This window comes from Nocardia sp. NPDC049935, assembly GCF_055586645.1.
On record NZ_JBVJHV010000005.1, the window covers coordinates 342733 to 400403 of the forward strand.

Below are 57671 nucleotides of genomic sequence, written 5' to 3' on the forward strand. Positions count from 1 at the left end.
TAGCCTTACCTAAACTTTGATACGAGATAAGTCACTACCGGATCGGGTTTCGGATCGTCTCAGCCCGGCGTGGCGCCCGCCAGCCGCCAGCCGCCGGCCCGCGACCGCTCGTTCCAGAAGTCCGCGTAGCGGCCGCCCAGTTCCAGCAGTTCCGTATGGGTTCCGCGCTCCACGATGCGACCGGCGTCCAGGAACAGGATCTGATCGGCATGGGCGATGGTCGACAACCGGTGCGCGACCACGACCACCGTCTTCCCGCGGGTCACCTCGTGGACACCGCGCACCACCACCGCCTCGTTATGCGGATCCAGTGCGCTGGTCGCCTCGTCGAGCAGCACGATCGGCGCGTCCTTGAGCAGCGCCCGCGCGATCGAGACCCGCTGCCGCTCACCGCCGGACAGCAGCTCGCCGCCCTCCCCCACCGGTGATTCGTACCCCTGCGGCAACCGGTCGGCGATCTCGTCCACACTGGCGGCCACGGCCGCCCGCCGCACCTCGTCCTCGGCCGCGCCGGGCCGGCCGATCCGGATGTTCTCGGCCACCGAACGGTTGAACAGGTAGACGTTCTGGAACACCAGCGAGAGCTGACCGAGCAGCGTTTCCGTGGGCTGGTCGCGGACATCGTGGCCGCTCACCGCGATCCGGCCGGAATCGGCGTCGTAGAACCGGGCCGCCAGCCGCAGCAGTGTCGTCTTCCCGGCCCCGCTCGGCCCGACCACCGCGGTCGTCGTTCCCGGCGCGACCTCGAAGCTGATATCGGAGAGCACGGTCTCGCCGTCGCGGTAGCCGAAACTCACCTCCGCGAACTCGATACCGGGAGCCCCCGGAGTCACCGGTCGATCCGCTTCCGGCAGGGTCGGTTCGGACAGCAACTCGGTTACCCGGCCCACCGACGCGGCCGCCCCACGCAGCCCGGCCGCCAGCTGGGCGGCCTGGTTCAGCGGTTCGATGAAACGCGCGGCGACCGCGATCAGCGCGATGGCGGCCGGTACCGAGATCGATCCGCCGGTCACCCGCTCGACCGCGATATAGGCGAGCACCAGGAAAACCGCCTGCACGCACAGCGCGAAGATCATGAGCCCGGGCACGGAGGTCAGCACCAGCCGGGTGGACGCGGACTTCTGCTCGGCCAGCGCCGCGTCCAGCGCGCGGTTCCCGGAACCGACCGCGCCCAGCGCGCGCAGCACCGGCTGCGCCTGCGCGAATTCCACCACGCGGGCATCGGCCTCGGTCGCGGCCGCGTGGGCGCGGCGATCGGCGGCCGCGTACGACCGCGCCGCGAGACCGTTCACCGCGTAGAGCGCCGGGGCGGCCAGCAGCATCGCCACCGAGATCCGCCAATCGACCAGCAGCATGCCCACCGCGACCCCCAGCGGCACCAGGATGCTGTTGAGCACCTTGGCCACCAGATACGCGAAGGCCTGCTGGATCTCGCGCACGTTCTCCACCGCGAGCCGCGACAGCGGTCCGGCGCCCCGGCTCTCGAACCAGCCCAGCGGAAGGGCGTTGAGGCGGTCACCGATCCGGGTCTGCAGATCGCGCTGCATCCCCACCGCGATCCGCAACGCGAGCACATACTGCAGATATCCGAACACCGACATCGCGGCGACCGCCACCACCATGAGCAGCGTCCAGAACCAGGCGCGCGACATCTCGTCGCCGAACAACGCCTCCAGTACCGGAACCAGCAGCACATAGGCCGCGGCCTGGCACAGCGCCTGCGCGACGATCGCGGCGAACAGCCGCGGCGTGAGCGCGCGGGATTCGCCCGGAACCAGGGTGAGCAGTTTCCGGATCATCGCGCGTCCCCGCTCTCCACCGCGTCGACCGCACCGATCGCGGCCTCGTTGATCTCCCATAACCGCTGATAGGTCCCGCCCGCGGTGCGTAGTTCCTCGTGCCGGCCCTGTTCCACCAGGGTTCCGTTCTCCAGGACCAGGATCCGGTCCACACCGGTGACGGTGTGCAGCCGGTGCGCGATCACCAGGACGGTCCGCCCGGCCACCAGTTCGGCCAGCGCGTCCTGTACGGCCGCCTCGGATTCGGGGTCGGCGAAGGCGGTCGCCTCGTCCAGGACGAGAACCGGGGTATCGGCCAGCAGTGTGCGGGCGATCGAAAGCCGCTGCGCCTCACCACCGGACAGGGTGGCGTCCACGCCGATCTCGGAGTCGTAGCCGCGCGGCAGCGCGAGGATCCGTTCGTGGATCCGGGCGGCGCGGGCGGCCGTCTCCAGCGCCGCGTCGTCGGCCTCCGGCCGGGCCAGCAGCAGGTTCTCCCGGATCGAACCCCGGATCAGCCGGACATCCTGGAAGACGAAACCCACCGTGCGATACAGCTCGTCGCTGGTGAAGTCACGGATATCGCGGCCCCCGATGGTGATCCGGCCGGTATTCACGTCGTAGAAGCGGGGCAGCAGCTTCGCCAGGGTGGATTTACCCGATCCACTGGGGCCGACCAGCGCGGTGAGGGTTCCGGGACGCAGTTCGAGGTCGATATCGCGCAGCACCCGATGATCCTCGCGATAGCCGAAACCCACCCCGGCGAAGCGGACCAGGCCGGATTCGGCGGCGGTATCGGAGACCGGCGCCGAATCCGGCGCACCCGTGGACAGTTCCGGAGTCTGCTGGAGTTCGTACAGCCGCACCGCGGCCTCTCCGGCCGCCCGCAACGCTTGGCCGCCGTAGCCCAGGCCCAGCAGCGAACTGCCCAGCCCGAGCCCGACCAGCAGGAACGGCAGCAGGTCGATCGGCTCGAGCCAGTTCAGCTCGACGAAGGCGAGGCCGGAGACCACGATCACCGCCATCACGAAAACCGGCGCCACGGCGATATCGGAGACGGCCTGCAACCGCACCAGGGGCAGCTTCCAGCGGGTGAACGCCCCGGTCTGCCCGTCGACCGCCTCCTGGAACTCCGCATGCGCCTTACCGGCTCGGCCGAACGCCCGGACCACCTGGATACCGTCGACGAATTCGATGGTCGCGGCCTGCACCCGGCGTTCCCAGCGGGTGTACACCACCATCCGGTCCCGGCTGGTCGTCTCCATCATCCGCATGAGCGCGATCCCGTAGACGAGCAGCGGAAGCAGCAGGATCAGCCCGAGCCCCGCGTCCACCCAGAACAGGTAGACGAGCGTGACCAACGGGGTCACCACGCCGCCGACGAAATCGAGCCGGGCGTGCGCGACCAGGTAGTGCAGGGCCTCGACATCGTCCTGCAGGTACTTCTTGACCTCGCCGGAGCCGCGTTCGGAGAACCAGCCCAGCGGGACGCGGGTGAGCTTATCGGCGAGCGCGCGCCGCACGGCGAGCTGGAAACCGCCGTCCACGTAATGCGACCAGCTCAGCGCCGCCGCCTGCAGGACACCGCGCGCCACGAGCACGATCACCGCGGCCCAGAGCAGCGACCGGACCCGGCCGGTATCGGCCGGCACGGTCAGCAACTCCCGGCAGGCCTCGACGATGAGCACGAACGGCACCACACCGCAGACCGCGGCCACCGCGAAGATCACGCTCGCGGCCCGGAGCGCACCGTTCACCGGCGCGAGGACGTCTTTGCGCGCCTGCGCGGTTCGTTGCTTCCGCGCCTTCTGCTGTGCGCGCGAGGGCCGGTTCCCCGTTTCCGCCACCGGCAGTGGCGCGGCCTCCACGGTCATATCCCAGTCCTTCCCCCGGTCGTGCCGAACGGGCATCATCTTCACATAGCGGTCGGTAAAAAGATAGGTAAGGCTAAGTCCGCGCTCCCCCCGCGTAGCAGCGCATATTCATGTCACCGCAAAGTCTGAGGGATTCGCCGAGTTAGGTTAAGCTAACCTCATGGGTAGAGGTACCAATGGCGTTCTGATGAAGGTGTGGCGGGCCGAGGACTACCGGCTGACGGTCACTTCCACCGAACGGATCACCGATAAGTACGTCCGTATCGGCTTCACCGCGGACGGTCTACTGGCCGACCACCCGGTACACCCCACGCAGTTCATCCGGCTGTGGATCCCGGACGCGGAGACCGACAAACTGCACCACCGCGGGTACACCCTCATCGACCAGGACCCCGCCAACGACCACTTCTTCATCGAATTCGCCATCCACAGCGGCCCGGCCTGCCAGTGGGCCGAACGCGCCCAGGTCGGCGATGTCATCGAGACCTCGGTGCTGGGCTCGAACTTCCAGCTGCCCGACACGGCACCCGGCGAGTACGTGATCTTCGGCGACGCCGCGTCGCTGCCCGCGATCAACACCCTGCTCGACGCCATCGGCGACGCTCCGGCGCGGGTCTGGCTGGAATGGCAGTTCGACTCCGACACCACCCTGCCGGTGCGCAAAAAACCGCACCATCAGGTCACCTGGGTTCAGCGGGTCGACGACGGCCGCCTGATGCGCGAGGCCGCCGAGGAACTCACCGTCGCCCAGGACGCCTTCGCCTGGGCGGCCTGCGACGCGGCCACCACCCGAGCCCTGGTGAAAACCTTCCGCGGCACCCACACCCTGCCGAAATCCCAGATCAAGGCCCAGGGTTACTGGAAGTAGCGGCCCGGCCCGCGGGATTCGCCGGTCGCGGCCCGGCTAGGCTGCGACCGGTGAGAAGGAGGCAGCAGCCCCCGCTGCCCAAGCGGTACGGGCTGGACCCGGCCCGGCTACGGCTCCCCGACGACGCCGTCTGGCCGACCCTGCGCGACCATCTGGTGCACCGGCTCCCCCGGGTCGACCCGGCCCGCATCGACGAAATGCTGCGCGCCGGTGAAATCGTCGACCTGAACGGCCCGCTGGCCCCGGACGCGCCCTATGTCCCCGGCGGGGCGGTCTGGTTCCATCGCGATCTGCCCGCCGAGCGACCGGTGCCGTTCGAGATTCCCATCGTCTACCGCGACGAGACGGTCCTGGTGGCCGACAAACCGCATTTCCTGGCGACCATCCCGCGCGGCAGCCATATCCTGCAGACCGCGCTGGTGCGGCTGCGCCGGGAACTGGACCTGCCCGAACTCGTCCCCGCACACCGCCTCGACCGCGCCACCGCGGGCCTGGTCCTGTTCGTAATCGACCCCGCGCGGCGCGGGGCCTACCAGACGATGTTCCAGGGCCGCCGGGTGCACAAGGAGTACGAGGCCGTGGCCGGATACCGGTCCGACCTCACCTTCCCGGTGGAGCTGGAGAGCCGGATCATCAAGGAGAAGCATGTCCTGGCGGCGCAGGAGGTGCCGGGCCCGCCGAACGCGCACACCCGGATCGAGCTGATCGAACGGCGCGATGATCTCGCCCGCTACCGGCTGTATCCGGCCACCGGCCGCACCCACCAGCTCCGGCTGCATATGAACTCACTGGGCGTACCGATCCTCGGTGACGATTTCTACCCCGTGCTCACCGATAAGGACGTCGACGATTTCTCCAGACCGCTGCAACTGCTCGCCGCGGCCCTCGAGTTCACCGACCCACTGACCGGTGAACTCCGGCGGTTCGAATCGTCGCGCACGCTGGAGGCCTGGGCCGATCCGGCCGGCTGGGCCGCCGGGACGACCGGCTGACCCGTCCGGCACCCGCCCGGCGCGTCGCGCGCCGGTCCGTACACTGGGCCCAATGCTCCACCCGGTTCCCGAGAAAACGGCCGCTCCGCGCCACAGAATCCACGCCTACGCGGATGTGGCCGTGGTGGTGGTCGTGCTCACCTGCACCAACCTGATCGCCCATTTCACCACCGCCTGGGCCAATATCGTGAGTGTGCCGATCGCGGCGGTGGTGCTGCTGGCGCTGATGCGCCGGCGCGGGCTGCGCTGGTCGGAGCTGGGACTCTCACCCCGCCACTGGCGGTCCGGGACGAAATACGCGCTCGCCGCGGTCGGGGTGGTTCTCGCCGCGGTTGCCATCGGCGCGGCCCTCCCGCTGACCAGGCCGTTCTTTCTCGCCGACCGCTACGCCACCATCTCCGGGGCGCTGATCGCCTCGATGATCGTGATCCCGCTGCAGACGGTGATCCCGGAGGAACTCGCCTTCCGCGGAGTACTGCACGGCACCCTGGACCGCGCCTGGGGCGCCCGCGGCGTCTTCGCGGCCGGCTCACTCCTGTTCGGCCTCTGGCATATCGCCTCGTCCTTCGGCCTGACCAGCGGCAACAAGGGTCTGTCGGCGGTGATCGGCGGCGGACTGCTCGGTCAGATCACCGGGATCCTGCTCGCGGTGGCGGCGACGGCCGGGGCCGCGGTGGTGTTCACCTGGCTGCGGCACCGCAGCGGTAGCCTGCTGGCGCCCATCGCCCTGCACTGGGCGGTCAACGGCGCGGGCGCCCTCGCCGCGGCGCTGGTCTGGCATACGACACTGGCCTGACCCCGGCCCCGCCGGGAATCAGCAGTGTTCGCAGATCCCGGTGGCGGGCAGCTGGATGAAACAGCTGGCGCACACCACGGTGCGCGATCCGGTATCCGCTTTCGCCGCGGTGGCGGTCCGGGTGGTGGTGGCCGGTGTGCCGCGTTTGACCGAACCACCACGGCTGATCAGCGGCGGGGCGCCGCCGTCGGCCGGCACCTCGGCGCCGCCCGCGGCGTAGCAGGCCCAGCGGGCGTACGCGGCATGGGTTTCGATATCGGCCGGCACCGGCAGCGCGGCCAGTTCGAGCACGTATCTGTAGCTGTCGCTCACCTTGAGATTGCGTTTGACGCACAGTGCAGTGAGCGGCGGTTCCCCGGCGTTGTGGCAGCGCCGGGCCACCTTACGCAGGATCGCGTCCATCCAGGTACGGGTCGGGGCGTCGGTGCGCACCCCCGACATCTCCTGCACCCGCTCGGCGAGTTCCTGCACCGTGACGAAGTATCCGTAGACCGTCGCGGTCTCGGTCAGTACCTCATGGGCGGCCATGGCCCAGGCGACCGCGGCATCACGGAAGGCTACCGCCGTTCCGTCGTCGACCCGCCAAGCCCCCGAAATCGTTGTCGCAGCGTCCCTCATAGCCCGTACACCCTAGCGCCGACCCTCCCCGTCGCGTCAACCGCCCTCCCCTATATCACATTTCGGCTGCACGAGGTGAGTTCCGGAGCTTTGCGCCCGCCTCCGGCAAGCCTCTCCACCGGTGCGCTTTTCCGGCTCCGGCCGCCCGCAACATAGTATAGCCTTGCCTAAGTAATGGAGTGGGGGTCCCGAATCGGGGATCCAGCCGATCGGAGGGCCGAGTGCCATGTCGTTGATCGCCGATTCGCGGGCCGGGTCATCCGGCCGTGAGCAACTACCGGGGCCGCTTCCGGGCGCGACGGGTCCGGCCCGGCCGCCGTTCACCGCACCGCGCGAGGTGGTCGCGATATGACCTCGGCACCGGAATCGGGAACACCGGCGATCGTGGTCGGCGACCTGGTCAAGACCTACGGCGACGTGCGGGCCCTGAGCGGTATCTCGTTCGAGGTGGCGCGGGGCGAGGTCCTCGGCCTGCTCGGCCCCAACGGCAGCGGTAAGACCACCACGGTGACACTGCTGTCCACCCTGCAGCGACCCACCTCGGGGACAGCCCGTGTCTGCGGGCACGAGGTGGTGGCCGAGGCCGCCCGGGTGCGCGAACTGGTCTCGCTCACCGGGCAGTACGCCTCCCTGGACGAGGGACTTACCACGGTCGAGAACCTGTCCGTGTTCGGACGGCTCACCGGCCTGCGCGGGCGCGGCCTGGCCACCCGGATCGACGAACTGGTCGAGCAATTCGACCTCGGCGCCGTACGCGATCGGCGGGTCGGCGCGCTGTCGGGGGGTATGCAGCGGCGCGTCGATATCGCCAGTGCGCTGGTCACCCGGCCCGAGATCCTGTTCCTCGACGAACCCACCACGGGTCTGGATCCACGCAGCCGCGCGTCGGTGTGGGATACCGTCGCCGGACTGCGCGAAGAGGGCATCACCGTCCTGCTCACCACGCAGTATCTGGAGGAAGCCGACCGGCTCGCCGATCACATCGTGATGCTGAACCGGGGTTCGGTGGTGGCCGCGGGCACTCCCGGACAGCTGAAACAGCAGGTGGGCGCGGCGGTCTGCGAAGTGACGCTGACCGAACGCGACGACACCGCCCGGGTGATCGGGCTGCTCGAGGGGTTGGAGCTGGTCGAGGCGCCCGCCGACGGAACCGCGGCCGCGGCCACGGTCCATCCGCGGCTGGTGGTGCGGGCGCCGCGCGGGATGGCGACCGTCTCCGAGGTGATCACCCGGCTGCAGGGCGCGCAGATCGATGTGGTGGATATCGGCCTGCGGCAGCCGTCGCTGGACGAGGTCTTCCTGCAGCTGACGGAGACACACTGATGGCGGCCACCCTCACCGCCGGGACAACGCCCGGGGCCCGGCAACGATCCACCGCACGGGCGTCGGTGGGCCTCGGCCCGGCCACCGCGACCCTGTCCCGGCAGAAGATCCTGGCCGCGGTCCGGTCCGGCGACGCCTTCTTCGCCTTCTTCAGCCCGGTGGTGTTCTTCCTCTGTTTCTATGTGCCGCTGCACCGGCAGTTCGAACTCGGCGGCGCGGACTACGCCCAGTTCCTCACGCCGATCATCCTGCTGCAGGCCGGTCTGTTCACCGCCATCACCGCCACCGAGACCGCCGGGCACGATGCCCGCGCGGGGGTGCACGAACGGATGATGTCGCTGCCCATCCCCCGCGTCGCCCCGTTCCTGGGCCGGATGGCCTGGGTGCTCACCCGGATGCTGCTGGCGCTCGCGGGTGGACTCGTCATCGGCCACCTGCTGGATTTCCGCTTCCACGGGTCGGTGGTGGACACCCTGGTGTTCATGGTTCTGGTGGTGGTGTTCGGCCTGGCGCTGAGCATGCTCACCGACGCGGTCGGCACGCTGGCCCGCAACTCGGTATCCATCGCGAGCATTCTGATGATCCCGCAGCTGATCCTGGTCATGGCGTCAACAGGCCTGGTCCCGGCCGGCGCCTTCCCCGACTGGGCACAGCCCTTCGTCCGTAATCAGCCCATGTCGGTTTTCGCCGACACCCTCCGCGGACTCGCGGCCGGAACCGGCCCCGAACTGACCGCGGCCCTCATCTGGTCGGTGGCCCTGCTCGCCGCGGGATGGGCGGCCATCGTCTCCGCCGGACGAGCGCAGGTGAACCGATGACGACAACTGTTCCGCGACCGACGACCACCTGGCCGCCGCGCCGGGCCGTTCCGCTGATCCGGCAATCGGTCATCCACGCGGGCGCCCTGTTGCGTTCGTGGTCACGCGATCCGGGGATCGTCGTGCAATCGCTGGTCTTCCCGGCGTTCATGCTGCTGATGTTCCAGCTGGTCCTCGGGAAGACCGTGACCTCCATGGGCGGCGGTGACAGCGTCTACGGCAACACCGGACTGGTCGCCCTGGTGGGAGCCCTGTTCGGGACCCTCGCGACCGCGATCAGCCTCATCCACGAACGGGATACCGGCCTACTGGCCCGGATGTGGACCCTGCCGGTGCCCCGCGCCGGTTTCATCGCCGGGCGGCTGCTGGCCGAAGCGGTCCGTACCGGTATCGCCACCGTGGTGCTGTTCGCCGTCGCGGTGCCGCTGGGTTTCCGTTTCGAGCACGGCATCGCGGCCGCCGCCGGAGCGGTCCTGGTGCCCATGGTCTTCGCCATCGGGATCGCGGTGCCGGTGATCGCCATGGCGACCGTGGCATCGGGAAAACAGGCCGTACAGCAGCTCGGCGGCCTGTTCCTGCTGCTGCTGTTCTTCAACAGCGGTTTCGCCCCGGTCACCGAATATCCCGGCTGGTTGCAGCCGGTGGTCGAACATCAGCCGATGAGCCCCGCCATCGAGGCGGTCCGCGGCCTCACCGAGGGCGGCGAGGTAGCCGGACCAGTCCTGGTCACCTTCGCGTGGACCATCGGCCTGGTCGCCGTCTTCGGCCCACTCGCCGTCCGCGGCTACCGCAACGCCGCCGAACGCCGGTAGTACAAAGGTTCGGCCCGCGTCTGCTGTCAGCCCTCGAAGCGCATGTGGCGAAGCCACGAGTCTCGAGGGCTGACAGCAGACGCTCGAGAGGGCCGAACCTCGAGCGGCGGAGCCGCTCCAACGTTTCAGATGAGGCTGGCGGCGGAGGCTCGGCGGAGTTTGCCGGACGGAGTCTTGGGCAGGGCGCCCTTGCCCACGATGGTCACCACGGCGGGGGCGATACCCACATCGTCGTAGACCGCGCGCGCGACCTCTTTGCGGATCCGTTCACATTCGTCCACATCCCCGGCCGCGTCCGATTCGGCGATCACCGCGATCCCTTCACGGGCCATGGACGGCAGCCGGATCGCCAGGGCCGCGACACTGCCCGGCCGGACGCCGGGAACCGCGACCGCGGCCCGTTCCACGACCACCGGGGAGATATTGCGGCCGGCGACGATGATCACGTCCTTCTTCCGGCCGGTGACCACGGCCTCCCCGTCGCCGGTGAGGTAGCCGAGATCGCCGGTCGACAGCCAGCCGTCCGCGTCGATCGCGGAGAAGTAGCCGTCCGGGCCCAGGTATTTCGTGGTCACGGCGTCCCCGCGAACCAGGAAGGTGCCGATCCGGTCGGCGGGCAACGTATCGCCGGCATCGTCGACGACCTTCAGTTCGATACCGGGAACCGGCACCCCCAGCCGCATCAGCGTGCGCGGCCGGTCGACCTCGTCGCGCGCGATGACACCCTTCTTCTCGGCCTGGTCGGCGTCGATGACATCGACCGCGTAGCGGGCGTCGGCGGCGGTGAACGACACCGCGAGCGTGGTTTCGGCCATTCCGTAGGCCGGCATGAGCGCTTCGGGCCGGAAGCCGAAACGGCCCGCCTCGGTGAGGAACTCCTTCAGGGTGTCCTCGTCCACGGCTTCCGCGCCGTTGACTGCGACCCGCATACTCGACAGGTCGTAGGCGCCGTCGCCGGCCCGCTTCAGCCGCCGCGCCAGTACGGAGTAGGCGAAATTCGGTGCCGCGGTGAAGGTGCCACGGAACTTCGTGATGAGTTCGGCCCACGACAGCGGGTTCTTGAGGAAGGCCAGCGGTGTCGTGATCACGGTGGTGGCGCCGGCGAACATCGGCGTCATCATCAGGCCGATCATGCCCATATCGTGGTAGAGCGGCAGCCAGCTGACCACGACGTCGTCGGGCCGGAATCCGGCCGCGCCGGCCATGGCGATCTGATTCTGGTGCAGGTTGCGGTAGGAGATCGCCACCGCCTTCGGGACACCGGTGGTGCCGGAGGTGAGCTGCAGGACGGCGATATCGTCCTCGCCGGTCGCCACATGATCCTGTTCGTCCGATCCCGCCAGGATGTCCTCGATCGGCACGATCGGGACCCCCAGGTCCAGATCGCGGACCGCGGCGGTGAACGGTTCGGCGACCGCGAGCACCCGGGCGTCCAGCATCCGGACCACCGCGCGGGTGTCCTCCACCCAGGTCTCCAGATTGGTGCGCGGAGTGGGCTGGTGCAGCATGGTGAAGGCCGCGCCCCGCATCCAGGTGGCCTGCACCAGCACGACGACATCGTCGGCGGTCCCGGCCAGGATGGCCACCGAACTCCCGGGCTCCACACCGGCACGGGCGAGTCCGGCGGCGGCGCGACGGGCGGTCGAGCGGATCTGCGCCCAGGACCGGAACGACAGGTCCGCGGGATCCTCGCCGCTCCACATACCGGTGTCTTCCGGCGCGGGCTGTTCGAACAGTAATTCGGTGATTCTGCTCATGGAATGTTCACTTCACTTCCTACCGGGCCGGCCCGGCGGCTCGTTACGGCGCCGATGCCTCGGTCAGCACGCGGTCGAACTGTTCGACGAAGGTCGCGGCGTATCCCACCGGGAGCGCGGCCGGATCGGTGACGACGCCGAACGAGGTCTTGTTTCCCAGGATCAGCGAGGTCACCGAGAACGAATAGCCCACCAGCGGTGAGATCGGCGTCAGTTCGGTGATGGCTTTTCCGAGCACGGAACGGATCCGGGAGAACCCCGGATTGATACCGATATGGATATCCGGGCTCATCCGCGACATCGACGCGTTGGCGATCGCACGGTGCAGCGGCCACGGAATCTTCGGCGCGTTATCGGTGGCGGCGAGCGCGAGTTCGGGACGGCGCCGCTCGATGATCGCCAATTCGGCGCGCGCCCGGTCGATCTGGGCGGCGAGATCGGAGGTGTTTCCGGGCAGGTTCAGCAGCGAGACCAGCACCGCGTTGCCGGTGTGCCGGAACGCCGTATCGTGGGTTACCGGCAATGTCACCCGCAGCACCTCGGCCCGGGGTTTGCCGGTGGTGGGCGCGGCGGCGCTCAGGGTGGCGCCGATGGCGGCGAGAACGAATTCGTGCACGGTCGCGCCGTGCTTCTTGGCCGTCCGGCGCAGGTCACGGGTGGACACGCTGTGCAGCGCGACCTCCCGCCGCCCGCTGCGGGTCAGTTCCGGCCAGCCACGGCCCGTGCGGGCGGCCGCGAACTGATCGTCGAACGCGGCCTTGGATTCCTTCAGGACCTCGGGTTCGATCCCGGCGATCCGATAGCGCGGACTGGTCGCGAAACGCTCGAATTCGGTGAGATCGTCGGGGCTTCCGTCGGCGAGCAGCGCGGCGAACGCCGCGCCGGCGATACCGTCGGAGAGGCTGTGGTGCACCCGCAGCAGCACGTACTGACTGCCGGTTCCGGTGGGTGTGAAGAGCGTGATATGCCAGAACGGCGCCGGGCGGACCAGCGCGGTCTCGTGCAGTGCCGCGATCTGCCGGAAGAGGTCCGCCGGGTCGGAGTACCGCGCGTGCGCCACCTGCCGGTCGACGTCCACGTTCTCGGTGAGCACGATCCGGGGCTTCCGCCAGCGCCCGTTCTCGACTCCGAGCCGGAAGATATCGAACAGACCCACCCGTTCGCTGACCCGATCCCGCACGGTCTGCGGGGTCAGCACCGGACCGTCGGATGCCAGTTCCATGACCATCGCCCAGTGCATCGGGGAGGTCTTGGTGTCCAGGTGCAGGTAGGTGAAGTCCGGGGGCGCCAATTCGGTGGGAGGCGATCCGGTCACGGTGCCGCTGCCTGCCGGGCTGTTCATATCTGATCCACCTGCTTCTCGAGCATCTTCTGGTAACCCTCGTGATCGGGTTTCATGGCGGCCGCCACCAGTTCCCACAGCACCTCGTCGGTTCCGCCGCCGACGCGCGCCAGTTTCATATCCCGCCACCAGCGCCCGATCGGGGTCTCCGATTCGAGGTAGCCGATCCCGCCGAAGATGTGCAGGCATTCCGAGGCGACTTCCTCACCGAGGTTCGCGGCGGACGCCTTCAGTGCCGCGGCGGTGCGCAGATTCACTTTGCCCTCGGCGGCGACTCCGGTGAGCGCGTACCGCAGCAGGTCCACCCGGGCCTGCAGATCGGCGATCCGCAGCCGCAGCGCCTGATGGTCGTAGAGCCGCTTTCCGAACTGGCTGCGGTCCATCATCCGGGCCAGGGTGACACCGAGCATCACCTCGCAGGCCGCGGCGATCTGCCCCGCCACCGAATAGCGTTCGTGCGCCAGACCCCAGCTGATCACCGCGAGACCGGTCCCCGGCCGCGCGATCAGGGCCTCCTCCGGCACCCAGGTGTCCAGGGTGACCGGCGCGGTGTCCAGCGGACCGGCCCCGAGCTTCGCGTAGGGTTTGCCGATCTCGACCTGCGACATGGGCACCGCGACGAGCGCGACATTGCCCTGATCACCGGCGGGAGCGTCGCCGGAACTGCGTCCGACCACGAACATCTGATCCGCCACCGGCGAGAGCGAGACGAACTTCTTGTGCCCGGTGACCCGGTAGCCACCGTCCTCCGGTTCGATCCGGGTGCGGGCGTTCTGCAGATCCGACCCGCCCGATTCCTCCGAGGCGCCGATGCACAGCACCGCCTCGGCGGTGATGGCCCGCTCGGCGAGATCGCGCAGGAAATCGTTGCGGCCGAACCGGCGCAGGATGGCGATGGCCGAATCGTGCAGACTCACCCCCACACCGATACCCGCCGACTGCAGGACGCCCAGCCGGTGCGCGAGGGCGAAATGGTCACCGAGATCGGCGACCTTGCGGCCCTCCCACTTGCGGGCGAAAACCCCCATACCGCCCAGGTGTTCCAGCAGGGCGCGGGGAAACTTCTCCTCCCGCTCGGCCTGTTCGGTCCAGGCCACGACCCGGTCGTCGAAGGCGCGAGCGAGTAACTCCGGGAAGGATTCGGCCGTCACGGATTACGCTCCGACCTTCGAGCGGATGAGATCTTCCAGATCGCCGACCGAGGCCGCCTCCGACATCTCCCGTTCGCTCAGCTGCACGCCGAGCCGCTCCTCGATGGCGACGACGCCGATGGCGAAGCCGACCGAATCGAGACCGAGATCCTCGACCAGCAGCGAGGTCCGGGCGACATCGGTGATGGCGAGGTCGAGATCTTCTTCCAGGATGCTGTCGAGCACCTCACGGATATGGTCGGACATCAGGAACTCCTCGGAGACGAAGCGACAGTGATCGGGATCGGGCTGCCGGGCCGGGCAGACCGGGTCTGAGCGGGTGGCCTATTCGACGATGTCGTCATCGGTCACCCCGAAACTGGTGAACGCGGTGTGGCGCGGCAGGCGGTAGGCCTCGCGCCCCAGCACGGTGTTGAGGATCTTGGCGTTGCGCACGGCGCCGATATCCAGGTTCGGCGCGGAGACGCCGTGACTGTGCGCCTCGGCGTTGGCGACGAAGAGCCGCCCGCGCAGCGCGTCGCCGGCGGCCACCGAGTGATCGGATTCGATCACCAGGCGGCCGCGGGAATCACGGCGTAGCCGGTCCCCGAGCGGCGCCAGGAACTCGTGTTCGCGGTAGCGGTATCCGGTGGCGGCGATGACCATATCGGCGGTGTGCGAGAGCAGCGATCCGGTGTCCAGATGCCGGCCCCGCAGGCGCAGGCGCCCGTCGTCGAGGGTGTCCACGCCCTCGACCGCGACCCCGTTGCGCAGCTGCACCGGTTGTGGTTTCTCCTTCAGCTGCCGGCGGTAGAGCAGATCGTGCAGGCGGTCCAGGGTCTCCGCGGAGATGCCCTTGTGGAACTGCCAGTGCCCCGCCCGCACCTGGTCCCGGGTCGCCTCGGGCAGGCTGTGGAAATAATCCATGTACGCGGGTGTGGTCATCTCCAGCGACAGCTTGGTGAAATCCAGCGGCGCGAACCACGGGGTCCGGGTCCACCAGGTCACCGCCGGACCGCCGCGCAGATTCTCCTCCAGCAGATCGATCACGATCTCCGCGCCGGACTGCCCCGACCCGATCACCGTCACCGCGCCCGCCGCGTGAGCGGCGTCCTGGTGGAAGAGATAGTCCGAACTGTGCACCAGGGCCGGGGAACCGGTGGCCAGTTCCTTCGGGATGGCCGGCTCGGTACCGATACCCATCACCACATGGCCGGCGTGGATGGTCGACGCCGTCCCGTCCGAACCGCGCACCGACACCTCGAACCGTTCGGCGTCGTCGTTCCAGCGCACAGCCTCGACCGTGGTACCGAACCGCAGTGACGGCAGCCGTCGCACCACCCACAGCAGATAGGCCTCGTATTCGCGCCGGGTGGGGAAGAACTGCTCGCGGACCAGGAACGGGTAGAGCCGGTCCACATCGGCGAGGTACGCCAGGAACGAGAGCGGATGGGTGGGATCCACCAGCGACACCAGGTCCGAGAGGAAACTGACCTGCAGTTTCGCCTCCTCGAACATCAGCCCCGGATGCCAGCGGAATTCGGAGATCGAATCCACCACCAGGACATCGACGTCGTCGAGCGTCGAGGCCAGGGCGGCGAGCCCGAGATTGAACGGCCCGCAGCCGATCGCGAGGATTCCTACCGATTCGACGTCACTCATGAATTCTCACCATTTCGTCGCGATCGCTGCGCAGACCCTCGGACTCCACTTCCAGCCCGACCCGCAGCAGTTCGTCGAACAGCGCGTCGATATCGGTCTCGGCGGACTCGGGATTGAGCAGCGTCAGTTTCAGGCAGGTCCGGGGCTCGCCCTCGCCGTGCACCCGCACCTGGGTGCGGCCGATCAGCGCTTTGCCGTTGCTGATCAGGCGGCGGCGCAGTTCGCCGTTGACCTGGTCCAGATCCAGATCCTCACAGCGGTACCGGAAGACCACCGTCGTCAGCGTTACCGGCGCCACCAATTCCAGCTGCGGTTCGGTGGCGATCCGGCGTTCGGCGTAGCGGGCCAGTTCGTGGCAGGCGTCGAGCATGTCGCCCAGACCGCTACGGCCGTAGGCGAGGAAGGTCGCCGCGACCTTGAGGACATCGGGGCGGCGCGTGGTCTGCAGGGTCTGCCCGAGCAGGCCGCCGTAGCCGGCCTCCACATCGTCGTCCGGGTTGAGGTAGGCCACCGACCGGTTGAGCGAGGCGAATCGCTGCTGGTCGGCGAGCAGCAGCACACTGGCCGCGGCCGGCTGCCAGCCGACCTTGTGCAGGTCGAGGGTCACCGAATCGGCGCGCTCGATACCGGTCAGCAGGCCGGAGAGCTTCGCGGAGAACAGCGAACCGAACCCGTACGCGGCGTCCACATGCATCCAGACGCCGTAGCGGGCGGCGATATCGGCGATCCGCGGCAGCGGGTCGATGGAGCCGAAGTCCGTGGTGCCCGCGGTCGCCACCACCGCCATCGGCGTATGGGTGCGGCTGAGTTCGGCCAGCGCAGACTCGAGAGCTTCGGGAATCATCCGGTGCTCGGCGTCCACCGGGACCCCGATCACCGCGGCCTCGCCCAGTCCCAGGGCCGCGCAGGCCCGGTGGATGGAGAAATGCGCGATCTGGGAGCACAGCACCACCGGCCGCGGCAGCGCGCTGGTCCCGTTCTGCCGGATATCGATACCGAGCCGCGCGGCCCCCCAGTCGCGGGCGATGAGCAGCGCCAGCAGATTCGAATACGACCCGCCCGGCCCGAAGACGCCGCCGGCGGTTTCGGTGAAACCGGCCAGCCGCGCCAGCGCGTTGATCGTCCACTGCTCGATGGCCAGGGTCGCCGGACCGGAGTCGTAGGTGTCCAGCGAGGCATTGGTGGCGCTGGCCAGCGCGTCGGCCACCACGGCCACCGTCAGCGGCGGCGGCTGGAGGTGGGCGGCGGTCAGTTTGTGGGTGAGGTCCAGCCCGTACCGGGCGATCAGTCCGGCCAGGTGGGCGAGCGCGGCGGGTTCGCCGACGCCGAGGTCCGGGATCCGTTCCGGGCCGAGCGATTCCGCCACGGCGGCGAGCATCTCCTCGGGCGCGCCGGAGGGCAGCGGGGCGCGGTGGTGGCTGTCGGCCACCGCCGCGGCGACCTGCGCCAGCCCACCGCCGACCTCGGACCAGCCGTCGCCGGGAGTGGCGAACCGGGAGGATCGCTGCCAGGGGGATACGAATTCTTGTGACACGGAAAAGCCCCATTACTTCAAAAGCACGGATAACGATGTGTTGCGGGCGATTCCGTCGGACTGCGCCGCCGGCGGAATCGAGCGGATCGGACAGCGGTTACGCGGTCTCCGATCCGCGCACCTCGCGGACGAATTCACCCACGGTGCGGTCCAAGGCCTGTGGTACGCGCGCTACCAGCGCGGTCGTCACCGACGAGGCGCGGCGCGCGAACGCGTCGCCGACGATATCGGGTTGATAATCGACCTCCAGATGAACTCGATTGTCCGGGGCAATTTCGAATGCGAAGGTGATCGGGTAATTGCCGATCCCGTTGAACACCGATTCGCAGGAGACTTCCTTGGCCGCGGGCACCGGGATACCGCGTAGCGGCGCGTTGCGCACCGACGCCATGATCTCGGCCACCGGGAACCGGCCGCCCGCGGCCCGCAGCGCGGTGAGCACGGTGCCGTAATCGACGGTGGCGAAATCCATCGCCCGGTAGACCGCAGTCACCGCGGACCGCAGCGAATCCCGCACGCTCGCCCGCGGATCGAAGGAGAACCGCATCGGGACGATATTCCCGCAGTAACCGACCCGGCCGGGGTCCTCACCCGGGCGGCGGTTGTCCGACGGCACCAGCAGGACGTGATCCGCGGCGTCGGTGAGCGCGAATACGCCGAGCGCGCATACCGCGATCAGCAGGGCGTTCGAGGTCGCGCCCACCTCCCGGGAGACCTCGCCCAGCGCGTCGATACGCGCGGGGTCGACCGGCTCGGCGAATTTGATCCCGTCGCGATCGCTCAGCGGCGCGAGCCAGCTCTGCGCGGCATCGAGCTCGGGCAGTGCCCCCGACAGCGGATAGCGCACGTCCTCGGCCGCCCAGGTCGCCCGGGCGTGGCGGACCGCCGCGTCGATCGACGCCTGGTCGACGACGGCAGGCGTCCCCGCCGGGGTTCGGGCACCGGGCCCGCTTCCCGAGACCAGGGTCCCCAGCAGCAGCGCCCAGGACGTATCGTCCACCGCCAGGTGGTGCACCACCAGAATCACCGTGACGCGGGAGTCGGCGCCCGCGTAGATCCGTCCGCGCAGCGGCGGTTCCCGGGTCAGGTCGAACGGCGCCTTCGACAGCGCCGAGGCGGCGGCCAGGACATCGGCCCGGTCCGTACCGGCGGTCGCCGCGGGCACGGTCGCGGGCAGCGCGCCCCACTCCCAGACCGCGCCGGGTACGGCCCAGCGTCCGTCCCGGCTCGCGGGCGTCCGGCGTGGTACACCGTCCTCGACCGCGACCACCGATCCGAGCACCTCGGCTTCACGCACCATCAGTTCGAAGGACGCCACGACCTCGTCGAGGGTGTATCCACCGAAATCCAGGACGAGCCCGATGTTGTGGGATACCGAATCCGGATCCAGGTCGTAGATCTTCCACATACGGCGTTCGGCGATACCCAGCTGCCCGGCCGGGGCCCGCGGCGCCTCGGCGGCCGGCGCGACGCCGTCCGCGTCACCCGCACCGGAACCGGCCAGCCGCCGCCGCATCAGTTCCAGTCGCGTATCGGTCAAGAGGTTCATGCTTCTCCCAGCATCGAGCCGTTCGTGAATTCCTCGCGCGCTCGCGCGGTCCGCCGCAGCTCCGTCCACTCGCTGACGATGTCGATCAGTTCGCCGCGCGCCCACAGCGGCGCCTGGTCCTCGAAGTGCGGCGACCGCGGATCCCCCGCGACCCCCAGCGGCACGATCCAGCGACCGGCATCGCGGGCCGCGAGATCCCAGACGTAGCGGGCCGCCGATCCCACACTGCAGGCGTGCGAGAACCCGACCGCGCTGCCGTTGGCGAAAACGCATTCGGCGTCACCGCCCAGAGGCTGCGGGTGCGGCCTGACCTGCCGGGACAGTTCGGGATGTTTCGGGGTCGCGCCGACCAGATCCATCCCGTGGATCGGAGCCAGCACATGGACGCTGCCCCAGGTCGGCACGCTGGGCAGCGCCGCGACCCGCTCCGCCACCGCTTCGACGGCCGCCGCGGTGAGCCGTCCGATATCCACGCCCAGCGCGGGCGTGCGGGCCACCACGGCCTCGAGCGCCGCCGCGATACGGGTGGGCACCACGAACCACGGATCGAATATGCGAGGGAACGGATGTCCGGCGGTGAGCCCGGCCAGCGCCTCGTGCCCGGTCAGCCCGAGCACCAGCTGGGAGCGGATCTCGGCGAACAGATAGGCGTCGGTACTGTCCTCGCGCATACCGCGATCCCAGGCCAGGATGCGGTCGCGCAGTTCTTCGCCGCGGGTGCTCAGTCCGGTCAGCGGACGGAGCAGGTCCTGGAGCAGGGCCGCGGCGTCGTTCTCGGTATCGCCGTGGATGCGGGCACAGTCGGCGGCCGAGACCGCCTTGTTCTCGGCGAGCAGCGCGCCGATCCGGTCGGCGCGGTGCGGGGGCACGCATTCGGTGGTCAGCGGTTGCAGCGGTGCCGTTTCCGGGATGCGCTGGTTGGCGATCACCGAGAATCCGTCCACCTCGGCCGCGAACTCCGTATCGGCGACCGAGGCCGTCGCGTATCCCCGCCAGCCGTAACGCTCGTCCCAGCCCGGCACCGGCAGCCAGTAGTTCTCCGCGGCCCGCAGCGGCATCCGGCCGATCACATGGTGGGTCAGCCGGCCCGAGGTATCGGCGACGACGATCCGGTTGGCCGGTTCCACCCACTCCCGCAGCGCCGCCTCGACCTCACCGGCCGTTTTCGCGAACAGGGTGTCCAGCGCGGCATCGAAGGTGGCGGCGGGGTCGTCGAGCATCGGGCTGCGCAGGCTCAGCGCGAACGACGCCTCGGGCCCGCCGAGGACCACCGATCCGTTACCGGTGGTGATGATCTCGACGTCCACCGGATCGCCGTCGCGGACCGTGATCCGCTCGATCCGGGTCGCGGTCTCGCGGCGGCCGGTCGCCGTTTCCGCCCACACCCGGCCGTCGGCCCGGGCGAGCCGCTCCAGGTAGAGATCCTGATAGTCGCCCATGGCATTGGTGATGCCCCAGGCCACCGTGCCGGCGTGCGCGAAATGCGGGACTCCCGGGACCCCGGCGAAAGCGAATCCGACGATATCGAATTCCGGTGCCGCCAGCTGGAACTGCTGGTAGATACCGGGCAGTTCCAGGAACCGGTGGGGGTCGCCGGCGAGCATGGGCGCACCGGTCGCGGTGCGGTCGGCGGCCACGCCCCAGGCGTTGCTGCCGGAGATGGCGTCGCCGAAGGACGAACTCCACAGATCCTCGTCGCGGGCGGCGCCGGCGCCGAACTGTTCGAGCAGCTCGGTCACGAAGGCCTCATCCGGCAGATCGGGTACGGCCGTGCCGGGATGATCGGCGCCCTCGCAGTCGAACAGCGGCAACGCCGCCACCCCGAGTGCCCGGCAGGCGTGCAGCCGCCAGAGTTTGGTGGTGAAACGCCCGAACAGGATGTGGTGCACGATAAATACCGCGATCGGCGTCCACGGCTGCCAGGGCGCGGGCCGGTGCTCGAATTCGGTGAGCTCGGGCGCGACGGCGGTATCCAGCGATCTGTTGACCCCGGCGACGTAGGCGCGCAGCAGACCGCGGCTGCGCCCGGAGGACGCCTCGTAGATACGCCGGGCGGCACGGTCCATCTGCGAACGCCGGGCGAATTCGTCCCAGCCCACGCTGTCGGCGCCGAAAACCTCCGCGGTGCGGCCCTCGGCCCGCAGCCGCAGGAACTCGATCTGCCAGGCCCGGTCGATTCCGCACGCGTAGCCCTGGCCGAAGAGCGCGCCTTCGGCGGAATCCGCCGTGATATGCGGAATACCCCAGGCGTCCCGGATGATCTCCATATCCGCGCTCACGAGGCCGCCACCTCCATTTCCGGGCTCCGGGCCGCGGCCGGGCGGAACGCGGCGATGGGATTCACGAGTTCGTGTTCGGCATCGACGAGCGTCGAATACGAATCGCCGAGATTGACCATCCGGCGGTTGTTCGACAGTTGCAGGCGGTTCATATGGATCGCCTGGAAGGTCGGGGCGAAAAGGTCCCAGCGGGCGAAGTTCCCGGCGAGACCGGGATGGCGCTCCTGGAATTCGACCACGCTCTCCGCGACGGTGGCCCAGAACGCCGTATCGTTCACGAGCCTGCTCGTATGCAGGATCGCCGCGAGATGACGCAGGTAGTCGTCGAAGACATCCGAGAGCACACCCATATTGCGGATCTCGTCGGGCTCCTCGGTCACCGCCCGCCGGCAGGAGTCCGGAATTCCCTCCGCGTCACCGAATATGGAGACCTCTTCGCCGATGTCCTTGAGGATCGCGCGCACCGGAACGCCGCCGTCCAGAACTAGGATCAGATTCTCGCCGTGCGGGGAGAATTTGAACTCGTACCGGTAGAGCAGATAGATGATCGGATGCAGATAGGCGCGCAGATAGCGCCGCAGCCAATCGCGCGGGTCGAGGCCGGACCGGCCGATGACGGCCGCCACCAGCGGGTCACCGTGATGGTCCAGATGCAGCAGCGCGGCCATGGTCATCAGCTGTTCGCGGTCGTTCACCAGCCGGACCGGGCTCTCCCGCCACAGCGCGGACAGCAGTTTCCGGTATTCCGACCCCGGCCGGGTGATCCCGGTGAGCGCGGTGTTGCGGTACCCGATCGCCGCGACCTCGTAGAGCATCTCGAAACCGATCGATTCCAGATACTCGTCGCCGCTCACCCGGCTGCGCACCCAGTCGTTGATCAACGGGGTGGTGCGCATGTAGTCGGCCGACATTCCGCGGGTGAAACCCATATTGACAATGGAAAGTGCCATTTTCACGTAATGGCGGCGGGGCTCGGTGCTATCGAACAGGGTCCGGATCGACTGCTGCGGCTGGTACAGATCGGGCGCCGCACCGAGGTGCACGATCTGGTGTTCGGCGATATCGATCGCGTAGATCCGCGCGATCTTCTCCGACCACTGCCAGGGATGCACCGGCATGTAGTAGTAGGCGGCCGGGTCCAGCCCGAGGCCGGTGAGCACACCGTCGAACCGCGCGAGCGTGGTGCCGCCCAGCTCGTCGCGGATCAGCCCGTCGTAGTCGATACCGGATACCGCGGAGAAATCGCTGTTCGCCCGGACGACGGCCACCCAGGTCAGCGGGAAACGCTGCCCCGATTCCGGCGCGTACCGCTCGACATCGCCGGCGCTGAACCCCAGCCGGCCGGCATTGGCCACGATGCAGGGATGTCCCTCGGTCATCGTCTTCTCGATCGTCTGGAAATCGGCGGCCGCCAGCTCCGCGGACGGGATACGCCGGGAGTCGGGCCGCTCGGTGCCGATCGAGAGGGTGTTGACGAACTCCTCGAGGTACTCCGGCAGCGCCTCCTCCGAGATACCCAGGGCACTGCGCAGATCCACGATCAGCGCGACGGGGTCGATCGGCAGCTCGACGCCGCCACGGATCCGCCGGATGCGGGATTCGTCGATATTCCAGCTGTCCAGCGCCAGCAGTTCGGCGCGGAACCGGTACTCGGTACTGCCGTCGTCGGAGAACACCGTGTACTCGCCGGGCACGATCTCCACCGGTCGCACGAAGCGCTCATGGCAGAACTCGGCCAGTATCTTCTTCGCGATCCGGGTGCGGTAGACCTGCCGGTAGGACCGGGCCGACCCGGAAACGTCTGTGCTGTTCACGATCTCGCCCCTCAGCTCGCCGCGAGCTGGTCGACGGCGGCGAGCCTGCGGCCGCCCGCGGTCAGGCGGATGAAGTCCTCCCGGGTGCAGTAGCTCAGCCGGGCGGTCTTGGCCGCGACCGGATGGTCGCCCTCCACCACGAAACCCACCGCGGCGTTCAGCCGCTGGACCTCCAGATTCCGGACATCCGGCTCGACCACCACCCGCTGCGCCCCGGCCTCGAAGAAGGCGGTGCGCATGATGTGCAGCATGACGGTGCCGGTGAATCCCGGGATCCGCCGTTCACTACTGGCGACCAGCAGATGCATACCGATATCACCGGGCCGGTGCGCGTATCCGGTCTCCGGGGCGGCCAGATCGCCGACCTCCGGGTTGTACAGCTCGAAGAGGAACTGCGGCACCCCGTCCAGGTAGCCCATCCGCATGCCGTACTGCGGTTCGGGTCCGGCCGCGGCGTCGCGGATCATCTGTTCCACCTCGGCCCGGGTGCTGGTCAGCATGTCCCAGTACTTGGCCTTGGGGTGGGTGAGCCATTCGTGCACGATCGCGGCGTCGCGGGCGATATCCATCCGGTCCGAACTCAGGCGGTACCCGACCGCCGTCTCGGCCGGGGCCGCGGGACCACCGATCTCGGCCTCGACCTGTTCGTCGGTCAGCCCCATCACCTCGAGGAAGGTCGCGGCCACCCGGTCCATCCGCTCCCCCTCCAGCTCGACCAGCCGGTCGGCCAATCCGGCCAGGGTGCGGCGCTGGAAGATATCGGCGACGGTCAGTCGCGGCGCGTCCAGCCACTGCCGGACCTGCGCCACGAACGCCGTGGCCAGCACGGAATCACCGCCGAGCGCGATGAAATCGTCGGTCACCCCCAGCGGCCGGGTCGCCAGGATCTCGCCCAGGATCGTGACCAGCGCGGTTTCCAGTTCGGTGCGCGCCGCCACGGATTCCGCGCGGGCGTCGGGCGCGACCAGTCCGGCGACCTTCTTGCGGTCGTACTTCCCGTTCGAGGTGAGCGGCAGTTCGGCCAGCACCGTCACCGATCGGGGGATCATATGCGGCGGCAGCACCTCGGCCAGCGCGTCCCGGAGCCGTTCCCCGGTGGCCGCGCCGGTGACGGTGACGGCGGCGCGCAGGTCGCGGCCGTCCGACCACACCACGGCTCCGGTGACCGCCGCGAGCCCGAGCAGCCCGGCCTCCACCTCGCCCAGTTCCACCCGGTACCCGCGGACCTTCACCAGATGATCGGCCCGGCCCAGGAAGTCGAGGAAACCGCCCGGCAGATAGCGCACCATATCGCCGGTGCGGTACCAGCGGACCCCGTCGCGGACGACGAACCGGTCGGCCGAGCGTTGCGGGTCGCCGCGGTACCCGGCGGCCACCCCGGCCCCGCCGATCCACAGCTCGCCCGGAACGAGATCGGGCCGGTCGCGGCCGATCACGTCGACGACCCGGCAGCGCACGCCGCGCAGCGGTACCCCGTAGGGCACGAACGTCGCGCCGGCCGGGACGTCGGGCGCCTCGCAGACCGTGGAGTGGATCGCGGTCTCGGTGGTTCCGCCGAGCCCGGCGACCCGGCAGTCCGGCAGTTGCGCGCGAACCCGGTCCAGCAGGGAGGTATCGACCTTGTCGCCACCCATGATCACCACCCGCAGCGACGGTGGCAGCGGCGCGATATCGAGGATCATGCCCAGGATCGAGGGCACACAGTTGAGCACACTGACCGATTCCGCGCGCAGCATCCGCGCCCAGGTGTCGACGCGGGTGCTCTCGTCGTCACCCGGGACGACCACGGCACCGCCGACGGCCAGGAGGCCGAAGATATCGAAGACCGATAGATCGAATTCCAGCGAGGAGACCTGCAGGCTGCGATCGCCGGCGCCCAGCCCGTAGCGGTCCACCAGATCCGTGAGGGTGGCGACCGCCGCCCGGTGCGGCACCTCGACGCCCTTGGGCAGGCCCGTCGAGCCGGAGGTGAAAAGCACATACGCGAGTGCGTCGGTGCCCACCGGCACCGGATCGGCCGGGCCGGCGCTACGGGCGGCGGCGATATCCAGTACCGGCGCGGGCGAATCCGCCCAGGCCGAATCGCGATCGGTGAGGATCGCCGCCGGTGTGGCCACCGAGACGATGCGTTCGCGCCGGGCCCGCGGCTGGGTAGGGGCCACCGGCACGTAGGCCGCGCCGGCGGTGAGCACGCCCAGCGCCGCCGCGATCTGATCGCCGCTCTTGGGGAGGTCGATGATCACGGTGTCCCCGGACCGGACACCGGCGGCCAGCAGCGCACCGGCGATCCGGCGGGCCTCACCGGCGAGTTCCCCGTGCGTCCAGGTGCGGTCCACGCCGATCACGGCCGGTGCGTCCGCGCGCCGCGCGGCGGCGGCGAGGAAATGCCCGTGCAGGGTGCCGTCGAAGAACTCGGTGCCGGGTAACGGCAGTTCGACCGCCGCGCGCTGTTCCCGGACGTCGCCGGATACCGGATCCGGCGCCGGGCGGTCCCACTCACCGGCGATCAGCAGATCCAGCAGCCGCACGTAGTAGGCGAACATGGACCGCGCCGTCGCGAGTTCCAGATCCGAGGCCCGCACGTCCCAGTTCAGCAGCAGCCCGCCCGAAACCTCGGTGACCTGCGCGTCCAGCAGTACCTGCGGCCCCTGCGAAACGATCCACGACGGTTCGCCCAGGATCTCGGTCGCGGTGGCCGAGAAGAGTTCGCCGAGCCCGAGCGCACTGGTGAACACCACCGGCGACACCACGGGTTCGCCTCGCTCCCGGCTCAGTTCCCGCAGCACGTCCAGACCACCGAAACTGCCGTGCGCGGCCGCCTCGTGCATGGCGGTCCGCATACTCACGGCCCGTTCGGCCAGAGTCTGCGGGGCCCCGAGATCGACATCGACGATCAGCGAGGACGTGAAATCCCCGACCACCCGCTCGACATCCGGGTGCACCGGGTCGCGGTCGAACAGCGGGACGGTCAACAGGAATCGCGGACCCGCGGCATGGGTGCCGATGGCCTCGGCGAATACCGCCGCCACCGCCGCGGCCGGGGTGACACCGTTGCGGTGGGCGTGCTCCTCGAGTCGTTTGCGGTCGACCGCATCGATCGCGTGGTGCAGCCGGACGGTCGCAGGCTGCACCTCGCCGCGCGCCGCGGCGGCGTTCAAGGGCAGCTCCGGTGGCCCCGGCAGATGCGGGATGCGCTCGCGCCACCAGGCGATATCCGCCTCGCGCGGCACGCGATCGGTGCGCCGCGCCGACAGCGAGGGGAAGGTGACCCCGAGTTCCGGCAGCGTCTCACCGCGATACAGGCGCGCCAGATCGTCCACCAGCACGCGGTAACTCATGGCATCGGCGGCGATCATGTCGACGTCCAGGTGCACGCGGGCGTCGCCGCCGGGCAGCAGCGTCAGCTCCGCGCGCAGCACCGCGCCGTCCTCGATCGGCATCGCCCGGTGCGTACCCTGCTCGCGCCGCCGCGCCAGCGCGGCCGCGGCATGCTCGGCCGTCTCCTGCCGCAGGTCGTGGACCGCGACGGCCTCCGGATGGGCCGCCCCGATCAGCTGATTTCCGTCCGGGAGCACCCGGACCCGCAGCATCGGATGGCGTTCCAGCAGCGTGGCGACGGCCTCGCGGAACCGCCCCGGTTCGATCTCGCGGCCGTCGAACTCGATGTAGAGATGAGCCGCGACCCCACCGAAGGCATGGCTGTGCGACCGGCCGATCCAGTAGGCGTGCTGCATTGGCGCGAGCGGGAAGGAGGTGTCGAGGTCGAATGCCGCCGCGCTGCCGGAAATCCCGGTTCCGAACTGCTCCGCGCGCTCATCGGCGCGATCATCGGCCACCAGTGTGTTCCAGGCCCGGATCGTGGGCGCGGCGGTGAGCCGGGCGAAGTCGACGTCGTATCCGCGTTTGCGCCACTGGCCGGCCAGCCGCATCATCCGCAGCGAGTCCAGTCCCTGTCCGACCAGGTCGTCGTCGAGGTCGAGGGATTCCGGTGCGATTCCCAGTACCGAACCGACCTCCGCCCGGACATCGATATCCGTACTCGCCTCGGGACGAGTAGCCACCATGAGAACGCCTCTCGCAGATCAAACCAACATCGGCTTAGGCTGAGCTAACTTTAGTGAAGTTAGCCTAGCCTAATCCGAACTCGAGCGTATCCGCTGGACGCGATGAAGCAAAAGGGCGACGCTGTGAGAAACAACGCCCCTTGTGAGCTCGGGGTTTATACCGACTTAGGGTAGGGTACACTAACCCAACGCAAGGCGGCCTCTCAAAGTGGTTAGGGCATACTAAAATACGGGTCTACCAGCGAATAGAGGCTTATTTTCGAGCCGATTTCCCGCCTGCGGACCAACGCGGGCAGATCCGCGAAAACCGCGCCTCCTGTGCCCACGGATGGGGGGCCGCCACCCGCGACAGCGCCCCCGGCGCGGCGGCTCACACCCCCTACCCGACCCGGATCCGAGCGCCGTGCCGCTCCCCCTCCCAGGCATACTGGCGAGCCAGCGTCACCTCGGGATCGAGCATCGCGCGGTCGAATTCGGCCGGAACCGCGCCCGCCGCGAGCACCCGGGGCCAATCCGGATTCGCGAGCGCACCCCGCCCCAGCGCCACCAGGTCGGCATGGCCGTCGTCGAGGACCGCGCGCGCGCGAGCGGGCGCGTGCATACCGCCGTTCGCGAGCACCGGCAGCCCGGTCACCGACCGGGCCAGCCGCGTGATCGTCTCCCCCGTATCCAGGACCGCCGTGTCGTACCAATCGCGCCCTTCGCTCGCGAGATGCAGATAGTCGGCCCCCGCCGCGGCGACCGCCCGGAAGATCGTCTCCGCCTCGGCGGCCCCGGCCCACCGGTATCCGAAATCGTTGACCTTCGTCTGCGAGAGCCGCAGCCCCACCGGGAAACCGGGTCCGACGGCTGCCCGCACCGCACGGATGACCTCGACCGCGAAACGGACCCGCCGGGCGGGATCGCCACCGTATTCGTCATCGCGCCGGTTCGTGTACTCGGTCAGAAACTGGTCGATGAGATAGCCGTTCGCCCCGTGGATCTCGACCGCGTCGAAGCCGGCCGACCGGGCCCGCCGGGCCGCCGCACCGAATCCGGCGACGATCTTCCGGATATCCGCCTGCGTTGCCGCCGCCGGCAACGCGAACGGCCCCGACCCACCGTAGGCGGGCATCTTGCCGCCCTCGGGTAGCACCGCCGACGGCCCGATCGTCCGATCGCTGAACGAATTCTCCTGAACCAGCGCCCCGCCGTGCATCAATTGCAGCGCGATGGCACCGCCGGCCGCGTGCACCCCCGCGGTAACCGCCCGCCAGCCCTCTACCTGCCGCGCTGTCACGATCCCGGGCTGGCGGGCATAGGACTGGCTGAACTCCTCATCGATATAGGTGCCCTCGGTAGTGATCAGGGCGAACCCACCCGCGGCGAACCGCGCGTAGTACTCGGCCATGGCAGCGGTGGGCACACCGTCCCCCGCGGTACTCACCCGCGACATCGGCGCCACCGCCGCCCGATTACGCAGTCGCAGACTTCCGATCCGGATGGCGGCCAAAACGGGATGGCTGGTCACGAAAACTCCTCGTACTCGACGAAATCGGTTCCGATCCAGAATCCGCGCTACCCACCATCACGACAAGTACTGTCTTTTTTGTGCTGTAGTGTCGGTTTGTATACCGAGGAGGTCGGAGTGCACGACGAGACGCCGGACTACTGCACGATCGAAGCCGCCATGGAAGTGGTCGGCGGCAAATGGAAGATGGCCATCGTCAACCACCTCTTCGAGGGCACCCTCCGCTTCGGCGAACTGGGCCGCGCCATGCCCACCGTCACCCCGCGCATGCTCACCCGCCAGCTCCGCGAACTCGAGGCCGACGGCCTGATCCGCCGCACCGTCTACCCCCAGGTTCCGCCGAAGGTCGAATACGACCTCACCGAACTCGGCGCGAGCCTGCGGCCGGTCGCGGGGTTACTCCAGTCCTGGGGCGAGCGGTACCGGCACGACACCGGCTCACGCTGATCACCGCCGGACCAACCGCTGCTCGACCCGGCGATGGCGGTCTCGCGCATTTCTTCGACACTCGGTGAGCGTCCGCCTCACCCCACCGGCGACGCCCGATGTTGTCGCAGGCATTGCCCTAGCCCCCGCCAAGGGCTGATCAACCGCCGAATTCATGGCGTGCGGCTTCCGCGGCAAAGGAGGGAACTCCGCAGCGATCCAACCGACCGAGGAGTTGCCCGATTGTCAACGGTGGCCTCTTGGCTGCGTCCAACTGCGCAACGAGCGCCCGTCCAACCTTTGCCGGGTAAAGGTCCAGTTGATCGAGCAGAAATGCGTCCGGCGTCGTCACACACACTCCGTGCGGAGCGGTGGAGGATTCCGGGAAGTCCTTGACATTGAAAGTCACCAGCACCTCGCAATCGGCCTGAATCGTCGCTGCGAGAACGTGGCGATCTTTCGGATGGCACGACAGCCCGGCGACAAGGGCTTCGTACCCGCGGACTTCCGCTGCGGGGAAGGCTCGCTGCATGTGCCCAATGCGTCGTTCGGCACGGTCGCGGGCCATCCCCGCCTCCCGTACCAGTACCTCGACCAATTCACGAATCACATCGGCAGACCAATGCGGCCGAAAAGCCCTCTCTTCGGCAATTCGGAGAACCGTATCGACGAGAGTGGCACTGTAGAGCACATTGGTGTCCAAGAACGCCGGGAACACGGGCGTTCACCGAGTGACCGGGGGCGGTCCATCGGTTACCGCATATAGCTCATGCTCCTCGCCGTCGGCGACCATGTCATCCAGCGCCGCTGCGGTGCGCTCGCGCTGCCGAATCTGGTATTCGACCAGGGCTGCCAAGCGGACGAATCGGTGCCGCCCCGGCTTTTCCATCGGGAGGTCACCCCGCTCGAGGATGCGAACCAACGTAGGTCTTGATATCCCGAGAAACTCGGCTGCCTCCTGAGTTGTCAGCATCGCGTTCATCGGCGCGACCGTCACGCCCATACCGTTCGACAATGCTTCGGCGACCTGGCGGAGCACGTCGTACACAGCGTCCGGCAATTCGAATCGCGCGCCGTCGGCCGACACCAACGCAGGCCGGTTCTCCGGTGCTTCGCCCCGAGCGTCCTTCAGCGCCCGATTGAAGTCGAGAATCAACGCCTCCTCGTCCCGTTCAGGGACGTAGGTGCGGATATTTCCGCTGGCAGCGGGCCTGGCCATGACACCTCCTGGTTCGACCCGAGTATAAACGAACAAAACGAACACCAGGGTGACCAGTCAGGACATACCGGTGGCCGTTATCGCCGGGCGGCCTGAGGACAAACAAAACGAGGCCCGTCTTCCAGAGCGGAAAACGGGCCTCGTATACGACCTTCGCAGCCGGAGCGCGACCTTACTTGGCCTTCTCCAGGACCTCGACCAGCCGCCACCGCTTGGTGGCCGACGTGGGCCGGGTCTCCATCAGCTGCACGCGGTCACCGACACCGGCGACCTCGTTCTCGTCGTGCGCCTTCACCTTGGAGGTGGTGCGGATGATCTTGCCGTAGAGGGCGTGCCGGGTACGGTCTTCCAGCTCCACGACGATCGTCTTGTTCATCTTGTCGGAGACGACGTAACCGACACGAACCTTGCGGCGGCCGCGCTCCTCCACTTTCTGCTCGTCACTCATGCCGCATCTCCCTTGTCAGCGGGTCCGGTGGCCAAACCGAGCTCGCGCTCACGCATGACCGTGTAGATACGCGCGATCTCGTGACGCACCACACGCAGCCGGCGATTGTTGGTCAGCTGACCGGTCGCCATCTGGAAGCGCAGGTTGAACAGCTCTTCCTTCGATTCGCGCAAGCGGGAGACGAGCTCGTCTTCGCTCAGCTCGCGGAGCTCTGCGGCAGGGGTACCGGTTGCCATCAGAACTGCTCCTCCCTCGTCACGATCCTGCACTTCATCGGGAGCTTGTGCATCGCGCGGCGCAGCGCCTCGCGAGCGATCTCCTCGTTCGGGTAACTCATCTCGAACATCACGCGGCCCGGCTTGACGTTCGCGATCCACCACTCCGGCGAACCCTTACCGGAACCCATGCGGGTTTCGGCCGGCTTCTTGGTGAGCGGGCGATCCGGGTAGATGTTGATCCAGATCTTGCCGCCACGCTTGATGTGGCGGGTCATCGCGATACGCGCCGACTCGATCTGCCGGTTGGTCACGTACGCCGGCTCCAGCGCCTGGATGCCGAACTCACCGAACGTCACCGAGGTGCCGCCCTTGGCGAGACCGCTGCGGCTCGGGTGATGCTGCTTGCGGAACTTGACCTTGCGGGGCATCAGCATGGGTCAGCCCTCCTGCTTTTCTGCCGGGGGCTCGGCCACCGCGGTAGCGGCGCGCCCGGCCTCGGTGCTGGTCGCAGTGGTGCCGGAGGAACCGGAACGACGCGGGCGGTTCGGGCGCTCGCGGCGCGGGCGATCCCCGGCCGGCGCGCTCGGGGCGGGCAGCTCACGCTTGCCGCCGACGATATCGCCCTTGTAGATCCAGACCTTGACACCGATACGACCGAAGGTGGTCTTGGCCTCGTAGAGGCCGTAATCGATATCGGCACGCAGGGTGTGCAGCGGGACGCGGCCTTCGCGGTAGAACTCCGAACGCGACATCTCGGCGCCACCGAGGCGGCCCGAGCACTGCACGCGGATGCCCTTGACGTTCGGCGAACGCATGGCCGACTGGATGGCCTTACGCATCGCGCGACGGAACGCCACCCGGTTGGAGAGCTGCTCGGCCACACCCTGGGCGACCAGCTGCGCATCCGATTCGGGGTTCTTGACCTCGAGGATGTTCAGCTGGACCTGCTTCTTGGTGAGCTTCTCCAGCTCGGCGCGGATCCGGTCGGCCTCGGCGCCGCGGCGGCCGATGACGATGCCCGGACGCGCGGTGTGGATATCGACGCGGACCCGGTCACGGGTGCGCTCGATCTCCACCTTGGAGATGCCGGCCCGCTCCATGCCGGTGCTCAGCAGCTTGCGGATGGCGACGTCTTCCTTGACGTAGTCCGCGTACTGCTTGTCTGCGTACCAACGGGACTTCCAGTCGGTGGTGATACCGAGGCGGAAGCCGTGGGGGTTGATCTTCTGTCCCATTTACTTTGCCCCTCCCTTCCGGCGGCCACGAGTGCCACCGGCGGTGGGGACGCTCTCGACCTCGATGGTGATGTGGCTGGTGCGCTTGCGGATCCGGAACGCCCGGCCCTGGGCGCGCGGCTGGAACCGCTTCATGGTCGCGCCCTCGTCGACATACGCCGTCGAGATGACCAGGGTGTCGGGGTTGAGGCCGAGGTTGTTCTCGGCATTCGCCGCGGCGCTGGCCACGACCTTGGCGACCGGTTCACTGGCGGCCTGCGGGGCGAACCGGAGCAGGTCGAGCGCGTCGGAGACGCGCTTGCCGCGGACCAGGTCCACGACCCGGCGGGCCTTCATCGGGGTCACGCGCACGTGCTTGGCGGTCGCGCGCGCAGTCGGATTCTGAGTTTCTGTGCTCATCGCCGCTTGCTCTTCCGATCTTCCTTGACGTGGCTGCGGAACGTCCTCGTCGGCGCGAACTCACCGAGCTTGTGCCCGACCATGTTCTCCGAGACGAACACCGGCACATGCTTGCGGCCGTCGTGGACGGCGAAGGTGTGGCCGATGAAATCGGGGGTGATGGTCGAACGACGCGACCAGGTCTTGATGACCTGCTTGCTGCCCTTCTCGTTCTGCACGTCCACCTTCGCCTGGAGGTGGTCGTCGACGAACGGGCCCTTCTTGAGGCTGCGTGGCATTTCTTACCTCCTCCTTAGCGCTTCTTGCCGGTGCGACGGCGACGGACGATGAGCTTGTCGCTCGGACGGTTCGGCTTACGGGTACGGCCTTCCGGCTGACCCCAGGGCGAGACCGGGTGGCGACCACCGGAGGTCTTGCCCTCACCACCGCCGTGCGGGTGGTCGACCGGGTTCATGACGACACCACGGACCGTGGGACGGCGACCCTTCCAGCGCATACGGCCGGCCTTGCCCCAGTTGATGTTCGACTGTTCGGCATTGCCGACCTCGCCGACGGTGGCGCGGCAGCGCACGTCGACGCGGCGGATCTCACCGGAGGGCATACGCAGCGTGGCGTAGGGGCCTTCCTTGCCCAGCAGCTGGATGCTGGCACCGGCCGAGCGGGCCATCTTGGCGCCGCCGCCGGGACGCAGCTCCACCGCGTGGATGGTGGTACCGGTCGGGATATTGCGCAGCGGCAGGTTGTTGCCGGGCTTGATATCCGCGGTCGGACCGGACTCGATCTTCGTGCCCTGCGAGATGCCCTTGGGCGCGATGATGTAGCGCTTCTCGCCGTCCAGGTAGTGCAGCAGCGCGATATTGGCGGTGCGGTTGGGGTCGTACTCGATATGAGCGACCTTGGCCGGCACGCCGTCCTTGTCCAGCCGGCGGAAGTCGATCAGCCGGTAGGCGCGCTTGTGACCGCCACCGCGATGCCGGGTGGTGATGCGGCCGTGGCCGTTACGGCCACCGCTCTTGGTCAGCGGGCGGACCAGCGACTTCTCGGGGGTCGACCGGGTGATCTCGGCGAAGTCCGAGACGGACGACCCGCGGCGGCCCGGGGTAGTCGGCTTGTACTTACGGATTGCCATGAGTTCTTCTCTGCTTTCTGGATTCCCCGCCGCTTACGCGACCGGGCCTCCGAAGATCTCGATGGGCTTGCTGTCGGCCGAGATGGTCACGAGCGCGCGCTTGGTGTCCTTGCGCTTGCCGTAACCGAAGCGGGTCCGCTTGCGCTTGCCCTGACGGTTGGCGGTGTTGACGCTGGTGACCTTCACCCCGAAGACCTTCTCGACCGCGATCTTGATCTGGGTCTTGTTGGAGTCCGGGTGGACGATGAAGGTGTAGGTGCCTTCCTCGATCAGTCCGTAGGACTTCTCCGAGATGACCGGCGCCAGCAGGATGTCGCGCGGATCGGCGATGGTGCTCACTTGCTCTCCTCCTGTGCAGCCTCGGCCGGGCCGTGCACGAAGGCGTTGAGCGCCTCGACGCTGAACACGACCTCGTCGCTGTCCAGCACGTCGTAGGTGTTCAGCTGGTCCGGTGCGATGGTGTGCACGAATTCCAGGTTGCGCGCACTCTTCCAGGCGTTGACGTCCTCGCGGCCGACGACCAGCAGGAACTTCTTGCGATCCGAGAGCTCGGACAGGAAGGTCTTCGCGGTCTTGGTCGAGGGGTCCTGGCCCGCGACGAGTTCGCTGATCACGTGGATCCGCTCGCTGCGCGCCCGATCCGACAGCGCGCCACGCAGGGCGGCCTGGATCATCTTCTTGGGGGTGCGCTGGCTGTAGTCGCGCGGCTTGGGGCCGTGCACGGTGCCACCGCCGGCGAACTGCGGCGCCCGGGTCGAACCCTGGCGGGCGCGGCCGGTGCCCTTCTGGCGGTACGGCTTCTTACCACCGCCGCGGACCTCGCCGCGGGTCTTGGTGGAATGCGTGCCCTGGCGGGCGGCGGCCTGCTGGGCCACGACCACCTGGTGCATCAGCGCGATATTCGCGGTCACGTCGAAGATCTCGGCGGGGAGATCGACGGTGCCGTTGGTCTTACCGCCCAGTTCCTTCACCGGCAGGGTGAGGTTGGCGGACTTCTTCTCCGTGTTCACTGCGGAGCTGCTCATGCGTGCGCACCACCCTTCACGGCGCTCTTGACGATCACGACGCCGCCCTTGCGACCCGGGATCGCTCCCTTGATCAGCAGCAGGCCGTTCTCGGCGTCCACCTTGTGAACCGACAGGTTCTGCGTGGTGACGCGGTCGTTACCCATGCGGCCCGACATGCGCATGCCCTTGAACACGCGGCCGGGGGTGGCGCAGCCACCGATGGAACCCGGGCGACGGTGCACGGCCTGCGCACCGTGGGAGGCGCCCTGGCCGCTGAAGCCGTGACGCTTCATGGTGCCGGCGAAGCCCTTGCCCTTGCTGGTGCCGGTGACGTCGACGTAGGTGCCCTCTTCGAAGGACTCGGCCGAGATCTCCTGGCCCACCTCGAAGGTCGAGGCGTCGGCGATGCGGATCTCCGCGACGTGCCGGCGCGGGGTGACACCGGCCTTGGCGAACTGGCCGGACTCCGGCTTGTTCACCTTGCGGGGGTCGATGGCGCCGAAGGCGACCTGAACGGCGCTGTAGCCGTCGCGCTCGACGGTACGGATCTGGGTGACCACGTTCGGTCCGGCTTTGACGACGGTGACCGGGACGACCCGGTTCTTGTCGTCGAACACCTGGGTCATGCCCAGTTTGGTGCCCAGGATGCCGGCCGCGGGCCTGCTCTTGTTGTCAGTCATATCGAGAGTCCCCGTCACTGGATATTGACGTCGACGCTGGCCGGCAGGTCGATGCGCATGAGCGCGTCCACCGTCTTCGGCGTCGGGTCGAGGATGTCGATCAGCCGTTTGTGCGTACGCATCTCGAAGTGCTCGCGCGAGTCCTTGTACTTGTGCGGCGAACGGATGACGCAGTACACGTTCTTCTCGGTCGGCAACGGCACCGGCCCCACGACCCGGGCCCCGGTGCGGGTCACCGTTTCGACGATCTTGCGCGCCGACGCGTCGATCGCCTCGTGGTCATAGGCCTTGAGCCTGATGCGGATCTTCTGTCCCGCCACGCTAAGTGTCCTTTTCTCCGCTTTCGTCCGTGATCCGGATACCGGCTAGGGCGTCCGTACCACCTTCATTTGCACAGCCCGAACACACGATGACGTCTCAGTGGAGACCACGACCGGGGCATGCCCGATCCGCGCCGCTGTTCATCTGTCATGGTTCTCCGGTCCACGCGGTCGGGCGTGTCGCCTCTCCGCTCATTCCTCGGCCCCGAGATGAAATCTGATCGTGGCCCTCGGAACTACGTCCCGGACGTACCCACACCGCCGAACGGTGAGGTACTCGCTGGTTTTGCTCACCCCGCCCGGCCTGGTCGTCTCATGGAAACGACCGCCACCCGGGGCAAGGCAACCCGAACAGTATGCACGAGCCCCCCGAGGCGTTCCAAATCGGGGTCCGCCGAGATCCGGCGCTTGCGCCACCATACCGCGCCGCCGCTATCTTACCGATGAGTAAGATAGCGCCATGACGAATGAGACCGGCACCTACCGCGGCTGGCGGAAACTGCCCGACAACCCCCTGGGCCACGGCCTGTTCTCCCTGTCGATGGTCGCCCGGGTCCCCTATTTCGCCACCGTGCTGCCCCGGGTCGTCCGGCTGGAACCCGGGTTGTGCGAGGTCAAGGCCCCGAAATGGTTCGGCGTCCACAACCACCTGGGCACCTTTCACGCCATCGCCGCCTGCAATCTCGCGGAGATCGCCATGGGCATGCTCAGCGAGGCCACCGTCCCCACCACCCACCGCTGGATCCCCAAGGCGATGCAGGTCCAGTACCTCACCAAGGCGACGACCGGCCTCCGAGCCGTGGCCGAACTGGCAGAGATCCCGGACTTCGCCACATTCACCGAGGGCCGCGATCTCACCGTTCCCGTCTCGATCTACGACAAGACCGGCCGCGAAGTGGTGCACGCGGACATCACCACCTGGGTCACACCCAAGGGCTGACTCCGGACGCACCGCCACGGGCCCGAACAACGGCGAACCGGCGCCGGTCTCGCGATGATCGCGGCGGACCCGATGTGAGCTGTCGCATACACCATCACATTCCGCGGCACTACTTCGTCAGAGGAGCACCGGCTCCTCTGACAGAAGGCTGCGTCATGACATCGAGAGCGACCCCCTCCCCACAACTCCTCGCCGACGCCCCCGCGCCCGCCCACACTCCTCGAGTGGGCGCCGAGAACTCCCGGCTTCCGGGCCACGCATGTCAACAGCCGTTGGCCAACAACTGTTGACTTCCCCCGAAGTCCCCTCTACCTTTAATGACAACAATCGTTGACTTCGAGGAGTCGCAGTGCACAACCCCATCGCAGACGTCCTGATCGTCGGAGCCGGCCCGGTCGGTCTCACCGCGGCGATCGTGCTGAAACAACTGGGCCACGATGTGGTGATCGTCGATCGGCAGGCCGCGGGCGCCAACACTTCCCGCGCGGCGGTGGTGCATCCGCACACACTCGAGATCCTGGAGCCCTACGGTGTGACCGAACCGCTGGTCGCGCGCGGTGTACACACCCCGACGTTCACGATTCGCGACCGGGACCGGCTGCTGCTGGCGGTACCGTTCAGCGATCTGCCCACCGCCTACCCCTACACGCTGATGATCTCCCAGGCCGACACCGAGAAATTCCTGCTGGACCGGCTGATCGCGCTCGGCGGCGAGGTGCTCCGGCCGGTGACGGTCACCGGGATCCACCAGGGACAGGATTCGGTCACCGCCACAGTGTCGGACGGGGACCCCATCCACGCGCGCTATCTGCTGGCGGCGGACGGTATGCACAGCCTGGTGCGGGAACAATCGGGGATCGGATTCACCGGCGGCAGCTACGGCGAATCGTTCACTCTGGCCGATGTCCGCCTCTCCGGTGGCGTACCCACCGATGAGGTCATCCTGTATTTCTCACCCGCCGGGCTCGTGGTGGTCGCGCCGCTGCCCGACGCCATGTATCGGATCGTGGCCACTGTGGACGAGGCGCCGCACGACCCGGATATCGCGTTCGTACAGGGACTTCTCGACCAACGCGGCCCGGAGAGCCGGCCGGCCGTGGTCGAAGAAGTGGTGTGGGGTTCGCGTTTCCGCGTGCACCACCGCATCGCCGATACCTTCCGCCACGGCCGGATCCTGCTCGCCGGTGACGCCGCCCACGTGCACTCGCCGGCCGGCGGCCAGGGAATGAATCTCGGGATCGAAGACGCCGTCACCGCGGCGACGACCCTGTCGCGCGTCCTGGCCGGCGAATCGGAAAGCCTGCTCGACGAGCACGCCGCCGCCCGCCGCCATACGGCCGAAACCGTCGTCTCCACCGCGGGCCGTCTCACCGATCTGGCCACCGCGTCGGCGCGCGTCCGGCCGGTACGCAACACCGCCATGGCGTTGGCGGGCAGAACGACGGTCGTACGGAATCGGCTGGCCATGCGACTGTCGGGACTCGACCGCCGCTGAGAACGCCGATCGGCGAGCGCGGAGACAGTTCCGTGCGGTGGGCCCCGGCGACGGCGCCCGGATCCTTCGAGGAGATGACATGTACTCGATTCGGCAATACCACTTCGGTTCACCGGACCGATTGGTGTACGAGCAGGTTCCCGACCCGGTACCCGGCCCAGGGCAGGTACTGGTGCGAGTCGGGGCGGCCGGGGTCCACCTGATCGATACGGCGTTGCGTGCGGGAACCGTCTCCGGCCCGGTCCCACCGCCCGAACTGCCGATGACACCGGGGCGAGAAGTGGCCGGTGTCGTCACCGGGCTCGGCGCAGGCGTCGACGACCGATGGCTGGGCAGGCGGGTGGTGACCCATCTCGGGCCCCGCGGCAGCGGTGGATACGCGGAGTTGGTCGCCGCCGATCCCGCTTCTTTGCACGAGATACCCGAGGACGTCGAGGACGCGGCCGCCGTAGCGGTGGTCGGTACCGGCCGGATGGCAATGGGGATCCTGCATCACGCCCGGCTGACCGCGGAGGATGTGGTGCTGGTGCACGCGGCCGCGGGCGGGATCGGAAATCTGCTGGTGCAGGCGGCGATCCGGGCCGGAGCCACCGTTGTCGGCGCGGCGGGTGGGGATCGCAAGGTCGAGCGGGTCCGGCGTTCGGGCGCTGTGGCGGTCGACTACACCGCCCCGGGCTGGACCGAGAGCGTGCGGGCGGCGCTGGGTGACCGCCCGCTCACGGTGGTTTTCGACGGTGTCGGCGGCACGGTGGGCCGGGCGGCGTTCGATCTGCTCGGCGCGGGCGGGCGGGTCATATTGTTCGGATGGTCCTCGGGGGAGCCGACGCGATTCACCTCGGCGGACCTGTTCGAGCGGCAACTGACGGCGGTGGTGGCGCTGGGGGCGAGTATCACCGGAATCCCCGGAGGCCTGCGCGGCCTCGAACAGCGGGCGCTGACCGAACTCGCCGCAGGCAGGTTACGACCGGCCGTACAGACCTTCCCGTTGCGAGACGCGCCGGCGGCCCATATCGCGCTGGAGAATCGCACCACTGCCGGGAAGGTGGTGCTCATACCGTGAGAATCGGTGTCATCCTGCCCTCGGTGACGACCCAGGCGGAGCAGAATCTGGACCTGGCGAGCGCTGCCCGGCATATCGAACAGCTCGGATTGTCGGGGGTGTGGCACGGCGATCACCTCGCCACCGGGGCACCCACTCTGGATGCGACGATCGCTCTCGCGGTCGCCGCCGCCGCGACCGAGCGCGTCCACATCGGCACGAGCGTCTACGTTCCGGCGATGCGCTCCCTGGCCTGGGCGGCCAAACAGATCGCCGGTCTCCAGCATGTCAGCGGCGGCCGGCTACTGCTGGGCGTCGGATCCGGCGGCGGACCGGCCCAGTGGCAGGCGGCGACGATCCCCTATGCCGAGCGGGGCGCCCGTACCGATACCGCGCTACGCCTGCTACCCGCACTGCTCGCCGGTGAACAGGTCGATCTTCCCGACGCCCTGGAACCCACCCGGATCGCACTGTCGCCGCCCGCGCCCCTCCCGCCGATCTGGGTCGGCAACCATTCCGCGCCCGCCCGCCGGCGCGCCGCACGGCTCGGTGACGGCTGGTTTCCTTCGTTGATCACCCCCGCCCGGGTGGCCACGGGACTCGCGGAGATCACCGAACTCGCCGCTCGGTATCAGCGGCCGGCCCCCACGGTCGCCATCGGCGCGACCGGAGTCCTCGGCACCGGAGCGGGCCTGCCCGCTCGCCACGACATCGCCGCCGGAATCACCCGGGCCTATGGGCAATCCCTGGAGGAAACTCTCCCGATCCCGATCACCGGGCCCCCCGAGCAAGCCGCCGAGCGCATCACCGCGTACCACGACGCGGGAGCCCGGTATCTCGTCTTCGGCTTCGCCGGCGGCGACTGGCGGAGCCAATGCGACCTGCTGGCGCAGGCTCACGCCGCCCTCACCTGAACAGAAAGCAGAGGCACGGGCGCTGTGGGGTGCGGGCCGGTGGGTGTTGCCCTACCCCGCCCCACACCGTTGAATGCAGTACATGGCAGACAGCGCGGTCCACGAGTTCGATATCTGTGTCGTAGGGCTGGGCCCGGCCGGGAGAGCCCTGGCCCACCGCGCGACCGTCGCCGGGTTGCGTGTCGCCGCCGTCGATCCGCGCCCCGACCGGTTGTGGCCGCCGACCTTTTCCTGCTGGATCGACGAACTCCCGGACTGGTTACCGCACAGTGTGATCGCGAGCCGTATCCCGGCCCCCGTCGTCTGGACGAACTCCAGGATCGCGATCGACCGCCCCTACTGCGTGCTGTCGAAACCGCGGCTACGTGATGCGCTGTCGCTCGATGCCGCCAGGGTGTACGCGGGCCGGGCGGGACGGGTCGACGGGCATGAGGTCGAGCTGGCCGACGGCACGGTGATCCGGGCCGCGGTGGTGGTGGATTCGCGCGGTATGCCCACGCTGGGCGACCGGCGTGCCGCCAGCGCGCACGGGATCTTCGTGGCCGCCGAAACCGCGGCGCCGATGGTCGGCGAGGGTGAGGGGCTGCTGCTGGACTGGCGGCCGGAGAACGGCGCCGGCCCCGACGAGCCCCCGTCGTTCCTGTACTCGGTTCCGCTGGGCGACGGCACGGTGATCTTCGAGGAGACCAGCCTGGGCTTGCGCGGCGGCATGCCGCAGCACGAGTTGCGCAGGCGCACGCTGGCGCGGCTGGCGGCGCACGGGATCATGCTCACCGGGGAGGAACCGAGCGAGGCCGCCCATTACCCGCTCGACACCCCGCCCCCGGCGAAGGGCGTCGGCCGGGTGGTCCCGTACGGGTCCCGTGGCGGGATGATGCATCCCTGCACCGGCTACAGCGTGGCCGACTCCTTCGCTCTGGCCGATACCGCGGTCGCCGCGATCCAGCGCGGGGAGGACGCGGTCGCCGCCCTGTGGCCCTGGCAGGCCCGCCTCACCTACTGGATGCGGATGCGCGGACTGTGGGGCCTGGGGCGGCTCACCACCGAGCAGTCGATCGCGATGTTCGACTCGTTCTTCTCCGCGTCCCCGCGGGGGCAGCGCGCGCTGCTCTCGGCCCACGACGACTACGCGGCCCTGGGCGCCGTGCTGTTCAACACGGTGTCCCACACCTGGCCGTTCCGCTGGCGTTTCGACCTGGTCGGCTGGCGGAACCGCGATCGCTGGGTGGACTTTCCCTTCGCGGCCGCCGGTAGCGAGTCGCGGACGACCGAGTCTCAGCGGTAGGACCTGGAATCCAACGGGCCCGTCCGCCCGCGCAGGAGCGGACGGGCGGCGGCGGTTCAGCCGCCGTTCTCGGCGGCCTTCCGGTAGCCCCGTACTGCGGGATAGCCCAGCACGAGAATCACCCCGCCCACCCACAGCAGGGTGTCGATGAGCGGTTCGGCCACCGGCCCCCCGAAGGACAACCCCTTCATCGCCTCGATGGCGCAGCTCATCGGCTGGTTCTCCACCGTGGAGCGGAGCCAGTTCGGATACGCGAAGACGGGGACGAATCCGGAATTGAAGAACAGCAGCAAGTTGGTGAGCAGGCCGACGACCTGCACCAGCAGCGCGCCTTCGGTGAAGGTGGCCACCGCGGTGATGAAGACGGCGAAACCGATACCGAACAGGACCGGGATGCCCAACAGCGCCATGGCCGCCCACGGGCCCTGGTTGAATCGGAAGCCGAGCGCGAAACCCACCGCGAGCACGATCAGCGTGGTGATCAGCACCCGGATGGCTTCGGCCAGCAATCGCCCGGTGAGTCCGGCGGCCCGGTGGATCGGCATGGTCCAGAACCGGCCGAGCAGACCGGTGGCCTGCTCGGTTTTGAAACCGAGAGCGCTGACCACCGCGCCCGTCATCGCCGCGACCAGCATGATCATCGGGACCGTGCCGTAGATGGCGGGCCGCCCGGTGAACGAGGAGATGGAATCGTCCAGGACGATCCAGAACATCACCAGGGTGAGCGCGGGATAGACGATGGTCTGGATGGTGGTCGCCGGATCGCGCAGCCACCCGGTCAGCAGGCGTTTGCACTGGATCCAGCTGTGCGCCGCCCAGACCACCAAGGACTTCTCGGAGCGCGGTTCGGCGCGCGGCAGGTCCAGTGCCGCGGCGTGCGCCCGGGTACCGGGCCCGGTGCGTACGGAGGAATCGATAACGCTCATGACCGCCTCACACTCGCCCACACCGCGAACGGCACGAACAGCACCGCGAGCGCGATCAGCCAGATCAGGCCGACCCGCAGCACCTCCCAGGTCACCCCGTCACCTGCCATATCGCGCAGGGCGTAGGCGAACTGGGTGATGGGCTGGTTGCGCACGAACGGCCGGACCCATTCCGGGAACCCGGTCTCGGGGACGAAACCGCAGGACATCATGCCGAAGATCAGGGTCGGCAGGGTGAGCGCCTGGCTGAGCGATTCGGGGCTCTTGGTGAGACTGCCCAGCCCGTCGGCGCCGATCGCCAGGATCGTGCCGACGGCGAGCGCGAAGGCGCAGAACCCGATCGTCTGCCCCCAGCCGGCGGTGAATTCGAACCCGATGATGTGGCCGTAGATCAGCGCCGCTGCCAGCGAGGTCACCGACCGGACCAGGCCCGCGGCGATCCGCGAGGTCAACGGCACGAGGATGCCGATGGGCATGGTCTGCAACCGGGTGCTGAACCCGGTCAGCGCCTCGAAGGCGGCCAGCTGGGCATTGGACATCATGGTGAACGCCATGGTCTGCAACACCACGATCGGCATCACGAACTGGGCGTAATCGATGCCCTGGAACTGCATGACATAGCGCAGCGGCAGGTAGAAACCGACAGTGAACACCAGGGGTGTGAGTATCGCGGCGATCAGTTCGCCCCGGGTCGCCATGGTCCAGATGACCCGTCCGGTCAGCGCCCGCCACTGGGCGAACGACGACACCCGGGTACGCGGTAGTTCGGCGAACAGTTCGGTGCGGGCGACGGCCGGCGCGCTCACGCGTTCTCCTCCGGACCCTCGGCCTGACCCGGGTGACCGGTGATCGACAGGAACACATCGTCGAGCGAGGGGCGGCGCAGGCCGATATCGGCCAGCGCGATATCGGCGGCGTCCAGCCGGCGCAACGCCTCGGCCAGAGTGGCAGCGCCCTCCGGGGCCGGAAACGAGAGCCGGTCGGCGGCGGCCGACTCGGCCGATACCGCGGGCGGTACGAGTTCGCCCAGCGCCGCGGCCGCGCGGCCCAGTGCGCTCGGGTCCAACGGAACCACCTCGCAGTAGCTGCCGCCGGTTTTCTCCTTGAGCTCGTCGGCGGTGCCCTCCGCGATCACCGTGCCCTTGTCGATCACGATGATGTTGTCCGACAGCACATCGGCCTCTTCGAGGTACTGGGTGGTGAGCAGGACCGTGATGCCCTGTTCCTTCAGCGCGCCCACCAGATCCCAGACGCCCTGGCGGCTGCGCGGGTCGAGACCGGTGGTCGGCTCGTCGAGGAATACCACCTCCGGCCGCACCACGAGCCCGCAGGCGATATCCACCCGCCGCCGCATACCGCCGGAGTACTGTCGCACCGCGCGTCGTCCGGACGCGACCAGGTCGAATTCCGCGAGCAGCGTATCGGCGCGTTTACGGGCAGACGACCGGCTCAGCCCCATCAGACGGCCGAACAGTTCGAGGTTCTCGCGGCCCGTCAGATTCTCGTCGAGGGCGGCGTACTGGCCGGTCATCATGATCGACCGGCGCACCCCCGCGGGGTCCTGGCGCACATCGTGGCCCGCGACGACCGCGGTACCGGAATCGGGGCGCAGCAGCGTGGACAGGATCTTCACGGTGGTCGTCTTACCGGCCCCGTTGGGTCCCAGGATTCCCAGTACGGTGCCGCGGGCGGCGCGGAATCCGACCCCGCGCAGCGCGTGCACGTCACCGAACGATTTGGTGATGCCCTCGACTCGCACCGCGTCGTCGGACGCCGCCGGGGCCGGCACCGCGCGGGCGGGGGCCCCGTTCTCCGCACCCCGGTTCGTGGTCTCGAGCCCGGACGGGCGGATGTGCACCGACTCCGCCGGTGGGACATTGTCGCCGGCGGCTGCCCCGGCATCGTTCGAACTCGGCATCAACTCTCCACTATCGGCCGGACAAGTGTTGCGGGTGACCGGCGCATCGGTATCCCGCTGGATGATCCCTGGCGCCGGGCGCGATGTTACCGGCTGAGGTCACGGGCCCCGGCCCGCCGCCGATACCCCGAACGCCCGTGGATCAATTGTGCGTTTGCTCACAACACCCGGCCGATCCGTTATCCACCCTGGTCGGCGGTGCAAGGACAGCGCACGGGCAGTGCTGGTGCCTTGTCGGCCCGGTATGCACCACCATAATCTGATTTTCATGGCCGATACCGCGCAGCCCGAGGTGGCGGCGCGTTCGGGAGGACCCGGCCGACCGAGCGTGCTCACGTCCTACGACCCTCGTACCGGGGAGATCGTCGGCACCTATCCCGTCGCCGGCCCGAGCGAGCTCGCCCGCGCCGTCGATACCGCACGATCCGTCGAGACCTGGTGGTCGACAGCGGGTTTCGGTACTCGCAAACGGTTGTTGCTGGAGTGGAAGCGGGTGATCGCGCGCCGGGCCGCACAACTGGTGGACGTCCTGCGCGAGGAGACCGGTAAACCCGAGGCCGACGCCGCCATCGAGGTCTGGCTGGCCGTGGAGAATCTCGACTGGGCGGCCCGCAACGCGGGCCGGGCCCTGGGCCGGCGCTCGCTGGCCTCGAACTGGCTGACCCGCAACCAGCGCGCGTCGGTGGGCTATCTGCCGCTCGGCGTCGTCGGGGTCCTGGGTCCTTGGCAGAACCCGGTTTTCACGCCCATGGGGTCGATCGCCTACGCCATGGCCGCCGGGAACGCGGTGGTCTTCAAACCGCATGAACTCACCAGCGGCACCGGTGCGTGGCTCGCCGACACCTGGCGGGAGGTCGCCCCGGACAAACCGGTTCTGACGGCCGTCACCGGCGACGAGACGACCACCGCCGCACTGTGCCGCTCCGGGGTCGACAAGATCGCCTACGCCGGGCCCGAGGCGCCGGGCCGCGATGTGATCTCACTCTGCGCCCAGACGATGACGCCGGTGGTCGTGGAGAACTCCGGTAAGGGCGCCATGATCGTGCACGTCGACGCGAAACTCGACGACGCCGCCGACGCCGCGGTGTTCGGATCCATGGCCAATGCCGGGCAGAACGCGACCGGTGTGCAACGCGCCTACGTCGCCGCGTCGGTCTACGACCAGTTCCTCGATCTGGTGGCGGCGCGGGCGCGGGCGCTGCGCCCCGGCGGCGACCGGCGCGCGTCCTACGGGCCGATGATCCTGGAAACCCAGACCGAGGTGGTCCGCAAGCAGGTACGCGACGCGCTGGCCCGGGGCGGCCGCGCGGTCGTCGGGGGGCTGGACTCGATCCGCGAACCCTATGTGGAACCCATCGTGCTCACCGATGTGCCCGAGGAGAGCACCGCCATCACCGAGGAGGGCATCGGCCCGGTCCTCATCGTGAACAAGGTGCGCGATCTCGACGACGCCGTCGCCCGGATCAACGACGCCGGTCGCGGTATCGCGGTCTCCGTGTTCACCCGCGATATCGCCGAGGTCGAGATCTACGCCGAACGGCTGCGCGCGGGCGTCGTCACCGTGAACACCGCGACCACCTACGCCGGCATCCCGGCGCTGCCGTTCGGCGGCGTCGGCGAATACGGGCAGGGCCACAGTCACGGCGTACTGGGACTGCGCGAGTTCAGCCGCACCCTCTCGATCGCCCGCAACCGGTACGGCGAACCGCTGGGACTCTCCAGTTTCAACCGGAACCGGCGGCGGTTGCGTATGGCGCGCACGGTGTTCCGGTTCCGGCACGGCTAGCCACGCCGCCGCCAGAACTCCACGATCAGCGCGCAGAATCGCCGGTGAGCCGGGCCAGCCGTTCCCACGCCGGGGATGTGGCCCCGGCCGACATGGTCACCAGCCGAGCCAGCCCGGGATCGACGGCCGATCCGGCTTCACTCGTGGGGTCGGCTCCGCTCGCCAGCCATGTCGATGCGCGCGCGGCCAGCGCGGGCAGCCGAGGATCCTCGGGTGACCAGTCGAACGCGGCGTCGTAGGCGAGATAGATCGCGGTGAACTCCGGATCGGCAAGGTTTTCGAGTTTGGCGGCGGCCCACCGCGCGGCCTGCACCGGCTCGACCGCGTGGAGCAGGATCCAGATATCGCGCTCTGTCCGGATCGCCCGATCGCTGGCACCTACTTTTCGCAAACGGTCGAGGTAGTCGGCGACATCGCCGGATACGAAGAGCCGATCACCGCGGCCCAATTCCGCGATCCTCTCCCGGGTGCGCCTGATCTCCTCGGCCCGCTCGGCGAGCGCGGTATCGATCTCGGCCAGCGCCGCGGCGAACACCGGCGGGGTCGCGGTGAGGAGTTCCTCGATACGGGCCAGCGGCACTCCGGCCTGCGCCAGCGTCTTGATCTTGACAAGGCCCACGGCGTCCGCCGCGCCGTAGCGCCGGTATCCGGACGAATCGCGCTCGGGTTCGGGGAGCAGCCCGCGGTGGTGATAGACACGCACCGCTTTGATGGTGACGCCCGCGTACCGCGCGAGCTGCCCGATCGTGATCATTCGTCATTCCCTCCGCGGCACCGGGCCGCTCGCTCACCGCGCCCGGCCGAACACCCGGCCGGCGAGATCGATCCCGGCGACGGCGCCGTCCGAGTCGCGGGTGAAGTATCCCCGCTGCCCCACCAGTCCGCCGGCGGTGACGATGTATTCGTCGGCGTCGCCGGGCAGCAGGCCGAGCGGCGCGGGCGGGATATCCGGCGGCAACTCGACATCGGCGACCGCCCGGACCTCCGGCTTGATCGCACAGCCGATCGTCACCCCCGACCCGTCGGATTCCAGGGTTATCCGCATCATCTCGTTCTCGTACTCGCCGAGGATTTCCGCGACCCGGGCCGGGTCGTAGGGCACCGGTTCCGGGTCGTGCTCGACCACCCCGAGATAATGCTCCAGGACCCATTTCACCGTGGCCCGATTGAACGCCAGCCCCGCATCGGGCCCCGCGTTCGACAGCACCACCACTGCCAGGTCCCGTTCGGGCACGATCAGCAGATCGGCGAACTGACCGTTACCGGAGCCGCCGTGCCCGATGGTCGCCACACCGTCGATCGCCCGAAGGAACCAGCAGATCCCGAACCCGTCGCCGAGCGTGCTGCCCCGCAGCTCTACGGTCTGCTCCCGCATGGCCGCGAGCGTGTCCGCGGTGAGGATCCGATCGCCACCGGTGGTCCGGCCGTCACCGAGATGGAATCGCGCCCACCTGAGCAGATCCGCGGCCGAGGACACCAGCCCGCCGCCGGGATTGTTGGAACGGTTGTCCTTCCACTGCGTGGCGACGGTGAGGGCACCGTCCGCGCCGGCATTGTGCCCCACCGCGAAACGCCGCGTCATGACCTCGTTGAGCGCGTAGCCGCTGTGCGACAGCCCCAGAGGGGCGCACAGCAGATCCCGCACCGCCGACTCGAAGGTCGAGCCGGTGACGTTCTCGATGATCCGGCCCACCAGGTTGAAGCCGGCCTGGCTGTAGGAGGCCCGGGCTCCCGGCTCCGCGATCAGTGCCGATTCGGCGAGCATCGCGGCATGCCGCGCCAGGGCGTCATCGCCCTCACCCGGGTCCGCGCCGAGTTTCCATTCGAGTCCGGCGGTGTGGTTGAGCAGGCGCGCGACCGTGATCGCGGAGGAGACCGGCTCGGCGACGGCGAACTCCGGCACATAGCGCCGCACCGGGGCTCCGAGTTCGACGCGGCCTTCGTCGACCAGTCGCATGAGCGCGGTCGCGGTGAAGGTCTTGCTCACCGAGCCGATCACGAAACCGGTATCCGGATCGACCGGCACCGGGTTGTTCATGCTGGTCACGCCGTGGCAGGCGAAATGCTCGCCACCATCGGCCAGCACGCCCACGGCTACCCCCGGGAGCGCGAACTCGGCCGCCGCACCGGTGACGAATTCCCGGAGTTTCTGTTCCATCTCGTTCATGGATACATGCTCGAACCCTGCCCCTGGGTCAAGGTCAAGCTCTAATTCGAGATATTTCGCTGATCCACCGCGCGCCCGAGCAGGGTGGCCATCATCAGGGCGTGCACCCGGGCCATATGCTGCGGCCGCGAATCGAAACGGATCAGCCGGCCCACATCGATCACCTGGCCGATGGCCGAGTGCACCCGGAACCGGGCCTCGATCGGGTCGCCGTCCAGCAGGTTCGCCCATTCGTGCACGTTCTGCCGCTGGATGGCGCGCAGTTTGTGCTGTTCGGCCTGCGGCAGGTTCGGGAACTCCGCGTAGTACACCGACATGATCTCGGGCATGGTGAAACTGAGCCGGACATAGCGGTCGGCGATCTTGGCTACCGCGTCTTCCCGGCCGCTGGCCTCACCCAGCGCCTCGGTGATGGCGAAGGCCAGCCGTTCGCCGGTGCGGTGGAAGGCCGCCGCCAGCAGATCGGATTTACTGCTGAAGTACCGGTACACGCTGGAGGCGTTGATACCGACCGCCGCGCCGATCTCCTCGATACTGGCCTCGTGGTAGCCGCGCCGGCCGAAGATGCGGATCGCCTCGGTGAGCAGTTGCTCGCGTTTGGAGGTCACCGGAAGGCCGCGCGGCTGGTCGTCGGGCGCCCCGGCCACCGGAGCGGGCGGCAGTTCGGCGTGCACGATCGACCACGCCATCTCACGCAGCAGCGGGAGCAGTTTCGCGCTCGACAGCGCGGTCCGATGCGCGGAGATACTGCCGATCACGCTGAGCACGGCGGCGGCCAGCAGCGCGATATCCTCGGCGGGCGCGCCGGGACGCAGCTCCGCGATGGGCGCCGCGAAGGTGTTGTTGATCTCGTTGTAGAGCCTGCGGATCCGGGCCCGGTCGGCCTGCTCGAGATAGCGGCCCTCCCACCGGTACAGCCCGGCTTCCCGCCGGATCTCGATGGTGTGCTCGGCGACCGCCCGGATCAGGCCGTCCAGCCGTTGATCGGCGCTCGCGGCGCTGTCGTCGCCGGATTGCGCCGCCTCGAGCAGTTGTTTGGCGCCCTCCTCGGCCGCGGCGACCAGCAGGGCGTACTTGTTGGCGAAATGACGGTAGAGGGCCGGGCCCGAGATACCCACCTCGGCGGCGATCTCGTCCACCCCGACCGGGTAATATCCGCGCTCGCTGAAGGCCCGGGCCGCCGCGCGCATGATCTGCACCTTGCGGTCCTTGGGCCGGCGCCGCCCGTTCTGGCCGTTGCCACGGTCGGCGGGACGAAGACGCGCCGGGTCGACCCGGCTGCTATCCGCGACCATGCATTCTCCGTTCGCCTCGGCGGCGCCGCCGGTGTTGACAGCGCCGGACAAGTCAACCTAAGTTAACCACAATTCGCAACGTTAACCGCTATTCGCAGTACGGTTGGCACCGGACAGCACCCGATGGAGCGCGCATGGTCAACACTGATTCCCCCACGACCCAACCGGCGGGCTTCGCCGCGGTGCACGACGGCCGGGTGCTGCGGGTGACGCTCACCAAGCCCAAACGCAAGAACGCCATCGACTACGACACGATGGTCGCGCTCGGTGACACCTTCCTGGCCGCCGCCACGGACAAATCCGTCCGCGTCGTCGTGCTCACCGGAGAGGGCGGCGATTTCTGCACCGGCGCCGACCTCGCCGCCAGCGCCGCCGAGGGCTCCCGCGGGATCACCCCCGATATGGTCATGGACGCCGCCAACCGCCTGGTCCGCGCGATTGTAGACCTGCCGGTCCCGGTGATCGCCCGCATCCAGGGCGCGACCGCGGGCGTCGGGGTCGGCATCGCGCTCGCGGCCGACCTCGTCTACGCCCAGGCCGACTCGTATCTGCTGCTGGCGTTCGTCAATATCGGCCTCATGCCCGACGGTGGCGCCGCCGCCCTCGTGGCCGCCGCGGCGGGCCGCCCGCTGGCCGCCCGTATGGCCCTGCTCGGCGAACGCCTCCCCGCCACCGTCGCCCGCGACGAAGGCCTGTTCGCCGACGTCCTGGCCACCCCCGAGGAACTGGACGCCGCCGTCGAGGCCGCCGCCGACAAGATCTCCCACGGCCCCCGCCGCGCTCTGGAGCTCACCAAGACGGCCCTCAACCGCGCCACCCTCACCGCCCTGGACACCGCCCTGGCCGAGGAGAAGGCCGGCCAGATCGAACTCCTGCAGTCCCCCGACTTCTTCGAGGGCGCCGCCGCCATGCTCGGCAAGCGCAAGGCCGCCTTCGCGGAGTAGAACAGCACCCGAATACGAGAACGGGCCGGTCCTGATGGACCGGCCCGTTCTCGTATTCGGCGATTCGCGGATCCGGCCGGTTTCCCGGCCGGCCCGAGTCACAGTCCTACACTCCCAGCCCCTTGGCCAGTACCGGCCAGGACGCCAGGAACTCGTCTTCCCAGTAGCCCCACGAGTGGGTTCCGGTATCGCGGAAGTTGAACGTCGCCGGGATGCCCAGTTGATCGAGGCGGTTCTTCAGGTTGTGGGTGCAGAAGTTGGTACCCGCCTCGATCACGCCGCCCACCAGGATCTGGTTGGCCAGGCCGTAGGAGCCGGGCAGGGTGTGCGGGCCGTCGAGGGTGTCCCAGCGGCCGGGCAGGCCGTTACCGGTGGAGACGTAGAGGTCGAGACCGCGCAGGCCTTCGGCGTTGACGTACGGGTCGTTCTTCACCCATTCCTCGGACCCCTGCGGACCCCACATGTTCTCGGTATCGGCGCCACCCCAGGTTTCGACGGTGAGGCGGACGAACTCCGAGCCGACCGGGTCGCTGGTCTGGGCGCAACCGCTGTAGGCGGCCGCGGCCTTGTAGAGACCGGGTTTGGCGATGGGCAGCGCCAGGACGGTGGTGCCGGAGGTGGACAGACCGGCGATGGCGTTCACGCCGTTGGTGCCGAGCGCGCCGTCCACCAGCGGGGGAAGTTCTTCGGTGAAGAAGGTCTTCCACTTGTTGCGGCCACCCAGCGCCGGCTCGTCCTTGATCCAGTCCGTGTAGTACGTCCAGCTGCCGCCGATGGGCTGCACCACGTTGACGTTCTTGTCGGAGAGGAAGTCCAGGGTGTTGGTCTGCGCCTGCCAGGACGCCGAATCCTCGCCGCCGCCGGCACCGTTGAGCAGGTACAGGGTGGGACGGGGTTCGGAGGCATCGGCCGGACGCTGCACGTCGACGGTGATATCCCGGTCCATGGCCGTGGAGTGCACGTAGAGCCGCAGGTTGCGGTCGTCCTTGTACTCGGCTTTGACGATGCGTGATCCGTCGGGGGCCGTGGGGTCGGCCAGCAGCGTCTTGGATTCGATGATCGGATCGGCCGCGGCGGTGCTACCGCCGAGCCCCGTCATCACTCCGGTGAGCACCGCAGTGGCCGCGACCATCGCCGCGGCGCGCCTTCCGCCACGCCGGGTGAGTCGACGTATCAATTTCGCACCTTCGCTTCGTCTCGAATTTTCATTCGGGCTCCGTCCGCACGAACCGGCCCCCGGACCCGAACGCCTCACAGTATCCGGGCGCGGGTCACCCCGCCCCGGGTATTCCGACCGTGTAGTCGTGCGTTGCGGACATATCGTTACCGTAGCGTTGCCCGTCGATCCGGCCGCGGCCGAGCACACTGTGGGGTTTCGGCAGCCACATGTACCGGCTGTGGTGACACGGAACACAGCGGTCGCGGCTCAATCATGCCCGCCCCGGTGGGAGGCGCCGATCACGACGCGCTCGACGCGGCCGAGATATTCCAGCACGCCGTCGCGGCGTCGCACGATATCGCCCGTGCGGTACAGCCTGCCACCACCGGCGGCGGCCACGAAACGCGCCGCGGTCGGTCCGGGGGCGTCGTAGTATCCGCGGGCCAGCTGCGGGCCGCCGATGTACATCTCCCCCGCCGTGCCCGGCGGCACCGGCCGCAGCCGTTCGTCGAGCAGGTACACCCGGTCGTTGGTGACCGGGCGGCCGCCGACCGAGCCGACGGTGATCACGCCGGTTTCGTTGTGCCCGTACCAGATGACCAGTTCGGCGCCGGGCAGCAGTGTCATGAACCGCTCGACACCGCCGGCGGGCAGGGCGGCGCCGTCCACCACGACCCGCCGCAGGCTGGGGTGGGCGGCCCGGCCGCCGCCGTCGGTGACCGAATCGAGGAAGCGGTCCAGCAGCGCCGGGACCACGTGCACGATGGTCACCCGGTTGGCCGCGATCGAGCGGGACAGATCGGCGGCGCGGCCCGGATGGTCGGGCATCAATATCTGCGCGCCGCTGTGCAGCGGCCGGAACAGCTCCCACAGCGTGATATCGCCGACGGTGGGCGCCGCGTGCAGCACCAGATCCGCCGAATCGTAGGGGTGGCTGCGCTGGGCCCGCCGCAGCCGCTCCACCAGCTGGCGATGGGTGCCGGTGACACCGGTGCCGGAGCCGGGCAGGTAGCGGATATCGGCGATATCGTCGGCGGCCACGACCGGATCGGCGGCGGGATCGGTCGGGAGGTCGAGGTAGAGCAGGTCTATCGCGACCACCGAGATCCCGGTGTCGGTGGTGACACCCTCGTCGGAGGTGCTCAGCACACAGATCGGCGCGGCCGCTGCCAGCACCCGGTCGATCTCCTCGGCGGGCCGGCCGGGGTCGACCGGCAGATAGCCGCCGCCGGCCCGCAGCACGGCGCATACGGCGACCACGAGGTCGATACCGGGCTGCATGGCCACCGCGACCGGGGTCTGCGCGTGGACCCCGAACCGGATGAGTTCCACGGCCAGCGCCCGGGATTTGCGATCCAGCTCGGCGTAACTGAGCACCCGCGCGCCCTGCCGGACCGCCGGTACCGCGGGCGTGCGGGCGGCCTGTTCGTCGAACAGGGTCAGCAGCGTGCTCTCGTCGTCCCGCAGCCCGGCATCGAGAATCGGCGACATGTACGCGGTGGTCTCGACATCGGTCGCGATGGGCCGCAGGAACGTTGTCGGTTCCGGGTCCGCGGTGGATTCCGGTTCGGTCGTCAGTGTCGCCGCGGGCGGGTCCGCGGGCCGGCGCTGCGGTAGCGGAGACAGACCGGGATCGGATACCGCGGTGGGCTCCTGCTCGGCCCGGGCCCGACGCTGCGGCAGCGGAGATAGTCCGGTATCCGGCACAGCGGCAGGTTCCTGCTCACCCCGGGCCCGACGCTGCGGCAGCGGAGATAGTCCGGTTTCCTGGACCGCGGCAGGTTCCTGCTCACCCCGGGCGCGACGCTGCGGCAGCGGCGCGGGCACCGGATCATCCGCGGGCTCCGGGTGACCGGCGGCAGGTCCGCCGTCGATGCCTGGCTGGGGTGACGACGCGGGTGTTCGAGTGGCCGCCGGCTCCTCGGCCACCGGTTCCGGATTCGGCCGCCGTTGCGGCAGACCGCCTTGGGCGAGCGACGCGGCCGGATCGGCGCCGGGGCGGCGCTGCGGTAGCGCGGACGCGGGCTCGGTCCCCGGCGCGGCAGGCGCCGGGCGGCGCTGCGGCAGCGACACCGGACCCGGCGCACCGTCGGGATCCGGCGAGGTCTCCGGCACGGGACGGCGCTGCGGGAGACCGCCCCGGCTCGCCGATTCGGACTCCTGCCGCGCCGCCGGACGACGCTGCGGCAGCGACACCGGACCCGCTTCGGGGGTCACCGCGGAATCCGATTCCGGCTGCGACAGCACGGACTGTCCCGGCGCGGCCGCAGACTCCGCATCGGGCCGGGGTTGGCGCCGCGGCAGCGAACCGGCGCCGGCTCCGGGTTCGGATTCGGATTCGGGCCGCGGACGGCGCTGCGGCAGCGCGCCGGGACCGGGGTCGCCCGTCCCGGTTTCCGCCTCCGAAGCGGTCGTGGGCGCGGCGGAGCGCGACCTCCGCTGCGGCAGGCCGGCGGGCCCGGGATCGGAGGAACCGTCGGCGGGTGGGGTGCGAAGCCGGTCGGCGGTGACGGGCCGCAGCAGCGATGTGGTCTCCGCATCCGGCGGGAGCGCCGGGCCGTCCACGGGTGTGGGGACGTCGGCGACCGGGTCCGGTGCCGCGTAATCCGCCCGCGGCGACAACGCGCCGTAACCGGCTTCCGGCCCCGACGACTCCGCGGCGCGCGACGGCGGCTGTCCGCCCGGCGACGGCGTCTCCCGGCCGGCGTCCGGCGATCCGGCTGGGACGGACTCTTCCGCGGCGTCCTCCTGCCCGGGCCCGGGTTCCGGATCGGCCGGCCCGGCGCCGGGGCGCAGACCGTGTTCGGCGAGGCCGCCGAGGGCCCGGACCCAGTGCTCGGCGAAGGTTTTCACGTCTTCGCCCACGAATACCGCGGTGGCGTAGTCGAACCGGCACAGCAGACCGTCGTCGGTGGCGTCGACGGTGAGCGCCAGCGGGACGCCGTCGGCGGGTCCGTCGGTGTGGACCCGGGCGGGCCGCAGATCCCGGTAACGCAGCGTGAACCGGCCCGATTCGGAGGCGGCGAACTCGGCCGCGGTCTCCGGGTTCAGGTACCGCAACAGCGCGTAACCGGCGCCGCCCGCGGGAACGGATCGGAGCAGGTCGCGGATCTGCACCAGCGCCGCGCCCGCGGCCGGACCGCCCACCAGCGCCTCGGCGGTATCGATATCGGTGAGGTGCAGGGCGAGTGGGAACTCGGTGGTGAATCCACCGACCAGTCCTTCGCTCGCGCCGCTGAGCGCGCGGGTATCGGCGTCACAGCGCACCAGCGAACCGATCGACCGGGCCACCGTGCCCTGCTGCGCGGTGCGCAGCGCGATGGCGACCGCGGTGAGCAGCACTTCGGGCACCGTCGCGTGATACGCGCCGGCGGCGGCGGTCACCGCGGCGGTGCCTTCGGCGGTGATCGCCAGCGATACCCGCCGCCGGGCGTGCAGATCGGCCGCGCCGATCGGGGCCGTCGTGCGGGCGGCGGCCAGATTCCGCCGCCACCAGCCCGCTTCGTCCAGCAGTTCGATCGACCGGGCGCGGGCGTCCAGCGCCCGGGTGAGTTCCGGGAGCCCGGTTTCGGGAGCGGCGGCGCGGGCGGGGGCGCCCAGTTCATCGATGATGATGCGCCAGGACCGGTCGTCCACGACGAGCCCGTTCGCCACGACCACCAGCCGGCGTTCCGGTTCGGCGCCGGTGAGGACGAAATGGATATTGCGTCCACTCGCCGGATCCAGGGCGTCGGCGGCGGCCTGCACGACATCGTCGGTGGCCACGGTGTGCTCGCCCGATTCCGGGCCGAGCCACCAGTACTGGCGTTCGCCACGCTGGTCCCGGGGCGGAATCCACAGCGTGGTGCCCTGGTCACCGGTTTCGAGCCGGGCCCACAGCATCGGATGCCGCGGTACCAGCGCGCGCACCATCTGTTCGACCTGCTCCGGGGTGTGGCCGGCCGGGACATCCAGCACGATCGACCGGATCTCGACCCCGGGCGCCGGATTGTCCAGCAGCCGGGCGGCGGTGGCCGTGGCGGGCAGCTCCCCGGTGAACTCCGGATCCGCGGGCGCGGCGGGCTCCGGCGCGGTGGCGCCGGCGGGAACCGGATCCGGGAGCGGGCCATCGGCGGCGCCGGTGCGGCGGACTTCGGGGGCCGGGTCGTCGGCCGGGAGATCCGGGGCCGGCGGGAGCTGCGGGACACCGTCCGGATCGGGCAGCCGGGCGTGGTCGGCGGTCCCGTCGGCGCCGCGCTCGATCCGCTCGACCGTCGCGTAGGCCGCGGGCACCAGATGCGCGGGGATCGACCGGGACAGCGCCGCGCGGAAACGGCCCGGCGCCGAATCATCCGGATCGGAATCCGGCGCGGGCACCACGTACGCGGTCAGCCGGTTGCCCGGCCGGCCCGGCGCCGGGGTCCGGGGCAGCACCACGGCGTCGGCGACCTCTGGCAGGGCGCGCAGGGCGGCGGCGATGAGGTCCGGCTGGATCCGGTGGCCCCGCAACCGGATCCGGTCGTCGGTACGGCCGAGGTAGTCGAGACGCTGCGGCGTGGTGGGAGTGGCCTCGCGCCACAGCACCAGATCGCCGGTGCGGTACATACGCTGGCCGTAGCCGAAGGGATTGGCGACGAAGCGGTCCGCGGTCGCGCCCCGGCGCCCGGCGTAACCCCGGGCCAGCTGGTCACCGGCCAGATACAGCTCACCGGGCACCCCGGGCGGTACCGGACGCAGCCTGGTGTCCAGTACGTAGACCCGGGTGTTCCACTGCGGCAGCCCGATCGGTACGGAGCGGTCCGCCGACCCGGCGGCGGGCCAGGAGGTGGCCGAGACCGCTGTCTCGCAGGTGCCGTACAGATTGTGCACCCGCGCGCCACAGCGTCCACGCAAAGCGGACACCGCGTCCGGGGAGAGCGGTTCGCCGGTGACGAAGATTTCGCGCAGGGTCCGCAACTGCTCCGGATCGGCTTGCTCCGCGAAGGCGGTCAGCTGGGCCGGGCCGAAATCGGTGACCGTGACCCCGTTCCCGGCGATGGTCGCGGCCAGCCGGCCGAGATCGTCGGAGGCAGCCGGATCGGCGAGGACCAGATGCGCTCCGGCGCGCAGCGGCAGGAACAGACCCCACAGCGAGGTATCGCAGGTGGCCGGGTTCTGCTGGAGATAGACGTCGGTGAATCCGAGCGGGACCTGGGCCAGCATCAGGGCGATCTGGTTGTTGATCGCACCGTGCGAGAGCACCGCCAGTTCCGGGCCGCGCGCCGACGCCGACGCGCAGAGCAGGTAGGCCGCGTTCCCCGGGCGCACTTCACCCAGCAGATCCGCGGACTCCAGCGGATCGGCGGAGTACTGCGCGAGAGAGTTCTCGTCGGCCGTCAGGATGGGGACGGCCGGGCGATCGGGCGCCGGTTCCGCCGCCGCGACCAGCCGGGGTTCGTCCTGCCGGTCGGCCAGTACGCAGACGGGACGTGCGGTATCGAGCAACTGCGCGGTCCAGCGCGCGGGATCGCCGGAATCCAGCGGCAGGCAGGCGCCACCGGCGGTCAGCACCGCGTACAGGGCCACCACGAGATCCGGGGAACGGCGGATCGCCACGCCCACCACGGTGTCCGGGCCGACGCCGGCCGCGATCAGCCGGCGCGCCAGCCGATTGACCCGGCGGTCGAATTCCTGATAGGTCAGCTCGGTTCCGGAATCGGAGACCGCCGGAGTATCGGGACGCACCGCGACCGTGCGGCGGTAACCGTCGAGCAGGAGTTCGGGCGCCACCGGATAGCGGGTGTCGTTCCAGACCACGAGCAGGCGGTCGAGATCGGCCCGGGACAGCAGATCGATATCGCCCACCGGTCCGTCCGGATCGCCACCGGCGACGGTGAGCACCCGCTGCAGCCGGCCCGCGAATTCGGCGACGGCGGGCCCGGCGAAACTATCCGCCGCGTAGTGCAGCGCCGCCGCGATACCGTCGGGCGAACCGTCGGGCGCGCGATGCGGGTCGATGACCAGGCGCAACCGGGTACCGGGCGCCGGGTTGACCACCTCCACCGGTTCGGTCGACAGGCTCGGCATCTCCAGACGCGGGATATCGTTGTGCCGCAGTGCGACGGCCACATCGAATTGCGCCGGGTCCACTCCCAGCGCGGCCGTCATCTCCTCGAACGGCAGATCCGCGTGCGAGAACGCCGCACGGTCGGATTCGGCGACCCGGTGCACGAGATCGAGGAAC

Annotated in this window: 49 protein-coding genes and 1 pseudogene (1 of these 50 running past the window's edge); 14 read left to right on the top strand and 36 right to left on the bottom strand. The window is 69.2% G+C overall.

Going from position 1 to position 57671, the window contains the following annotated elements; genetic code table 11:
* Positions 1-59 precede the first annotated feature (59 nt).
* Together ACZ6SF_RS21375 and ACZ6SF_RS21380 are read right to left on the bottom strand one after the other, a co-directional pair.
* Positions 60-1799 (bottom strand): ABC transporter ATP-binding protein, encoded by a 1740-nt coding sequence (locus tag ACZ6SF_RS21375; protein WP_466063909.1) that lies wholly within the window; start codon positions 1797-1799, stop codon positions 60-62.
* Positions 1796-3652 (bottom strand): ABC transporter ATP-binding protein, encoded by a 1857-nt coding sequence (locus tag ACZ6SF_RS21380; RefSeq protein WP_466063910.1) that lies wholly within the window; start codon positions 3650-3652, stop codon positions 1796-1798. The genes ACZ6SF_RS21375 and ACZ6SF_RS21380 overlap by 4 nt, the downstream gene beginning before the upstream one ends.
* Before the next feature lie 160 nt (positions 3653-3812).
* Between ACZ6SF_RS21380 and ACZ6SF_RS21385 the strand changes: the two genes are divergently transcribed.
* From ACZ6SF_RS21385 to ACZ6SF_RS21395, 3 genes are read left to right on the top strand one after another with little or no spacing between them, the layout of a single operon-like run.
* Positions 3813-4520, top strand: coding sequence for a siderophore-interacting protein (locus tag ACZ6SF_RS21385; protein WP_466063911.1), 708 nt, complete (start codon positions 3813-3815; stop codon positions 4518-4520).
* 50 nt (positions 4521-4570) lie between these two features.
* Complete coding sequence (locus tag ACZ6SF_RS21390; protein WP_466063912.1) at positions 4571-5512, top strand: RluA family pseudouridine synthase; 942 nt, start codon at positions 4571-4573, stop codon at positions 5510-5512.
* Between the two features lie 52 nt (positions 5513-5564).
* Positions 5565-6308, top strand: a complete 744-nt coding sequence (locus ACZ6SF_RS21395; RefSeq protein WP_466063913.1) for a lysostaphin resistance A-like protein — start codon at positions 5565-5567, stop codon at positions 6306-6308.
* A gap of 18 nt (positions 6309-6326) precedes the next feature.
* Here ACZ6SF_RS21395 and ACZ6SF_RS21400 read toward each other — a convergent pair whose 3' ends face one another.
* Positions 6327-6926: a hypothetical protein gene (locus tag ACZ6SF_RS21400; RefSeq protein ID WP_466063914.1), complete on the bottom strand. Its 600-nt coding sequence runs from the start codon at positions 6924-6926 to the stop codon at positions 6327-6329.
* 348 nt (positions 6927-7274) lie between these two features.
* Here ACZ6SF_RS21400 and ACZ6SF_RS21405 point away from each other — a divergent pair, with 348 nt between their 5' ends.
* The 3 genes from ACZ6SF_RS21405 to ACZ6SF_RS21415 are packed head-to-tail and all read left to right on the top strand — an operon-like array spanning position 7275 to position 9879.
* On the top strand, positions 7275-8249 hold the full coding sequence (locus ACZ6SF_RS21405; protein WP_466063915.1) for an ATP-binding cassette domain-containing protein: 975 nt from the start codon (positions 7275-7277) through the stop codon (positions 8247-8249).
* Entirely contained in the window at positions 8249-9067 is an 819-nt protein-coding gene (locus ACZ6SF_RS21410; RefSeq protein WP_466063916.1) for an ABC transporter permease, read from the top strand. The genes ACZ6SF_RS21405 and ACZ6SF_RS21410 overlap by 1 nt, the downstream gene beginning before the upstream one ends.
* Complete coding sequence (locus ACZ6SF_RS21415; protein WP_466063917.1) at positions 9064-9879, top strand: ABC transporter permease; 816 nt, start codon at positions 9064-9066, stop codon at positions 9877-9879. Before ACZ6SF_RS21410 ends, ACZ6SF_RS21415 begins: the two co-directional genes overlap by 4 nt.
* Before the next feature lie 125 nt (positions 9880-10004).
* Here ACZ6SF_RS21415 and ACZ6SF_RS21420 read toward each other — a convergent pair whose 3' ends face one another.
* The 12 genes and pseudogenes from ACZ6SF_RS21420 to ACZ6SF_RS21475 all read right to left on the bottom strand — a co-directional run bounded on the left by ACZ6SF_RS21420 (position 10005) and on the right by ACZ6SF_RS21475 (position 28520).
* On the bottom strand, positions 10005-11636 hold the full coding sequence (locus ACZ6SF_RS21420; RefSeq protein ID WP_466063918.1) for a long-chain-fatty-acid--CoA ligase: 1632 nt from the start codon (positions 11634-11636) through the stop codon (positions 10005-10007).
* A 43-nt stretch (positions 11637-11679) separates the two neighbouring features.
* Positions 11680-12978, bottom strand: a complete 1299-nt coding sequence (locus ACZ6SF_RS21425) for a wax ester/triacylglycerol synthase domain-containing protein (RefSeq protein ID WP_466063919.1) — start codon at positions 12976-12978, stop codon at positions 11680-11682.
* Positions 12975-14129: an acyl-CoA dehydrogenase family protein gene (locus tag ACZ6SF_RS21430; RefSeq protein ID WP_466063920.1), complete on the bottom strand. Its 1155-nt coding sequence runs from the start codon at positions 14127-14129 to the stop codon at positions 12975-12977. Before ACZ6SF_RS21430 ends, ACZ6SF_RS21425 begins: the two co-directional genes overlap by 4 nt.
* Before the next feature lie 3 nt (positions 14130-14132).
* Positions 14133-14375 carry an acyl carrier protein gene (locus tag ACZ6SF_RS21435; protein ID WP_449995163.1) on the bottom strand — a complete coding sequence of 81 codons (243 nt, stop codon included), beginning with the start codon at positions 14373-14375 and terminating at the stop codon, positions 14133-14135.
* Positions 14376-14453: 78 nt separating this feature from the next.
* Positions 14454-15770 carry a lysine N(6)-hydroxylase/L-ornithine N(5)-oxygenase family protein gene (locus tag ACZ6SF_RS21440; protein ID WP_466063921.1) on the bottom strand — a complete coding sequence of 439 codons (1317 nt, stop codon included), beginning with the start codon at positions 15768-15770 and terminating at the stop codon, positions 14454-14456.
* Positions 15763-17304, bottom strand: a complete 1542-nt coding sequence (locus ACZ6SF_RS21445) for a pyridoxal phosphate-dependent decarboxylase family protein (protein ID WP_466063922.1) — start codon at positions 17302-17304, stop codon at positions 15763-15765. Before ACZ6SF_RS21445 ends, ACZ6SF_RS21440 begins: the two co-directional genes overlap by 8 nt.
* A 97-nt stretch (positions 17305-17401) precedes the next feature.
* Positions 17402-18853, bottom strand: coding sequence for a condensation domain-containing protein (locus ACZ6SF_RS21450; RefSeq protein ID WP_466063923.1), 1452 nt, complete (start codon positions 18851-18853; stop codon positions 17402-17404).
* Positions 18850-21132: a penicillin acylase family protein gene (locus ACZ6SF_RS21455; protein WP_466063924.1), complete on the bottom strand. Its 2283-nt coding sequence runs from the start codon at positions 21130-21132 to the stop codon at positions 18850-18852. Before ACZ6SF_RS21455 ends, ACZ6SF_RS21450 begins: the two co-directional genes overlap by 4 nt.
* Complete coding sequence (locus ACZ6SF_RS21460; protein WP_466063925.1) at positions 21129-22946, bottom strand: IucA/IucC family protein; 1818 nt, start codon at positions 22944-22946, stop codon at positions 21129-21131. The genes ACZ6SF_RS21455 and ACZ6SF_RS21460 overlap by 4 nt, the downstream gene beginning before the upstream one ends.
* 11 nt (positions 22947-22957) lie before the next feature.
* A complete protein-coding gene (locus ACZ6SF_RS21465) occupies positions 22958-23515 on the bottom strand; it encodes a GNAT family N-acetyltransferase (protein WP_466064085.1) in 558 nt (185 codons plus the stop codon).
* A gap of 51 nt (positions 23516-23566) precedes the next feature.
* Positions 23567-27010, bottom strand: a pseudogene (locus ACZ6SF_RS21470) (non-ribosomal peptide synthetase); the annotation flags it as partial.
* A gap of 379 nt (positions 27011-27389) precedes the next feature.
* Positions 27390-28520 carry an NADH:flavin oxidoreductase gene (locus ACZ6SF_RS21475; protein ID WP_466063926.1) on the bottom strand — a complete coding sequence of 377 codons (1131 nt, stop codon included), beginning with the start codon at positions 28518-28520 and terminating at the stop codon, positions 27390-27392.
* A gap of 117 nt (positions 28521-28637) precedes the next feature.
* Between ACZ6SF_RS21475 and ACZ6SF_RS21480 the strand changes: the two genes are divergently transcribed.
* Positions 28638-28967: a winged helix-turn-helix transcriptional regulator gene (locus ACZ6SF_RS21480; RefSeq protein WP_466063927.1), complete on the top strand. Its 330-nt coding sequence runs from the start codon at positions 28638-28640 to the stop codon at positions 28965-28967.
* Positions 28968-29106: 139 nt separating this feature from the next.
* Here ACZ6SF_RS21480 and ACZ6SF_RS21485 read toward each other — a convergent pair whose 3' ends face one another.
* From ACZ6SF_RS21485 to rpsJ, 13 genes are all read right to left on the bottom strand, one after another.
* Positions 29107-29664: a VapC50 family PIN domain-containing toxin gene (locus ACZ6SF_RS21485; RefSeq protein WP_466063928.1), complete on the bottom strand. Its 558-nt coding sequence runs from the start codon at positions 29662-29664 to the stop codon at positions 29107-29109.
* A 6-nt stretch (positions 29665-29670) separates the two neighbouring features.
* Positions 29671-30165: a helix-turn-helix domain-containing protein gene (locus ACZ6SF_RS21490; protein WP_466063929.1), complete on the bottom strand. Its 495-nt coding sequence runs from the start codon at positions 30163-30165 to the stop codon at positions 29671-29673.
* Between the two features lie 172 nt (positions 30166-30337).
* The gene (gene rpsQ, locus ACZ6SF_RS21495) at positions 30338-30613 is read right to left on the bottom strand and encodes a 30S ribosomal protein S17 (protein ID WP_466063930.1); all 276 of its coding nucleotides are present in this window, start codon (positions 30611-30613) and stop codon (positions 30338-30340) included.
* Positions 30610-30849: a 50S ribosomal protein L29 gene (gene rpmC / locus ACZ6SF_RS21500; protein WP_357422068.1), complete on the bottom strand. Its 240-nt coding sequence runs from the start codon at positions 30847-30849 to the stop codon at positions 30610-30612. Before rpmC ends, rpsQ begins: the two co-directional genes overlap by 4 nt.
* A complete protein-coding gene (gene rplP, locus ACZ6SF_RS21505) occupies positions 30849-31265 on the bottom strand; it encodes a 50S ribosomal protein L16 (protein ID WP_452561873.1) in 417 nt (138 codons plus the stop codon). Before rplP ends, rpmC begins: the two co-directional genes overlap by 1 nt.
* Positions 31266-31268: 3 nt before the next feature.
* Positions 31269-32066, bottom strand: a complete 798-nt coding sequence (gene rpsC / locus ACZ6SF_RS21510; protein WP_357242000.1) for a 30S ribosomal protein S3 — start codon at positions 32064-32066, stop codon at positions 31269-31271.
* Positions 32067-32465, bottom strand: a complete 399-nt coding sequence (gene rplV, locus ACZ6SF_RS21515) for a 50S ribosomal protein L22 (RefSeq protein ID WP_030522694.1) — start codon at positions 32463-32465, stop codon at positions 32067-32069. It lies immediately after the preceding gene.
* Positions 32462-32743, bottom strand: a complete 282-nt coding sequence (rpsS, locus tag ACZ6SF_RS21520; RefSeq protein WP_062999056.1) for a 30S ribosomal protein S19 — start codon at positions 32741-32743, stop codon at positions 32462-32464. The genes rplV and rpsS overlap by 4 nt, the downstream gene beginning before the upstream one ends.
* A 14-nt stretch (positions 32744-32757) precedes the next feature.
* The gene (gene rplB / locus ACZ6SF_RS21525; RefSeq protein WP_450003378.1) at positions 32758-33594 is read right to left on the bottom strand and encodes a 50S ribosomal protein L2; all 837 of its coding nucleotides are present in this window, start codon (positions 33592-33594) and stop codon (positions 32758-32760) included.
* Between the two features lie 33 nt (positions 33595-33627).
* On the bottom strand, positions 33628-33933 hold the full coding sequence (rplW, locus tag ACZ6SF_RS21530) for a 50S ribosomal protein L23 (RefSeq protein WP_030522697.1): 306 nt from the start codon (positions 33931-33933) through the stop codon (positions 33628-33630).
* Entirely contained in the window at positions 33930-34619 is a 690-nt protein-coding gene (gene rplD / locus ACZ6SF_RS21535) for a 50S ribosomal protein L4 (protein ID WP_466063931.1), read from the bottom strand. The genes rplW and rplD overlap by 4 nt, the downstream gene beginning before the upstream one ends.
* Positions 34616-35281: a 50S ribosomal protein L3 gene (gene rplC, locus ACZ6SF_RS21540; RefSeq protein WP_466063932.1), complete on the bottom strand. Its 666-nt coding sequence runs from the start codon at positions 35279-35281 to the stop codon at positions 34616-34618. Before rplC ends, rplD begins: the two co-directional genes overlap by 4 nt.
* Before the next feature lie 14 nt (positions 35282-35295).
* Positions 35296-35601, bottom strand: coding sequence for a 30S ribosomal protein S10 (rpsJ, locus tag ACZ6SF_RS21545; RefSeq protein ID WP_003938093.1), 306 nt, complete (start codon positions 35599-35601; stop codon positions 35296-35298).
* A gap of 460 nt (positions 35602-36061) precedes the next feature.
* Between rpsJ and ACZ6SF_RS21550 the strand changes: the two genes are divergently transcribed.
* The 5 genes from ACZ6SF_RS21550 to ACZ6SF_RS21570 all read left to right on the top strand — a co-directional run bounded on the left by ACZ6SF_RS21550 (position 36062) and on the right by ACZ6SF_RS21570 (position 41274).
* Positions 36062-36541 carry a hotdog fold domain-containing protein gene (locus tag ACZ6SF_RS21550; RefSeq protein WP_466063933.1) on the top strand — a complete coding sequence of 160 codons (480 nt, stop codon included), beginning with the start codon at positions 36062-36064 and terminating at the stop codon, positions 36539-36541.
* Positions 36542-36890: 349 nt separating this feature from the next.
* Positions 36891-38036, top strand: a complete 1146-nt coding sequence (locus ACZ6SF_RS21555) for an FAD-dependent oxidoreductase (protein WP_466063934.1) — start codon at positions 36891-36893, stop codon at positions 38034-38036.
* Positions 38037-38115: 79 nt separating this feature from the next.
* Positions 38116-39096 (top strand): zinc-binding dehydrogenase, encoded by a 981-nt coding sequence (locus ACZ6SF_RS21560; RefSeq protein WP_466063935.1) that lies wholly within the window; start codon positions 38116-38118, stop codon positions 39094-39096.
* The gene (locus ACZ6SF_RS21565) at positions 39093-39989 is read left to right on the top strand and encodes an LLM class flavin-dependent oxidoreductase (RefSeq protein WP_466063936.1); all 897 of its coding nucleotides are present in this window, start codon (positions 39093-39095) and stop codon (positions 39987-39989) included. Before ACZ6SF_RS21560 ends, ACZ6SF_RS21565 begins: the two co-directional genes overlap by 4 nt.
* A gap of 82 nt (positions 39990-40071) precedes the next feature.
* Positions 40072-41274, top strand: coding sequence for a lycopene cyclase family protein (locus ACZ6SF_RS21570; RefSeq protein ID WP_466063937.1), 1203 nt, complete (start codon positions 40072-40074; stop codon positions 41272-41274).
* A gap of 56 nt (positions 41275-41330) precedes the next feature.
* Here ACZ6SF_RS21570 and ACZ6SF_RS21575 read toward each other — a convergent pair whose 3' ends face one another.
* From ACZ6SF_RS21575 to ACZ6SF_RS21585, 3 genes are read right to left on the bottom strand one after another with little or no spacing between them, the layout of a single operon-like run.
* A complete protein-coding gene (locus ACZ6SF_RS21575) occupies positions 41331-42200 on the bottom strand; it encodes an ABC transporter permease (protein ID WP_466063938.1) in 870 nt (289 codons plus the stop codon).
* Entirely contained in the window at positions 42197-43006 is an 810-nt protein-coding gene (locus ACZ6SF_RS21580) for an ABC transporter permease (RefSeq protein WP_466063939.1), read from the bottom strand. Before ACZ6SF_RS21580 ends, ACZ6SF_RS21575 begins: the two co-directional genes overlap by 4 nt.
* Positions 43003-44118 (bottom strand): ATP-binding cassette domain-containing protein, encoded by a 1116-nt coding sequence (locus ACZ6SF_RS21585; RefSeq protein WP_466063940.1) that lies wholly within the window; start codon positions 44116-44118, stop codon positions 43003-43005. Before ACZ6SF_RS21585 ends, ACZ6SF_RS21580 begins: the two co-directional genes overlap by 4 nt.
* A 268-nt stretch (positions 44119-44386) precedes the next feature.
* On the opposite strand from ACZ6SF_RS21585, the gene ACZ6SF_RS21590 reads away from it, so the two are divergent.
* Positions 44387-45904 carry an aldehyde dehydrogenase family protein gene (locus ACZ6SF_RS21590; protein WP_466063941.1) on the top strand — a complete coding sequence of 506 codons (1518 nt, stop codon included), beginning with the start codon at positions 44387-44389 and terminating at the stop codon, positions 45902-45904.
* A gap of 25 nt (positions 45905-45929) precedes the next feature.
* On the opposite strand, the gene ACZ6SF_RS21595 is transcribed toward ACZ6SF_RS21590, so the two are convergent.
* The 3 genes from ACZ6SF_RS21595 to ACZ6SF_RS21605 are packed head-to-tail and all read right to left on the bottom strand — an operon-like array spanning position 45930 to position 49366.
* Complete coding sequence (locus ACZ6SF_RS21595; RefSeq protein WP_466063942.1) at positions 45930-46658, bottom strand: MerR family transcriptional regulator; 729 nt, start codon at positions 46656-46658, stop codon at positions 45930-45932.
* 33 nt (positions 46659-46691) lie between these two features.
* On the bottom strand, positions 46692-48071 hold the full coding sequence (locus ACZ6SF_RS21600; RefSeq protein ID WP_466063943.1) for a serine hydrolase domain-containing protein: 1380 nt from the start codon (positions 48069-48071) through the stop codon (positions 46692-46694).
* A gap of 41 nt (positions 48072-48112) precedes the next feature.
* The gene (locus tag ACZ6SF_RS21605) at positions 48113-49366 is read right to left on the bottom strand and encodes a TetR/AcrR family transcriptional regulator (protein ID WP_466063944.1); all 1254 of its coding nucleotides are present in this window, start codon (positions 49364-49366) and stop codon (positions 48113-48115) included.
* Between the two features lie 134 nt (positions 49367-49500).
* Between ACZ6SF_RS21605 and ACZ6SF_RS21610 the strand changes: the two genes are divergently transcribed.
* Positions 49501-50310: an enoyl-CoA hydratase-related protein gene (locus ACZ6SF_RS21610; protein WP_466063945.1), complete on the top strand. Its 810-nt coding sequence runs from the start codon at positions 49501-49503 to the stop codon at positions 50308-50310.
* A 106-nt stretch (positions 50311-50416) separates the two neighbouring features.
* On the opposite strand, the gene ACZ6SF_RS21615 is transcribed toward ACZ6SF_RS21610, so the two are convergent.
* Positions 50417-51442 (bottom strand): alpha/beta hydrolase, encoded by a 1026-nt coding sequence (locus tag ACZ6SF_RS21615; protein WP_466063946.1) that lies wholly within the window; start codon positions 51440-51442, stop codon positions 50417-50419.
* Between the two features lie 294 nt (positions 51443-51736).
* Positions 51737-57671: the 3' portion of an AMP-binding protein gene (locus ACZ6SF_RS21620; RefSeq protein WP_466063947.1), read on the bottom strand. The gene runs 2852 nt beyond the window's last position; 5935 of the gene's 8787 nt are visible here — the last part of the coding sequence; the start codon falls outside the window, past its right edge; it ends in the stop codon at positions 51737-51739.

What these genes read in the sequence shown, in the direction of transcription:
- ACZ6SF_RS21375 (WP_466063909.1), bottom strand. Translation starts at nt 1,799, where the DNA reads ATGATCCGGAAACTGCTCACCCTGGTTCCGGGCGAATCCCGCGCGCTC.
- ACZ6SF_RS21380 (WP_466063910.1), bottom strand. Translation starts at nt 3,652, where the DNA reads ATGACCGTGGAGGCCGCGCCACTGCCGGTGGCGGAAACGGGGAACCGG.
- ACZ6SF_RS21385 (WP_466063911.1), top strand. Translation starts at nt 3,813, where the DNA reads ATGGGTAGAGGTACCAATGGCGTTCTGATGAAGGTGTGGCGGGCCGAG.
- ACZ6SF_RS21395 (WP_466063913.1), top strand. Translation starts at nt 5,565, where the DNA reads ATGCTCCACCCGGTTCCCGAGAAAACGGCCGCTCCGCGCCACAGAATC.
- ACZ6SF_RS21400 (WP_466063914.1), bottom strand. Translation starts at nt 6,926, where the DNA reads ATGAGGGACGCTGCGACAACGATTTCGGGGGCTTGGCGGGTCGACGAC.
- ACZ6SF_RS21405 (WP_466063915.1), top strand. Translation starts at nt 7,275, where the DNA reads ATGACCTCGGCACCGGAATCGGGAACACCGGCGATCGTGGTCGGCGAC.
- ACZ6SF_RS21410 (WP_466063916.1), top strand. Translation starts at nt 8,249, where the DNA reads ATGGCGGCCACCCTCACCGCCGGGACAACGCCCGGGGCCCGGCAACGA.
- ACZ6SF_RS21415 (WP_466063917.1), top strand. Translation starts at nt 9,064, where the DNA reads ATGACGACAACTGTTCCGCGACCGACGACCACCTGGCCGCCGCGCCGG.
- ACZ6SF_RS21420 (WP_466063918.1), bottom strand. Translation starts at nt 11,636, where the DNA reads ATGAGCAGAATCACCGAATTACTGTTCGAACAGCCCGCGCCGGAAGAC.
- ACZ6SF_RS21425 (WP_466063919.1), bottom strand. Translation starts at nt 12,978, where the DNA reads ATGAACAGCCCGGCAGGCAGCGGCACCGTGACCGGATCGCCTCCCACC.
- ACZ6SF_RS21435 (WP_449995163.1), bottom strand. Translation starts at nt 14,375, where the DNA reads ATGTCCGACCATATCCGTGAGGTGCTCGACAGCATCCTGGAAGAAGAT.
- ACZ6SF_RS21440 (WP_466063921.1), bottom strand. Translation starts at nt 15,770, where the DNA reads ATGAGTGACGTCGAATCGGTAGGAATCCTCGCGATCGGCTGCGGGCCG.
- ACZ6SF_RS21450 (WP_466063923.1), bottom strand. Translation starts at nt 18,853, where the DNA reads ATGAACCTCTTGACCGATACGCGACTGGAACTGATGCGGCGGCGGCTG.
- ACZ6SF_RS21465 (WP_466064085.1), bottom strand. Translation starts at nt 23,515, where the DNA reads ATGGATATCGCCCGCGACGCCGCGATCGTGCACGAATGGCTCACCCAC.
- ACZ6SF_RS21490 (WP_466063929.1), bottom strand. Translation starts at nt 30,165, where the DNA reads ATGGCCAGGCCCGCTGCCAGCGGAAATATCCGCACCTACGTCCCTGAA.
- rpsQ (WP_466063930.1), bottom strand. Translation starts at nt 30,613, where the DNA reads ATGAGTGACGAGCAGAAAGTGGAGGAGCGCGGCCGCCGCAAGGTTCGT.
- rpmC (WP_357422068.1), bottom strand. Translation starts at nt 30,849, where the DNA reads ATGGCAACCGGTACCCCTGCCGCAGAGCTCCGCGAGCTGAGCGAAGAC.
- rplP (WP_452561873.1), bottom strand. Translation starts at nt 31,265, where the DNA reads ATGCTGATGCCCCGCAAGGTCAAGTTCCGCAAGCAGCATCACCCGAGC.
- rpsC (WP_357242000.1), bottom strand. Translation starts at nt 32,066, where the DNA reads ATGGGACAGAAGATCAACCCCCACGGCTTCCGCCTCGGTATCACCACC.
- rplV (WP_030522694.1), bottom strand. Translation starts at nt 32,465, where the DNA reads ATGAGCACAGAAACTCAGAATCCGACTGCGCGCGCGACCGCCAAGCAC.
- rpsS (WP_062999056.1), bottom strand. Translation starts at nt 32,743, where the DNA reads ATGCCACGCAGCCTCAAGAAGGGCCCGTTCGTCGACGACCACCTCCAG.
- rplB (WP_450003378.1), bottom strand. Translation starts at nt 33,594, where the DNA reads ATGGCAATCCGTAAGTACAAGCCGACTACCCCGGGCCGCCGCGGGTCG.
- rplD (WP_466063931.1), bottom strand. Translation starts at nt 34,619, where the DNA reads ATGAGCAGCTCCGCAGTGAACACGGAGAAGAAGTCCGCCAACCTCACC.
- rplC (WP_466063932.1), bottom strand. Translation starts at nt 35,281, where the DNA reads ATGACTGACAACAAGAGCAGGCCCGCGGCCGGCATCCTGGGCACCAAA.
- ACZ6SF_RS21550 (WP_466063933.1), top strand. Translation starts at nt 36,062, where the DNA reads ATGACGAATGAGACCGGCACCTACCGCGGCTGGCGGAAACTGCCCGAC.
- ACZ6SF_RS21560 (WP_466063935.1), top strand. Translation starts at nt 38,116, where the DNA reads ATGTACTCGATTCGGCAATACCACTTCGGTTCACCGGACCGATTGGTG.
- ACZ6SF_RS21570 (WP_466063937.1), top strand. Translation starts at nt 40,072, where the DNA reads ATGGCAGACAGCGCGGTCCACGAGTTCGATATCTGTGTCGTAGGGCTG.
- ACZ6SF_RS21575 (WP_466063938.1), bottom strand. Translation starts at nt 42,200, where the DNA reads ATGAGCGTTATCGATTCCTCCGTACGCACCGGGCCCGGTACCCGGGCG.
- ACZ6SF_RS21585 (WP_466063940.1), bottom strand. Translation starts at nt 44,118, where the DNA reads ATGCCGAGTTCGAACGATGCCGGGGCAGCCGCCGGCGACAATGTCCCA.
- ACZ6SF_RS21590 (WP_466063941.1), top strand. Translation starts at nt 44,387, where the DNA reads ATGGCCGATACCGCGCAGCCCGAGGTGGCGGCGCGTTCGGGAGGACCC.
- ACZ6SF_RS21595 (WP_466063942.1), bottom strand. Translation starts at nt 46,658, where the DNA reads ATGATCACGATCGGGCAGCTCGCGCGGTACGCGGGCGTCACCATCAAA.
- ACZ6SF_RS21600 (WP_466063943.1), bottom strand. Translation starts at nt 48,071, where the DNA reads ATGAACGAGATGGAACAGAAACTCCGGGAATTCGTCACCGGTGCGGCG.
- ACZ6SF_RS21605 (WP_466063944.1), bottom strand. Translation starts at nt 49,366, where the DNA reads ATGGTCGCGGATAGCAGCCGGGTCGACCCGGCGCGTCTTCGTCCCGCC.
- ACZ6SF_RS21610 (WP_466063945.1), top strand. Translation starts at nt 49,501, where the DNA reads ATGGTCAACACTGATTCCCCCACGACCCAACCGGCGGGCTTCGCCGCG.
- ACZ6SF_RS21615 (WP_466063946.1), bottom strand. Translation starts at nt 51,442, where the DNA reads ATGGTCGCGGCCACTGCGGTGCTCACCGGAGTGATGACGGGGCTCGGC.